The 57,671-nt window shown below is 45.5% G+C and carries 58 protein-coding genes and 1 tRNA gene (2 of these 59 only partly in view); 46 read left to right on the forward strand and 13 right to left on the reverse strand.

Features of this window, described 5'->3' with window-relative positions:
• The 9 genes from opp3b to pepF all read left to right on the forward strand — a co-directional run.
• A protein-coding gene (opp3b, locus tag FQV30_RS05660) for an oligopeptide ABC transporter permease (protein WP_146499130.1) crosses the window boundary here: on the forward strand, positions 1-545 show its 3' portion. 391 nt of this gene lie to the left of the window's left edge; 545 of the gene's 936 nt are visible here — the last part of the coding sequence; the start codon falls outside the window, past its left edge; its stop codon occupies positions 543-545.
• Positions 545-1,564: an oligopeptide ABC transporter permease gene (gene opp3C, locus FQV30_RS05665; protein ID WP_146499131.1), complete on the forward strand. Its 1,020-nt coding sequence runs from the start codon at positions 545-547 to the stop codon at positions 1,562-1,564. The genes opp3b and opp3C overlap by 1 nt, the downstream gene beginning before the upstream one ends.
• A gap of 15 nt (positions 1,565-1,579) precedes the next feature.
• Positions 1,580-2,635: an ABC transporter ATP-binding protein gene (locus FQV30_RS05670; protein WP_146499132.1), complete on the forward strand. Its 1,056-nt coding sequence runs from the start codon at positions 1,580-1,582 to the stop codon at positions 2,633-2,635.
• On the forward strand, positions 2,635-3,573 hold the full coding sequence (locus FQV30_RS05675; RefSeq protein ID WP_146499133.1) for an ABC transporter ATP-binding protein: 939 nt from the start codon (positions 2,635-2,637) through the stop codon (positions 3,571-3,573). The genes FQV30_RS05670 and FQV30_RS05675 overlap by 1 nt, the downstream gene beginning before the upstream one ends.
• Positions 3,574-3,676: 103 nt before the next feature.
• Positions 3,677-4,879, forward strand: a complete 1,203-nt coding sequence (locus FQV30_RS05680; protein WP_146499134.1) for a putative glycoside hydrolase — start codon at positions 3,677-3,679, stop codon at positions 4,877-4,879.
• 370 nt (positions 4,880-5,249) lie between these two features.
• Positions 5,250-5,645, forward strand: coding sequence for a transcriptional regulator SpxA (spxA, locus tag FQV30_RS05685; RefSeq protein WP_181313694.1), 396 nt, complete (start codon positions 5,250-5,252; stop codon positions 5,643-5,645).
• Positions 5,646-5,891: 246 nt separating this feature from the next.
• Entirely contained in the window at positions 5,892-6,548 is a 657-nt protein-coding gene (gene mecA, locus FQV30_RS05690; RefSeq protein WP_146499135.1) for an adaptor protein MecA, read from the forward strand.
• A 53-nt stretch (positions 6,549-6,601) separates the two neighbouring features.
• Complete coding sequence (locus FQV30_RS05695; protein ID WP_146499136.1) at positions 6,602-7,705, forward strand: competence protein CoiA; 1,104 nt, start codon at positions 6,602-6,604, stop codon at positions 7,703-7,705.
• A gap of 60 nt (positions 7,706-7,765) precedes the next feature.
• Positions 7,766-9,574 (forward strand): oligoendopeptidase F, encoded by a 1,809-nt coding sequence (gene pepF / locus FQV30_RS05700; protein ID WP_146499137.1) that lies wholly within the window; start codon positions 7,766-7,768, stop codon positions 9,572-9,574.
• A gap of 376 nt (positions 9,575-9,950) precedes the next feature.
• On the opposite strand, the gene FQV30_RS05705 is transcribed toward pepF, so the two are convergent.
• The 3 genes from FQV30_RS05705 to FQV30_RS05715 form a co-directional block, all read right to left on the reverse strand.
• Positions 9,951-10,748, reverse strand: a complete 798-nt coding sequence (locus FQV30_RS05705) for a ClpXP adapter SpxH family protein (protein WP_146499138.1) — start codon at positions 10,746-10,748, stop codon at positions 9,951-9,953.
• Positions 10,745-11,143: a globin domain-containing protein gene (locus FQV30_RS05710; protein WP_146499139.1), complete on the reverse strand. Its 399-nt coding sequence runs from the start codon at positions 11,141-11,143 to the stop codon at positions 10,745-10,747. Before FQV30_RS05710 ends, FQV30_RS05705 begins: the two co-directional genes overlap by 4 nt.
• A gap of 126 nt (positions 11,144-11,269) precedes the next feature.
• The gene (locus tag FQV30_RS05715; RefSeq protein WP_146499140.1) at positions 11,270-11,851 is read right to left on the reverse strand and encodes a CYTH domain-containing protein; all 582 of its coding nucleotides are present in this window, start codon (positions 11,849-11,851) and stop codon (positions 11,270-11,272) included.
• A 309-nt stretch (positions 11,852-12,160) separates the two neighbouring features.
• Here FQV30_RS05715 and yjbM point away from each other — a divergent pair, with 309 nt between their 5' ends.
• The 3 genes from yjbM to FQV30_RS05730 are packed head-to-tail and all read left to right on the forward strand — an operon-like array spanning position 12,161 to position 14,534.
• Positions 12,161-12,838, forward strand: a complete 678-nt coding sequence (gene yjbM / locus FQV30_RS05720; protein ID WP_146499141.1) for a GTP diphosphokinase — start codon at positions 12,161-12,163, stop codon at positions 12,836-12,838.
• Positions 12,835-13,635, forward strand: coding sequence for an NAD kinase (locus FQV30_RS05725; RefSeq protein ID WP_146499142.1), 801 nt, complete (start codon positions 12,835-12,837; stop codon positions 13,633-13,635). The genes yjbM and FQV30_RS05725 overlap by 4 nt, the downstream gene beginning before the upstream one ends.
• An 11-nt stretch (positions 13,636-13,646) precedes the next feature.
• Entirely contained in the window at positions 13,647-14,534 is an 888-nt protein-coding gene (locus FQV30_RS05730; protein ID WP_146499143.1) for an RluA family pseudouridine synthase, read from the forward strand.
• Here the strand turns inward: FQV30_RS05730 and prpE are convergent.
• Entirely contained in the window at positions 14,519-15,256 is a 738-nt protein-coding gene (gene prpE, locus FQV30_RS05735) for a bis(5'-nucleosyl)-tetraphosphatase PrpE (protein WP_146499144.1), read from the reverse strand. The two genes, FQV30_RS05730 and prpE, sit on opposite strands and share 16 nt — an antisense overlap.
• A gap of 101 nt (positions 15,257-15,357) precedes the next feature.
• On the opposite strand from prpE, the gene mgtE reads away from it, so the two are divergent.
• Both mgtE and fabI read left to right on the forward strand, forming a co-directional pair.
• Positions 15,358-16,728 (forward strand): magnesium transporter, encoded by a 1,371-nt coding sequence (gene mgtE, locus FQV30_RS05740; protein WP_146499145.1) that lies wholly within the window; start codon positions 15,358-15,360, stop codon positions 16,726-16,728.
• 89 nt (positions 16,729-16,817) lie between these two features.
• Positions 16,818-17,588, forward strand: coding sequence for an enoyl-ACP reductase FabI (gene fabI, locus FQV30_RS05745; protein ID WP_146499146.1), 771 nt, complete (start codon positions 16,818-16,820; stop codon positions 17,586-17,588).
• Positions 17,589-17,640: 52 nt separating this feature from the next.
• On the opposite strand, the gene FQV30_RS05750 is transcribed toward fabI, so the two are convergent.
• The 3 genes from FQV30_RS05750 to FQV30_RS05760 all read right to left on the reverse strand — a co-directional run bounded on the left by FQV30_RS05750 (position 17,641) and on the right by FQV30_RS05760 (position 19,390).
• Positions 17,641-18,072, reverse strand: coding sequence for a GNAT family N-acetyltransferase (locus FQV30_RS05750; RefSeq protein WP_146499147.1), 432 nt, complete (start codon positions 18,070-18,072; stop codon positions 17,641-17,643).
• The gene (locus FQV30_RS05755) at positions 18,073-18,591 is read right to left on the reverse strand and encodes a YjcG family protein (protein ID WP_146499148.1); all 519 of its coding nucleotides are present in this window, start codon (positions 18,589-18,591) and stop codon (positions 18,073-18,075) included.
• 76 nt (positions 18,592-18,667) lie between these two features.
• On the reverse strand, positions 18,668-19,390 hold the full coding sequence (locus FQV30_RS05760) for an alpha/beta hydrolase (RefSeq protein WP_146499149.1): 723 nt from the start codon (positions 19,388-19,390) through the stop codon (positions 18,668-18,670).
• A 105-nt stretch (positions 19,391-19,495) separates the two neighbouring features.
• On the opposite strand from FQV30_RS05760, the gene FQV30_RS05765 reads away from it, so the two are divergent.
• From FQV30_RS05765 to FQV30_RS18345, 6 genes are all read left to right on the forward strand, one after another.
• Positions 19,496-20,080, forward strand: coding sequence for a phosphatidylglycerophosphatase A family protein (locus tag FQV30_RS05765; protein ID WP_146499150.1), 585 nt, complete (start codon positions 19,496-19,498; stop codon positions 20,078-20,080).
• 226 nt (positions 20,081-20,306) lie between these two features.
• Positions 20,307-21,302 carry a TAXI family TRAP transporter solute-binding subunit gene (locus tag FQV30_RS05770; RefSeq protein ID WP_146499151.1) on the forward strand — a complete coding sequence of 332 codons (996 nt, stop codon included), beginning with the start codon at positions 20,307-20,309 and terminating at the stop codon, positions 21,300-21,302.
• A 72-nt stretch (positions 21,303-21,374) separates the two neighbouring features.
• A complete protein-coding gene (locus FQV30_RS05775; RefSeq protein WP_146499152.1) occupies positions 21,375-21,899 on the forward strand; it encodes a DUF1850 domain-containing protein in 525 nt (174 codons plus the stop codon).
• The gene (locus FQV30_RS05780; protein WP_146499153.1) at positions 21,889-23,922 is read left to right on the forward strand and encodes a TRAP transporter permease; all 2,034 of its coding nucleotides are present in this window, start codon (positions 21,889-21,891) and stop codon (positions 23,920-23,922) included. The genes FQV30_RS05775 and FQV30_RS05780 overlap by 11 nt, the downstream gene beginning before the upstream one ends.
• 403 nt (positions 23,923-24,325) lie before the next feature.
• On the forward strand, positions 24,326-24,850 hold the full coding sequence (locus FQV30_RS05785) for a hypothetical protein (protein ID WP_146499154.1): 525 nt from the start codon (positions 24,326-24,328) through the stop codon (positions 24,848-24,850).
• Positions 24,851-24,852: 2 nt separating this feature from the next.
• Positions 24,853-24,924: a hypothetical protein gene (locus FQV30_RS18345; protein ID WP_483312751.1), complete on the forward strand. Its 72-nt coding sequence runs from the start codon at positions 24,853-24,855 to the stop codon at positions 24,922-24,924.
• Positions 24,925-25,393: 469 nt separating this feature from the next.
• Here FQV30_RS18345 and FQV30_RS05795 read toward each other — a convergent pair.
• The 3 genes from FQV30_RS05795 to FQV30_RS05805 all read right to left on the reverse strand — a co-directional run bounded on the left by FQV30_RS05795 (position 25,394) and on the right by FQV30_RS05805 (position 26,969).
• Positions 25,394-25,466: transfer RNA gene (locus FQV30_RS05795), tRNA-Val, on the reverse strand.
• Between the two features lie 253 nt (positions 25,467-25,719).
• The gene (locus FQV30_RS05800; RefSeq protein ID WP_146499155.1) at positions 25,720-26,241 is read right to left on the reverse strand and encodes a 2'-5' RNA ligase family protein; all 522 of its coding nucleotides are present in this window, start codon (positions 26,239-26,241) and stop codon (positions 25,720-25,722) included.
• A 14-nt stretch (positions 26,242-26,255) separates the two neighbouring features.
• Complete coding sequence (locus FQV30_RS05805) at positions 26,256-26,969, reverse strand: thermonuclease family protein (RefSeq protein WP_146499156.1); 714 nt, start codon at positions 26,967-26,969, stop codon at positions 26,256-26,258.
• Positions 26,970-27,049: 80 nt separating this feature from the next.
• Here FQV30_RS05805 and FQV30_RS05810 point away from each other — a divergent pair, with 80 nt between their 5' ends.
• Positions 27,050-27,901, forward strand: coding sequence for a DNA-3-methyladenine glycosylase family protein (locus FQV30_RS05810; protein ID WP_146499594.1), 852 nt, complete (start codon positions 27,050-27,052; stop codon positions 27,899-27,901).
• An 86-nt stretch (positions 27,902-27,987) separates the two neighbouring features.
• Here FQV30_RS05810 and FQV30_RS17885 read toward each other — a convergent pair whose 3' ends face one another.
• The gene (locus FQV30_RS17885) at positions 27,988-28,131 is read right to left on the reverse strand and encodes a hypothetical protein (RefSeq protein WP_186725536.1); all 144 of its coding nucleotides are present in this window, start codon (positions 28,129-28,131) and stop codon (positions 27,988-27,990) included.
• Between the two features lie 121 nt (positions 28,132-28,252).
• Here FQV30_RS17885 and FQV30_RS05815 point away from each other — a divergent pair, with 121 nt between their 5' ends.
• The 15 genes from FQV30_RS05815 to FQV30_RS05890 all read left to right on the forward strand — a co-directional run bounded on the left by FQV30_RS05815 (position 28,253) and on the right by FQV30_RS05890 (position 47,025).
• Positions 28,253-29,185 carry a Gfo/Idh/MocA family protein gene (locus tag FQV30_RS05815; protein ID WP_146499157.1) on the forward strand — a complete coding sequence of 311 codons (933 nt, stop codon included), beginning with the start codon at positions 28,253-28,255 and terminating at the stop codon, positions 29,183-29,185.
• A gap of 14 nt (positions 29,186-29,199) precedes the next feature.
• Complete coding sequence (locus tag FQV30_RS05820; protein WP_146499158.1) at positions 29,200-30,588, forward strand: aldehyde dehydrogenase; 1,389 nt, start codon at positions 29,200-29,202, stop codon at positions 30,586-30,588.
• Positions 30,589-30,649: 61 nt separating this feature from the next.
• Positions 30,650-31,348 (forward strand): response regulator transcription factor, encoded by a 699-nt coding sequence (locus FQV30_RS05825; RefSeq protein ID WP_146499159.1) that lies wholly within the window; start codon positions 30,650-30,652, stop codon positions 31,346-31,348.
• Positions 31,332-32,699, forward strand: coding sequence for a sensor histidine kinase (locus tag FQV30_RS05830; protein WP_146499160.1), 1,368 nt, complete (start codon positions 31,332-31,334; stop codon positions 32,697-32,699). Before FQV30_RS05825 ends, FQV30_RS05830 begins: the two co-directional genes overlap by 17 nt.
• Positions 32,700-32,701: 2 nt before the next feature.
• Positions 32,702-33,385, forward strand: coding sequence for a PepSY domain-containing protein (locus FQV30_RS05835; protein ID WP_186725537.1), 684 nt, complete (start codon positions 32,702-32,704; stop codon positions 33,383-33,385).
• 136 nt (positions 33,386-33,521) lie between these two features.
• Positions 33,522-34,151, forward strand: a complete 630-nt coding sequence (locus FQV30_RS05840) for a PepSY domain-containing protein (protein ID WP_146499162.1) — start codon at positions 33,522-33,524, stop codon at positions 34,149-34,151.
• 256 nt (positions 34,152-34,407) lie between these two features.
• The gene (locus tag FQV30_RS05845; RefSeq protein ID WP_146499163.1) at positions 34,408-35,460 is read left to right on the forward strand and encodes a M42 family metallopeptidase; all 1,053 of its coding nucleotides are present in this window, start codon (positions 34,408-34,410) and stop codon (positions 35,458-35,460) included.
• 14 nt (positions 35,461-35,474) lie between these two features.
• Entirely contained in the window at positions 35,475-36,950 is a 1,476-nt protein-coding gene (locus FQV30_RS05850) for a UDP-N-acetylmuramoyl-L-alanyl-D-glutamate--2,6-diaminopimelate ligase (protein WP_146499164.1), read from the forward strand.
• Positions 36,951-37,042: 92 nt separating this feature from the next.
• Positions 37,043-38,611 (forward strand): peptide chain release factor 3, encoded by a 1,569-nt coding sequence (locus tag FQV30_RS05855; RefSeq protein WP_146499165.1) that lies wholly within the window; start codon positions 37,043-37,045, stop codon positions 38,609-38,611.
• A gap of 156 nt (positions 38,612-38,767) precedes the next feature.
• Positions 38,768-41,833, forward strand: coding sequence for an efflux RND transporter permease subunit (locus FQV30_RS05860; protein WP_146499166.1), 3,066 nt, complete (start codon positions 38,768-38,770; stop codon positions 41,831-41,833).
• 342 nt (positions 41,834-42,175) lie between these two features.
• Entirely contained in the window at positions 42,176-42,943 is a 768-nt protein-coding gene (locus tag FQV30_RS05865) for a TerC family protein (protein ID WP_146499167.1), read from the forward strand.
• 181 nt (positions 42,944-43,124) lie between these two features.
• Positions 43,125-43,871, forward strand: coding sequence for an RNA polymerase sigma-I factor (sigI, locus tag FQV30_RS05870; protein ID WP_146499168.1), 747 nt, complete (start codon positions 43,125-43,127; stop codon positions 43,869-43,871).
• On the forward strand, positions 43,871-45,016 hold the full coding sequence (locus FQV30_RS17890) for an anti-sigma-I factor RsgI family protein (RefSeq protein WP_186725538.1): 1,146 nt from the start codon (positions 43,871-43,873) through the stop codon (positions 45,014-45,016). Before sigI ends, FQV30_RS17890 begins: the two co-directional genes overlap by 1 nt.
• Positions 45,017-45,138: 122 nt before the next feature.
• Positions 45,139-46,488 (forward strand): TrkH family potassium uptake protein, encoded by a 1,350-nt coding sequence (locus FQV30_RS05885; RefSeq protein WP_146499170.1) that lies wholly within the window; start codon positions 45,139-45,141, stop codon positions 46,486-46,488.
• Between the two features lie 93 nt (positions 46,489-46,581).
• On the forward strand, positions 46,582-47,025 hold the full coding sequence (locus FQV30_RS05890) for a MarR family winged helix-turn-helix transcriptional regulator (protein ID WP_146499171.1): 444 nt from the start codon (positions 46,582-46,584) through the stop codon (positions 47,023-47,025).
• A 116-nt stretch (positions 47,026-47,141) separates the two neighbouring features.
• Here FQV30_RS05890 and FQV30_RS05895 read toward each other — a convergent pair whose 3' ends face one another.
• The gene (locus tag FQV30_RS05895) at positions 47,142-47,759 is read right to left on the reverse strand and encodes a CPBP family intramembrane glutamic endopeptidase (protein WP_146499172.1); all 618 of its coding nucleotides are present in this window, start codon (positions 47,757-47,759) and stop codon (positions 47,142-47,144) included.
• A gap of 228 nt (positions 47,760-47,987) precedes the next feature.
• Here FQV30_RS05895 and FQV30_RS05900 point away from each other — a divergent pair, with 228 nt between their 5' ends.
• The 5 genes from FQV30_RS05900 (at position 47,988) to FQV30_RS05920 (ending at position 52,547) form a co-directional block, all read left to right on the forward strand.
• Positions 47,988-48,176 (forward strand): hypothetical protein, encoded by a 189-nt coding sequence (locus tag FQV30_RS05900; RefSeq protein ID WP_146499173.1) that lies wholly within the window; start codon positions 47,988-47,990, stop codon positions 48,174-48,176.
• 37 nt (positions 48,177-48,213) lie between these two features.
• The gene (locus FQV30_RS05905; RefSeq protein ID WP_146499174.1) at positions 48,214-49,149 is read left to right on the forward strand and encodes an AAA family ATPase; all 936 of its coding nucleotides are present in this window, start codon (positions 48,214-48,216) and stop codon (positions 49,147-49,149) included.
• On the forward strand, positions 49,150-50,304 hold the full coding sequence (locus tag FQV30_RS05910) for a DUF58 domain-containing protein (RefSeq protein WP_146499175.1): 1,155 nt from the start codon (positions 49,150-49,152) through the stop codon (positions 50,302-50,304).
• Positions 50,301-51,518 carry a hypothetical protein gene (locus FQV30_RS05915; protein WP_146499176.1) on the forward strand — a complete coding sequence of 406 codons (1,218 nt, stop codon included), beginning with the start codon at positions 50,301-50,303 and terminating at the stop codon, positions 51,516-51,518. Before FQV30_RS05910 ends, FQV30_RS05915 begins: the two co-directional genes overlap by 4 nt.
• A gap of 144 nt (positions 51,519-51,662) precedes the next feature.
• Positions 51,663-52,547 carry an NAD(P)-dependent oxidoreductase gene (locus FQV30_RS05920; protein WP_255473360.1) on the forward strand — a complete coding sequence of 295 codons (885 nt, stop codon included), beginning with the start codon at positions 51,663-51,665 and terminating at the stop codon, positions 52,545-52,547.
• Positions 52,548-52,584: 37 nt separating this feature from the next.
• Here FQV30_RS05920 and FQV30_RS05925 read toward each other — a convergent pair whose 3' ends face one another.
• Complete coding sequence (locus FQV30_RS05925; RefSeq protein WP_146499178.1) at positions 52,585-53,046, reverse strand: YkyB family protein; 462 nt, start codon at positions 53,044-53,046, stop codon at positions 52,585-52,587.
• Positions 53,047-53,183: 137 nt separating this feature from the next.
• On the opposite strand from FQV30_RS05925, the gene fadH reads away from it, so the two are divergent.
• The 5 genes from fadH to dapD form a co-directional block, all read left to right on the forward strand.
• Entirely contained in the window at positions 53,184-53,951 is a 768-nt protein-coding gene (gene fadH, locus FQV30_RS05930; protein WP_146499179.1) for a 2,4-dienoyl-CoA reductase, read from the forward strand.
• Between the two features lie 106 nt (positions 53,952-54,057).
• Complete coding sequence (cbpB, locus tag FQV30_RS05935; RefSeq protein WP_146499180.1) at positions 54,058-54,507, forward strand: cyclic-di-AMP-binding protein CbpB; 450 nt, start codon at positions 54,058-54,060, stop codon at positions 54,505-54,507.
• Between the two features lie 64 nt (positions 54,508-54,571).
• The gene (locus tag FQV30_RS05940) at positions 54,572-56,050 is read left to right on the forward strand and encodes an MDR family MFS transporter (protein ID WP_146499181.1); all 1,479 of its coding nucleotides are present in this window, start codon (positions 54,572-54,574) and stop codon (positions 56,048-56,050) included.
• Positions 56,040-56,915, forward strand: coding sequence for a transcriptional regulator CcpC (locus FQV30_RS05945; RefSeq protein ID WP_146499182.1), 876 nt, complete (start codon positions 56,040-56,042; stop codon positions 56,913-56,915). Before FQV30_RS05940 ends, FQV30_RS05945 begins: the two co-directional genes overlap by 11 nt.
• Before the next feature lie 65 nt (positions 56,916-56,980).
• Positions 56,981-57,671, forward strand: partial view of a 2,3,4,5-tetrahydropyridine-2,6-dicarboxylate N-acetyltransferase gene (gene dapD, locus FQV30_RS05950; protein WP_146499183.1) — the 5' portion only. It continues 23 nt past the right edge of the window; 691 of the gene's 714 nt are visible here — the first part of the coding sequence; its start codon is at positions 56,981-56,983; its stop codon lies beyond the right edge, outside the window.

Here is a 57,671-nt window from a genome sequence, read left to right on the forward strand (position 1 = left end):
CAAGCACCTTGGTGGCAATCATAGGAATATCAATTCCATCCTTTGTCTTTGCTTCCATGCTTCAATATTTCTTTGCTTTGAAATTAGAATGGTTCCCGGTGGCTTTATGGAAAGACGGCTTTATGTCGAGCGTTTTGCCATCCATCGCACTTGCCATGTTCCCGCTTGCAACAGCAGCACGCTTTATTCGTACGGAAATGATCGAAGTTCTTGGTTCAGACTATATTACGCTTGCCCGTGCTAAAGGGGCCAGCGGAACGGAAATCGCGTTCAAGCACGCCTTCCGCAACGCGCTGATTCCTCTCATTACAGTTCTTGGCCCAATGGCAGTAGGGATTTTAACCGGATCTCTTGTGGTCGAACAGATTTTTGCCATCCCGGGAATCGGGGAACAGTTCGTTAAATCCATTATGGTCAACGACTTCTCAATTATCATGGGTACTACTATTTTCTTCTCGGTATTCTTGATTGTCGTGATATTAATTGTCGACATTTTATATGGCATCATCGATCCTCGGATCCGTCTTTCAGGAGGTAAAAGTTAATGACTCAAAATCTGGAGAAACTACCAAAGGGCTCTTTTGAACGCATTACTGTCAGCCCGGAACAAGCCGAACGCATTTCAAAGCCGAGCGTGAGCTTCTGGCAAGATGCCTGGTACCGGCTTCGCAAAAACAAAGGGGCTATTGTCAGTTTAGTGCTTTTTGCTTTGATTGTGATTATGTCCTTTTTAGGGCCTGCCATCAGCCCCTATGAGCCGAATGCTCAAACAATTACACACGCGAACTTGCCGCCTAAAATTCCGGTCATTGAAAACTTAGGTGTTTTTGACGGAGTAGGAACGCTCGGCGGCAAAGAAGTCGATTTATATGAATTGAAAAAAGTCGAAGTCAATTACTGGTTCGGCACGGATGGCCTTGGGCGCGATATGTTTTCACGCGTATGGAAAGGAACTCAAGTTTCATTGTTCATCGCCTTTGTGGCAGCAGCGATCGATATGATAATCGGCGTAATCTATGGCGGGATTTCCGGCTATTTCGGCGGCCGCGTTGACGATATTATGCAGCGTATTGTTGAAATTCTTACCGGTATTCCGAATCTTGTGGTTGTAATTCTTTTTATTCTTATAATGGATCCTGGTATTTTAGCGATCATTATCGCTTTGACGATAACAGGATGGACAGGGATGTCCCGTGTAGTGCGCGGACAAGTATTAAAGTATAAGAGCCAAGAATTCGTATTGGCGGCTAGAACATTAGGCGCGAGCGACAGCCGTATTATTTGGAAGCACTTGATGCCTAACGTTCTCGGGATCATTATCATCAACACAATGTTCACGATTCCTAGCGCCATTTTCTTTGAAGCATTCCTGAGCTTCATTGGATTAGGATTGCAGGCACCGGACGCATCGCTTGGCACATTGATCAATGATGGTTACAAATTGATTCAATACCAACCGCATATACTTGCGATTCCGGCTATTGTCTTGAGCTTGATCATGATTGCCTTCAATTTGATTGGTGACGGTCTTCGTGATGCTCTTGATCCTAAGATGAAAGATTAAGGAGGAAAGACTGAAATGGAGAAAATTCTACAAGTTAAGGATTTAGAGCTTTCCTTCAACACTTTTGCTGGTGAAGTAAAAGCTATACGCGGTGTTAACTTTGATTTATATAAAGGCGAAACTTTGGCAATCGTAGGAGAGTCGGGTTCCGGTAAATCAGTTACAACCAAATCCATTATGCGCTTATTGCCGGAGCACTCGGCTGAGTTTAAAAACGGGGAAATCCTGTTTGGCGGGCGTGACCTGACTAAGTTATCGGACAAAGAAATGCAGAAAATCCGCGGAAAAGAAATTGCGATGATTTTCCAGGATCCAATGACTTCTTTGAATCCGACGATGCCTATCGGCCGCCAGCTTACAGAACCGCTTTTGAAGCACCAGAAAATCAGCAAAGCTGAAGCGAAAAAAGTCGCTATCGATTTGCTCCGCCTAGTTGGTATGCCAAAACCTGAGTTGCGCATGAAACAGTATCCGCACCAATTTTCAGGCGGGCAGCGCCAGCGGATTGTTATTGCGATTTCGCTGGCATGCAATCCTCAAATATTGATTGCCGATGAACCGACAACCGCCCTGGATGTAACAATTCAGGCCCAGATTCTAGAGCTTATGAAAGACCTGCAAAAGAAAATTGATACATCCATCATTTTCATCACTCATGACCTTGGTGTGGTTGCAAACGTAGCTGACCGTGTAGCGGTAATGTACGGCGGGAAAATTGTGGAAATAGGCACGGTTGATGAAATATTCTATAATCCGCAACATCCTTACACATGGGGTTTGTTAAGTTCAATGCCTTCTTTGGATGCGGCTGATGAGAAGTTGTATGCAATCCCAGGTACGCCGCCAGACTTGCTTTCTCCGCCAAAAGGAGATGCATTTGCGCTTCGGAGCGAATATGCTCTGCAGATTGATATGGAGCAGAACCCTCCATTCTTCAAAGTCAGCGAAACTCATTATGCAGCTACGTGGCTTTTGCATCCGGATGCTCCTCGAGTAGAGCCGCCGGCCACTGTTATTGAGCGCATGAAAAAGTTCCCGGGAAGCAGATACTATGAAGGGAGCAGAGTATGATGGCTGAGAAATTACTGGAAATCAAAAACTTGAAACAGCATTTCAACGTTGGAAAAGCGAATGAAGTCCGTGCAGTTGACGATATCAGTTTTGATATTTACAGAGGCGAGACATTGGGATTGGTTGGTGAATCAGGCTGTGGAAAATCCACGACTGGGCGCTCGATCATCCGGTTGTACGACGCTACATCAGGAGATGTTTTCTTCGAAGGCGAAAATGTCCATGGCAAAAAGTCGAAAAAAGACTTGAAAAAATTCAACCGCAGAATGCAGATGATCTTCCAAGATCCATATGCATCGCTGAACCCGCGGATGAAGGTAATGGATATTGTAGCTGAAGGCATCGATATCCACGGCTTGGCAAAAAATCAGGCGGAACGCAAGAAAATGGTCTTTGATTTGCTGGAAACTGTCGGATTGAACAAAGAACATGCCAACCGCTATCCGCACGAATTTTCCGGTGGACAGCGCCAGCGTCTTGGAATTGCACGCGCTCTTGCAGTAGACCCGGAGTTCATCATTGCCGATGAGCCGATTTCCGCTCTCGACGTTTCAATCCAAGCGCAAGTAGTCAACTTGCTAAAAGAACTGCAAGAAGAAAAAGGATTGACTTATTTGTTTATTGCCCATGACTTGTCGATGGTCAAATACATTTCCGACCGTATCGGGGTAATGTACTTCGGAAAATTAGTCGAACTGGCGCCGGCGGACGAATTGTACAGAAATCCGATGCATCCTTACACACAGTCATTGCTATCTGCAATTCCGCTGCCGGATCCGGACTATGAGCGCAACCGGGTACGGAAGTCTTATGATCCAGCATCCCACAACTATACTGAAGGTGAAGATGTCCGCATGCGGGAAATTACCCCGGGCCATTTTGTCCAATGTTCAGAACGGGAATTTGAATCATTGAAAACTGCTGCAGCCCATATATAAAGAAAAAGCAGCGCCAATAAGTTGGCGCTGCTTTTTTTAATGTTTTATTTTATCCAAATAGTGCTAAAATGGAAGGAGAATAGAAGAGAGGATGAATGGCATCATGAAATGGATCAAGTGGACTGCCGCCAGCGCGTTGGCTTTGAGTATGCTCAGCACACCGTCTGTTTTAGCGGCAGAAGGGGAAGCGGCAGAGTTTACAACACGTACATACGATGCAATTAGCATCGACACGAAATTATTGGCTGCTTCACAACTTTATAAATATGATTCCGGCCTTACTTTCGAATATCCCGATGCTGTCCGCGGCATTTTCGTTACTGCACATTCTGCAGGCGGTGAGCGATTCAATAAATTAGTGGACTTGGTGGATTCCACTGATTTGAATGCGATGGTCATTGATATCAAAGAAGATCTTGGCTATCTGACGTACATTCCAAAAGAAGATTCCGAATTAGCAAAGTTGGATATTGGCCAGCCATTTATCAAAGACCCGCGAAAAATGCTTGAAGTATTGGAAGAAAAAGAAATTTATCCCATTGCCCGCGTAGTAGTATTCAAAGACTCGGTGCTTGCCAAAGAAAAGCCGGAACTGTCATTTGTGGATGGAGATTCAGTTTGGAAAAATGGCAGGGGAGAGTCTTTCGTAAATCCTTTTTTGAAAGAAGTATGGGATTATAATGTCCAAATCGCCATCGAAGCAGCTAAGCTTGGATTCAAAGAAATCCAGTTCGATTACGTGCGTTTTCCGGAAGGGTTCGAAAACCGTGCGGATACGCTCAAGTATTCAATGGGTGAATATGAAGACTCCAAACTTGATCCGGTTCAGCGCCGGGTTGAAGCCGTAACGGATTTTGTAGCCTATGCCCGTGAACAATTGAAACCTTACGATGTGGAAGTTTCAGTGGATATTTTCGGTTACTCCGCTACATTGCCCGAAGCGCCAGGCATCGGACAGAACTTCTCAAAAATATCCGAAAATGTGGATGTGATTTCATCCATGATTTATCCGAGCCATTGGACCTCGTATTTCGGGATTGCAAAGCCCGACTTGGAGCCGTATAAATTAGTGGCTGAATACGCAAAGGTCGAGAACAAAAAATTGGGGGAGCTAAAAGATCCTCCTGTTTCGCGGCCATGGCTGCAAGATTTCACCGCTTCGTATCTCGGCAGTGGGAACTATAAGAATTATGGGAAAGCGGAAGTGGAAGCGCAAATAAAAGCGCTGAAAGACAATGGCATTGATGAGTACCTGCTGTGGAATGCCGGCAATACCTATTCTGAAGGTGTAGATTATACCCCTTGATTCAACAATCGAGAAAAAAGAGCCAATCCTACAGGATCGGTTCTTTTTTTATGAAACTTAATAGCTTTAAAAACGTACTATAAGTATAAGGATAATTTTCAAGAAGAAAATGTAATTGAGAATAAAAAAATACAGAAACATGTTTAAACGCAGATGGCCGCGGGTACAAAAAGGTATACTAGAAGAAGCCAAAAATATTTAACGATAATGTGACAATCCTTATATCTATTTTAAGTTTTTTGTCAATAGTATATTCATTTTTCGCTAAGTATTGTATAATGAATGTAAAGCCTCTAGATTATACTGATTCTTATTTGATAATAGATTATTTTGTATTCTCTTGATATTCGAAAGGAAGTGTTCAATTATGATGGTAACTTTATTTACTTCTCCAAGCTGTACTTCGTGTCGTAAAGCAAAAGCCTGGTTAGAAGAACATGAAATTCCATATACAGAACGCAATATTTTTTCTGAGCCATTAACAATCAGTGAAATCAAAGAAATTTTGCGTATGACTGAAGATGGAACGGATGAAATTATTTCGACTCGTTCGAAGATTTTCCAAAAATTGAATGTAGATGTTGAAAGTTTACCGCTTCAACGTTTATATGAATTGATTCAAGAGCATCCTGGATTGCTTCGCCGTCCGATTATCATGGATGAAAAGCGTTTGCAGGTCGGATACAACGAAGACGAAATTCGCCGTTTCCTACCACGCAAAGTTAGAGCATACCAGTTGCTTGAAGCACAGCGTTTGGTAAACTGACATAAGCTAAAAAGCTGTCCGGTCTTTATGACACCTCATAATGGATCCTAGGGCAGCTTTTCTGTATTCTATACTGTTGCAATTGTTTGTTAATTCAACTAGACTACTATTTACTTGAAGCCCAAAATGCTTTCAGGCAGAAACTTTTATTTTAGGCTTTAAAAAAGATATAATTAAGACAGCAACACTGCACGACTTATGAGGAAGTCCTCTTAGTCCAATTCGAAAGGAAAGGAGAGGTGTAAAATGGAAATAGAACGCATTAATGATAATACAGTGAAATTTTACATTTCCTATCTAGACGTAGAAGAGCGTGGGTTTAGTCGTGATGAAATCTGGTTTAACAGAGACAAGAGTGAAGAGCTTTTCTGGGAAATGATGGATGAAGTCAACGAGGAAGCTGACTTTGTCATGGAAGGTCCTCTCTGGATACAAGTCCAAGCAATGGATAAGGGACTTGAAGTAACAGTTACAAAAGCTCAACTTACGAAAGATGGGCAAAAACTAGATTTGCCTGATGATATAGATGACCGTCGTAAAATGTTTTCGAGTGATGATGCAGCAGCACCGGAATTTGACGAGTTTGAACCTGTATTTGATGAGCCGGACTTTAAGAAACTGGAATACACATTTGTATTTTCAGAAGTAGATGAATTGCTGCCGATCGCCCGCAGGTTGATGTATGTGCCGATTGAAACTGCTCTCTATCATTTTGAAAACAAATATTATCTGTACGCCAGCTTTGATGAAATCTTACATTCAGATGATGACGTTAAAAATAATATAAGCGTGTTTACCGAATACCTGCAAACATCGCCTGTCACTATCCATCGTTTAGAAGAGTATGGGAAAGAAATTTTTAAAGAAGATGCACTATCCAATGTGCTGCATTATTTCGGATAAGGCCTCCTTTTGGAGGTCTTTTTTTATTGTCTTTTTATGGAAGTTTTCTTACAATGGACAAAAGGAGAGTGATTTGTATTTTAGTGGCAGCTACAAAAGATGGTGGGTTGTTTTATCTGATTCGGCCATATGCTAAAGAAGAGCTGGCAATCATCAAAAAAAGCTCGCAATTTTATTGTCCCGTATGTGGCTCTTCGGTCATCATGAAAATTGGTGAAGTTAAACTTCCGCATTTTTCCCATAAATCCCTTTCTCGCTGTGATTCCTATAGTGAGCCAGAGTCCTCGCTGCATCTTCAAGGAAAAAATCTGCTTTTTCAATTCTTCAAATCTCAAAACCTCCCAGTAGAACTCGAAAAATATCTTCCGGCTATTCGCCAAAGGGCCGACTTGCTTGTCGATGGTCACATTGCAGTTGAATTTCAGTGCAGTTCGATCCCCGCCTCTCAAATTGCCGGCAGATCCAATGGATACTCCAGGTTAGGCATGTCCGCAATTTGGATTGGAGGGCTGGCAGAACCTATAATAGAAGGCATTCAAAAGCTAAAGCTGACAGGAGGGAAAAAGGAGATGTTTCGCCAAAAACAGAAGAATCCCTATCTCCTATTATTTATGCCGGAGGAAAACCGCTTTTATTATTTGTCCAACTTGATTTATATCAGCGGCAGCCAATGGATTGGAAAAGTAAAGTCGCTCGCTGCCTCAAAGCAGCAATATCCTTTTGCGGTTCCCAAGCGAATGACATTGAAAGAATTTGAAATTATGTATTGTTTATTTTATCAGTCCCGGAAAAAGTTTGTGTCTTCCCAAGTTTATGCGAAAAACAGAGTGCAAAATCCGTTTTGGAGAAGCTGCTATGAGTTGAGGCTGGATGTCCGAGATTTGCCGGATGCGATTGGGGTCCCGATGAAAAATGCTGAATTTATCCTTTGCAATGCGGTATTATGGCAATTGCAAGCGGTTGAAGGAGCCCGGAAAGGAATGTCAGCAGCATCTTTGGTCCAGTCGGGAAAACTTCCGGTTCATCCATCTTTTCGGGCAGAAGCGGAGACGCTTATAAAGTCTTATTTGTCTGTCTATGATATGTTGAAAGAGCAGCGGGTGGGAGAAATTGGCTTTTTGAATCTTCTATATGATTTTCATTGCAAAACCTTATGAAAATTGAGAAAATATTAAGTAGTTCGATTCCCTAAAGAAAGGGAAAAAGGAGGAAATAGAATGGCAAATAAAACATTGACGCGAAATGAGATACCTACTGAACTGACTTGGAAGCTCGAAGATATTTTTGAAACTGATGAAGCATGGGAAGCAGAGTTCAGGGAAGTGGCGGCGCTTGCGGAGAAGTCTGGTTCATACCAAGGAAAATTAAAAGACGGTGCTGAAGCTTTGTATGAGGTTTTGGTTTACAGAGACGAATTATACGAACGCGTCCAGAAACTTTATACATATTCACATATGCGCTATGACCAGGATACCACGAATTCTAAATACCAAGCGATGGACAGCCGCATGAAGTCGTTGTACGCCAAAATATCGGCAGGCATGTCGTTTCTGACCCCGGAAATCCTGGAAATGGATGAATCTGTCCTTAACAGCTATGTAGAAGGCCACGAGGGCTTAGGTTTATACAAACAGGCATTGGATGAACTGAACTCCATGCGGCCGCATGTACTGCCCGCAGAACAGGAATCCTTGCTGGCCCAGCTTGCAGAGGTTTCAGGTGCATCTTCGGAAACGTTCGGCATGCTGAACAATGCAGACTTGGAATTCCCGGCCATTGAAAACGAAAAAGGCGAACAAGTGCAAATCACGCACGGAAATTATAGCAAGCTGCTGGAAAGCAAAGACCGTCGTGTCCGGGAAGCCGCTTTCAAAGCTGTTTACGAGACATATGGGAAATTCCGCAATACGTTTGCATCCACACTTTCAGGAAACGTAAAACGTGACAACGTCAATGCGCGCATCCGGAAATTTGAATCTGCCCGCCAAGCTGCTTTGGCAGACAATCATATCCCGGAAACTGTATACGATAACCTGATTGAAACCGTTCATAACAATTTGCACTTGCTCCATCGCTATGCAGCGCTTCGAAAAGAAGTGCTGGGAGTCGATCAAGTTCATATGTACGATATGTATACGCCGCTTGTGCAAGAAGTGGAGATGGAAATTCCTTATGAAAAAGCGACTGATTTAGTGCTTAAAGGCTTGGATGCTCTCGGAGAAGAATATACAAGCATTGTCGAAACGGGCATAAACAATCGTTGGGTGGATGTCAAAGAAAACAAAGGGAAGCGCAGCGGCGCATATTCTTCAGGAGCGTACGGAACCAATCCATACATTTTGATGAATTGGCAGGATAATGTGAACAATTTGTTTACACTGGCGCATGAATTCGGCCATAGTGTCCATAGCCACTATACACGCAGTTCCCAGCCTTTCGTTTATGGAAACTATTCGATTTTTGTGGCAGAAGTGGCTTCTACTTGCAACGAAGCCCTATTGAACGAATATATGGTAAAGACGACCGAAGATGACCAGGAGCGCATATACCTCCTAAATTACTGGCTGGACGGTTTTAGGGGCACAGTATTCCGCCAGACAATGTTCGCTGAATTTGAGCATTTGATCCATCAGATGGACCAGAATGGCGAAGCGTTGACGGCCGACCGTTTAACGGAAGTCTATTATGAGCTGAACAAAAAGTATTTTGGCGAAGATGTGGCAGTAGATGAAGAAATCGGGTTGGAATGGGCGCGCATTCCGCATTTCTACTATAATTATTACGTATATCAATATGCAACTGGATTTAGTGCGGCAACTGCTCTGAGCAAGGGAATTTTAGAAGAAGGGCAGCCGGCAGTCGATCGCTATATCAATGAATTCTTGAAGGCAGGAAGTTCCGACTATCCGATTGAAGTCTTGAAAAAAGCAGGGGTCGACATGACTTCTTCCCAACCGATAGAAGAAGCATGCCAAGTTTTTGAGCAAAAACTGAATGAGCTGGAAAAGTTGCTTTTGAAAAAATAAAGGAAAAGGAGAAGGGAAAAGATTTTTTTCACTTCTCCTTTTTATTTTCTTAAAATAACTTTGGAGATATAGGGGATTGATTCATGAGTGATGGTTTTTGACAAATTTGTGAAATTGCATGTGAAAGATTGTGTTAACTATTATTTCATGATAAGGTTAAGGTGTGAAATAAATCACATACAAACATACACCCCTTTGTTTGAGCGTGAACATTTCTCCCATCCCCTTTGTGTAATGGAAAAGGCCTCTTCCGGACGTGGAAGGGGCCTTTTCTCGTGGGTGGAGATCCCAGTTTTAAGCAAAAAAGAAATATGGCTTATAAACAGCGGCAGTTCTATGGAAACTAAGATAACCTATCCGCCAGTTGGCGGATAGGTTATTTTAGTTTCCATAATGTATCTTCAGCTAAACTGATTCGCTCTAATTTTTGCTGGAGCATCTGCTTTTTCAGCTCACGTTCGGCTGTCTGTTCGGAAATATTGTAGATTGAAGCAATTTCTCTTGTTGCCAAAGTGGAATATCTGGAAAAAAGTTCATCCATAGAAGGAGGATTCTGCTTGTTCAAGCTTTTAGTTCCCAGCATTTCCTGCAAGATGGTTTGATAGACGTTGTAAGGATAAAGGCCGGATACTTTCACGCCTTCGTCTTCGATGCATTCGTTGAAGAAAACGATGCTTGGGACCTCGTTGACTTCCATTTCACGGGTGATCTGCAGATCGCATTGAAAAGCTTTCGCTGTATGCACCGAGTGGAAGTCACGCTTGAATTCTTCCTGGTCCAATTCAGCTTCCCCAGCTATTTCCAATAAAATAGAATAACAAGACACGTCTTTTGTCTTTAGCAACAAGTATTCCTGCATTTTATGCAAGAAGCGGTTTCCTGCCCGCTTGCCTTGAAGTTCGGCAGCTTTCACCGCTACAGAAGCCAGCACGGGATGGGAGAGATTATCAACATCAATAATTGACGTTTTGCCGATTGAATTCAAATTAGTAAGTTTAGTGCTCAATACAATCTGCATTGAGAAATAATGGCCATATTCAATTTGCAATTTACGGATGATTGCTTGAAGTTCCCAGCACTGAGAGTTGAGCGGATCCATGAAAATATACAATTCCAAGGGTTTGAGCGCGCTCGATTTTTCAGGGGTCTCCGGGAAAAGCTCTGTATTGCTCACTCCATTTCCTCCTCACTATCTTGCTCGTTGACCATATGATGCGCAGTCAGAACAAGGCGATTATAGAAGGTTTCACGTAATTTGCCTGACAAGCCCACTTCATCCATAGCTTCACTCATACACTCCAGCCATGCTTGAGCACGGTCGGGAGTGATTGGGAATGGATGATGGCGCATTTTTAATCGTGGATGTCCGTGTTCTTCGGAATATATATTAGGTCCGCCTAAATATTGGGTCATAAACTGTTTTTGTTTTCGTGCGGTTTCAGTTAAATCGTCAGGAAAGATCGGCTGCAGCTTTGGATGCTGTGCCACACGAGCATAAAATGCGTCGATTAACTGTGACAGGCGTTCCGCACCAATTTCTTCGTACGGAATAATCGGTTTTCCAGTCATCATTGTGTCTCCTTTGCTTTAGCTGTAAATTCATTCTAACAACGGAGAGAAAATTTCTCAAACAAATCGACTGACCTATAGTTTTCGGAACAGCAAATATCATAAAATTTTCAGCCAGCATAAGAGTCAAGGCAACGATCTGGCGGCTTTCATAAAACGGGCGATTTTTTTATCTGCAGGATGAACAGGAACGCTGTGTTCCGTTAGAAACCGATTGAATATTTGTTGGCCGGAAGCGGCGTCTGTCACTTCGTATTCGACCTCAAAATCTTCTTGGCCATTGTAAAGTGAATGGTCCAGTACCAGCAAACCGCCATGGTATTCAAATTCAATTCGGCGGGTGGTCAATGTGCCGATTGGGCGAAGCGCCTTCCAGTCAATGCCTTTTTCGTTGAGTGCGTGCAGCACTTCTGTGGCAGCGAATGAAACAGCTTGGCGGATGTGTCGGGCTTCTTGGGTGGTCAGCAGATCTGTGATTTCAAGATTTCCTTCCGGGGCAGGAATTTTCATTGTGCACTCGAACCGGTCCGATTTCTTCCGGATCCTGAGAGCGCAGCCCTTTTCTTTCAATTGAAAATCAGATGTGTCGAAATACTGGTTTTCTTGAGTTACAGCGTCACTTGGCTGAAACTTGAAAAAAGAAAGCAGCTCTTCGTATTTTTCCTGCGTCAGCATATTTTTGAATTCAATTTCAAGTTCTTTCGTCATCTTTAACACCTCTCCAATAATTTTATTATCTGATAGTTTTCAGCAAACTGCAACGATGCAGGAGCTGTGTTAAAATATTAATAGCGTTAAGCGTAAAAAAAGACTTGCTTGCTGAAGCCAGTTGAAGTTGGAAAAAGGAGCCAGTACAGGCACTAGATCCAGGACTGCGGCAAGAAGAACGGCATCGGACTCCGGCGTGTGAAATGGATTTGGCTGGGGAATCCTGTAAGGAACGGCAAATACGCAGTAACGGTAATTTTCATGAGGCACTTGCTTCACGAGCGCAAAAAGAAGCGGGGAGGATCACCTATGGGTCAATGGGATCGTTTTTTAGCACCATATAAACAAGCAGTAGATGAATTGAAAATTAAATTCAAAGGCATGCGCGGACAGTTTGAAACAGAAAGTGCAAATTCACCCATTGAATTTGTCACAGGCCGTGTGAAGCCGCTGGCAAGTATTTACGATAAAACACTCGAAAAAGGCATTCCCTTTGAGCCATCAGAAAAACTTGCCCATGAACTTCAAGATATTGCTGGGCTGCGGATGATGTGCCAGTTTGTCAGCGATATTGAAACCGTTGTAGGCTTGCTGCGCCAACGGAATGATTTGCGGATTGTGGAAGAGAAGGATTATATTTCCCAGGAGAAGCAAAGCGGATACCGGTCTTACCATGTCATCGTTGAATATCCTGTCCAAACAATCAATGGGGAACAGCTGATTCTGGCTGAAATCCAGATTCGGACGTTAGCAATGAATTTTTGGGCATCAATCGAACATTCGCTCAATTATAAATACAAAGGGATTTTTCCCGACGAAATCAAGCTCCGGCTGCAGCGTGCAGCCGAGGCGGCATTTCAGCTGGATGAAGAGATGTCGAAAATAAGGGATGAAATTCAGGAAGCTCAAGTATATTTCAGCGAATTCAAAGAATCGCCGAACACGCATTTTCCAACTGACAGGAAAGGGGAGCAAACAAACAGATGAAATTTTTTATCATATCCAGAACCGATGACCTCTCCAACGACTTAATGGCAAAAGCACGGGCATATTTGGAAGATTTTGATATGGCTTGGGATGAAGAATCTCCGGATGTCGTCCTTTCAATCGGCGGGGACGGAACATTGCTCCATGCCTTCCATAAATACAAAGATCAGTTGGATACCGTAGCTTTTGTCGGCATACATACGGGACATCTCGGATTTTATGCGGACTGGAAACCCATCGAGATTGAAAAATTGGTATTGTCCATTGCGAAAAAAGAATACGAAGTTATCGAGTATCCGCTGGTGGAAGTCAGTGTCCATTACCAGAATTCCGAAAAGCCGGCCGTTTATCTTGCCTTGAATGAGTCTACCGTCAAGTCTCCCGAAGTGACGCTGGTTATGGATGTCTTTTTGAATGAAAGCCATTTTGAGCGTTTCAGAGGCGATGGCTTGTGCATGTCGACCCCTTCAGGAAGCACCGCCTATAACAAAGCTTTGGGAGGAGCCATCATCCATCCATCGCTCCAGGCCATGCAGCTGACCGAAATGGCCTCCATCAACAACCGGGTCTTCCGGACGGTGGGTTCGCCGCTCGTGCTGCCTGCGCATCACCGGTGTGTACTGCGACCGGTCAAAGCACCGGATTTCATGGTGACAATCGACCATATCCAATTGCTTCATAAAGATGTTAAATCGATTGAATATAGAGTAGCTGATGAAAAAGTTCGATTCGCGCGTTTCCGTGCGTTCCCGTTTTGGAAACGGGTCCATGATTCTTTCATTGACAGCGAAAAATAAAGGTGGAACAAATGAAACCATTTCAATTAACTTATGTCGCCACGGATTCAGTACTTCTTCGCGAAGCATTAAGCGGCTGGGGCATTTCCAAACGGACGCTGGCATCTGTCAAATACAGCGGCGGCCGAATTCTAGTGAATGGCAAGGAAGTAACGGTCCGGCATGTCTTGGAAAAAGATGATGCCGTGACCGTTATTTTTCCGAATGAAGAACGAGGGGAAGGATTGATCGCAGAGGAAGGGCCGCTGGAAGTTGTGTACGAGGATGAAGCATTGCTGATCATCAATAAGCCGCCGGTCCAAAATACGATTCCGTCGCGTGAACATCCGACAGGCAGCCTGGCCAATATTGTGGCAAAGTATTTTGAAGAACAAGGCATCCCTGCAACGCTTCATATTGCGACTCGCCTTGACCGTGATACATCCGGGCTTGTGTGCATCGCAAAAAACCGCCACATTCATCATATGCTTTCCATGCAGCAGCAGGAAAAAAAGATGAAAAGGCGGTATCAGGCGCTTGTCCATGGCTTGGTGGAGGACTCGGAATTCATCATCACGGAACCGATCGGCCGAAAAAGCACCAGCATCATTGAAAGGGAAGTGCGCCAAGACGGCCAATTTGCAGAAACGCAAGTTCAGGTGCGCAGCCATTTTGGCAGCTATTCACATGTGCAGCTGCAGCTTAATACCGGCAGAACCCACCAAATCAGGGTCCATCTTTCCCATATCGGCCATCCGCTGCTCGGCGATGACCTGTACGGCGGCAAGCGGGACTTGATCTCCCGCCAAGCACTTCATTGCGGTGAACTTGAACTCGTCCATCCTACGACAGGAAAACGGTTGAACTTCACTTCTCCGCTGAACGATGATATGGCAAGCCTGCTTCAAATGAATTTGTGAAAGCGTTCGGGCTGGTATGGCTGAAAAGAAGGGACGGAGACAGTGGTTTTTTCAGGATAGCGAAACGCCGTAAGGCAGCCTCCGAAAACACAGCCGGTGTCTATATTTGCCGTATTATTGATGATATATGGCTCTTCAGTGGGAGTATGTCCATAAACAACCCATTTCTCCGCTTTATAGGATTTTGCCCAGTCCCTTCTGACCGGCCGGCCATAGGCGTCGATTTTGCCGGTTGTATCGCCATATAAGACGAATGCGGCAATACTTTTGCTAAGGGGTTTGCCCAGCATGTCAGCTTTGATGCCGGCATGGGCGACAACCAGACCGCCCTCAAGCTCCAGGTAGAGCGGCAGATCTTCATAAAACCGCAAATAGCGGGAGCGGAATTGCTGCTGCTCTTTTTTGGGCAGCCGGTGCCATTCGTTGACTGTAGTTTCCAATCCATGGGTCAATTGGACGCGGTTGCCTTTGAAAAAGCGATAAAGTTTATTGCAGTGGTTGCCCGGGCAATAATAGAGGGTGCGGTCTTCTTGCATTTCAAATAGCAAGCGCAGCACTGCGAGCGAGTCCGGTCCGCGGTCCATGGCATCGCCGACAAAAACGAGCTGGCGCCCTTTTGGGTGGACGTATCTGCCTTGCCGTTTTTCATAGCCCAGCATGCTGAAAAGCTCGAGCAGTTCGGCGTAGCACCCGTGGATATCGCCGATAATATCGTATTTCAATCGGATCACCTCATTTACCAGAATTGCCTCTGTACATAGACATAGTGTAACGTATAGAATACAAAAGCAGGAAGCTAAACACTTGAAAGGAGGGAGCATACATGATTGAAGAAAAAACAGTTCGCGATGAAGAATTGAACGAAGAGCTGTTGATGGAGTTGTTGGAACGCGGGGAAGTTGAAACTTTCAGGGAAGAGTTTTTGTCATATCATCCATACGATCAAGCTGTATTTTATGAAAAAGCGGAACCCGAAATGCGCGAGCTGCTGTATCAGTATCTCTCTCCGAAGGAAATGGCCCTTATTTTTGCGGCCATTGATCTGGACGACGAAGAGTACGAAGAATTCTTCAAAGAATTGAATTCGATATATGCCGCGGATATGCTTTCAAATATGTCAACAGATGACGCGGTCGATGTTCTCAATAACTTGAACAAAGAACAAGTGGCTACCTATTTGTCGATCATGGATAAAGAATCCGCCAGACAAATAAAAGACTTGCTCCATTATGAAGAATATACGGCCGGCTCTATCATGACGACGGAATTTGTGGCTATACCACAAAATTCCACTGTCCGGTCAGCTATGAATATCCTGAGAAACGCGGCTCCGAACGCGGAAACTATTTATTATGTTTTCGTTATCGACAGCGAACGCAAACTGACAGGAATCGTGACCTTGCGGGATTTGATCATTGCCGATGAAGACACGCTGATTTCTTCCATCATGAGCGAACGGGTTGTCAGCGTTTCCGTTGGGGAAGACCAAGAAGAAGTGGCGCGGATGATCAAAGACTATGATTTTCTGGCAATGCCGGTAGTGGATTTCCAAAATCATTTGCTTGGCATCATTACGGTCGATGATATTATCGATGTTTTGGACGAAGAAGCTTCTGATGACTACTCCAAGCTTGCAGGGGTTACCGATATGGACAACTTCGACAAGGGTCCTTTCACAGCTGCGAAAAAACGGCTGCCTTGGCTTATTTTATTGACGTTCCTCGGCATGCTTACGGCCAACTTGATGGGCCTTTTTGAAGCGACGCTAGACCAAGTGGCGCTGCTTGCGGTTTTTATCCCGCTAATTGCAGGAATGGCCGGAAATAGCGGGACACAGGCGCTTGCTGTGGCAGTCCGTGGTATTGCCACCGGGGATATTGAAGAAGAAAGCAAGGTGAAGCTGCTGTTAAGAGAAGCCGGGACAGGGCTGATCACGGGTGTTGTATGCGGAATAGTGGTCATTGGGCTCGTATACTTCTGGAAAGGCGAGTTGCTGATCGGCATGTTGGTCGGCACAGCTGTCATGGGTTCGATTTTCGTGGCGACACTTGCGGGTTCTTTTATCCCGTTGTTGATCCATCGAATGAAAATCGATCCAGCTGTCGCTTCTGGGCCATTCATCACAACATTGAACGATATCATTTCAATCTTGATATATCTTGGTTTAGCCACTACCTTTTTAAGCCAGCTTTAGAAAAGTGCGAATTGCACTTTTCTTTTTTATAAGGTAATATTAGTACCAGGTAATAAATCGAGATAATAATAGATGCAGGAGGAATTGGAATGTCGATATCATTAGCAGGAAAAACTTTCGTTATTATGGGTGTTGCTAACAAACGTAGCATCGCATGGGGAATTGCCCGGTCATTGGATCAATCAGGAGCCAACCTCATTTTCACATACGCTGGGGAGCGTTTTGAAAAATCAGTCCGGGATTTGGTTGCAACGCTTGATGGCAACCACGAACTTGTCTTGCCATGTGATGTAACAAGTGATGAAGATGTTGAGAAATGCTTCGAGACGATCAAAGAAAAAGTCGGGACGATCCATGGCCTGGCTCACTGTATCGCGTTTGCAAAAACGGAAGAACTGGCTGGCAACTTCTCAGATACATCAAGAGACGGATTTTTGCTTGCGCAAAACATTTCTTCTTATTCCCTGACAATTATTTCGAAATATGCGAAGCCGCTTATGTCAGAAGGCGGAAGCATTGTGGCATTGACTTATATTGGAGGCGAGCGCGTGATGCCGAACTACAACGTCATGGGTGTCGCTAAAGCTTCTCTTGAGATGTCAGTGCGCTACTTGGCAGCGGATCTTGGAAAACACAACATCCGCGTCAACGCTATTTCTTCTGGCCCGATCCGGACATTGTCTGCAAAAGGAATCAGCGACTTTAACACGATCCTTCATGAAATCGAAGAAAAAGCGCCGCTGCACCGCAACACGACGCCTGAAGAAGTCGGCGATACAGCAGTGTTCCTATTCAGCGAAATGTCCCGCGGCATTACAGGGGAAACCATTCACGTCGATAGCGGGTACCACGTTCTTTAAGAATCAGCAAAAAGCAGCTCTGCCGATAAGGCAGAGCTGCTTTTTCATGTTTCTACAGTATATTTTTTTCCATTGAATGATGGGAGATGCCTGCTTCGAAAAATTCCGGCGAAGTGATGGCATAGCCCAGCTTTTCGTAAAAAGGAATAGCGTATGATTGCGCATTCAGTTTTAATCTGTTCATTCCGATAGTGCGGGCATGTTCTTCCATTGCTTGCATGACGAGAACACCGATATGCTGTCCGCGGTATTCCGGCAAGACGCAGACGCGTTCGACCTTGCCGGTTCCAGGTTCAAGCTCCCGGATGCGGCCGGCGGCTATCGGCTCTTCAAGCTGATAGCCGACAAAATGAACCGCTGTTGCGTCGTTGGCATCCATTTCAATACTTGCCGGAACGCCTTGTTCTTCGATAAACACTGTTCTCCGGATTTCCATAGCTTGTTCTTTTTCTAAAGGGGTGGCGGCTACTTTGACTTTCTGCAATTATTGCTCATCTCCAGTTAAACGGAATGTATCGAAAACAGTCCACGAACCATCTTCCAATTGGTACAGGAGGTGGATCCGGTCGATAATCTCTTCGTGGTCGACTCCCGCCATTTTCAATTGTCCGAGAACATCGGCGTGTTCTGCATCAGACATTTTTTGGGCAATGGTGATATGCGGCACATACGTATACTTTGTCTCTTTGCTGAAAGGTTCTGTGTGCAGATTTTTGTGTATCGCCAAAATTTCAGGGGTTGCATCCACCTTGAAAAACAACGTGTTGGTCAATGGCGAAAAAGAGCTGACACGAGAAGCACGCAGTTTGAACGGTCGATGGCGTTTTGCAATTTTTGCAATTTCATCAGATATCTCTTTGATTTGGTCATCATCCGCTTCAAATGCATCTTTCAATGTCATGTGAGGGGTGATCAGCTCATAATGCGGATCATAGCGTTTTCGATACGAATTGGCTAAATCCTGTAACTTTTTTGATGGAAATGCAACAACGCCATATTTCATAAAATAGCCTCCTAGTCGATTGAAATAATTTACTGTTTTCATTATAGCAAAGTGTCGAAAGATTGGAAAAGCACAATCAAAGGGCGAAGTTTTGGATGAGGGCCCGTTTCAAATCGGGCTGCCAATGCTTCCATGTATGGTCGCCGTCGAATTCATCGTAAAAAACGGCAAAACCTTTTTGCTGCATTAACTTGTTCAGTTCCCGGTTCGGTTCCAGGAAATCGGCAGTTCCGCCACTTGTCAATTTAACGGCGGTTTCTCCCTTTCCAATCACATGATAGACAGTGAATGCATTGGCTGATGGAAAATCGGCTACTTTCCCAAGCATTTCGCTGCTCACTTTCGGCGATTGCAAAATGACACGTCCGAAAATATTCGGATATTTCAAAGCGGCCATGAGGGAAACTGTGGCAGCGAGCGAATCACCGATCAGTGCGCGCCCCATACCGACCTGGTAAGTCGGATATTTCTCATCAAGGAAAGGCACAAGTTCATGGGCTAAAAAGCGCAAATACGCTTCGTGCTGCTCACCCGTCGGCTCGTATTTTTGGCTGCGGTCCTTGACGCTCTTATATGGAACCCCAACAAAAATGATATTTTCGATTTCCTTGTTTTCGAGCAGTTCATCTGCCACACGCGGTACGCGGCCAAGCTGGAAATAATCTTTGCCATCTGATGCGATGACCACTGTATACTTATATAAAGGGGAAAAATTGGCCGGAAGATAAACAAGCAACTGCATATCTTCCTGCAATTCGTTGCTGAAAATGGTTAAGTCTTGCACCGTTCCTCTGTTCATGAAAAAATCCTCCTATATGGTCTTTGTATGAAAATTGTAACATATTCATTGAAGAGGCGTATAATGAAGGAAGAAAGTAAACCAATAGAGAGAGGGGTTTTATCTATGGATGGAGGAAAATTCCGCGTTCATTCAGATGATGTGACAAAAGCTACACACGACGCCTTGATCCGGCGAGGCGTTACTAACGAAGATATTGCCAAAATCGTTTTGGAGATGCAATTGCCGTATAACGAGGGGCTGACGATCGAGCATTGCATCGAATCAGTGGAAAGCGTTTTGCGCAAACGTGAAATGCAGCACGCCCTTTTAGTGGGAGTGGAACTTGATGAACTGGCAGAGCAAGGAAAGCTCTCCCGTCCGCTCCAATCGATTGTCGGCACGGACGAAGGGCTGTTTGGCGTGGATGAAATGATCGGCCTTGGGGCGGTGCTGACCTATGGCAGCATTGCAGTCACCACTTTCGGCCATCTGGATAAAAACAAAATCGGCGTCATCCGCAAGTTGGATACAAAAGCGGGAGGCGCTGTCCATACATTCTTGGATGATCTTGTTGCGAGTGTAGCTGCTTGTGCGTCAGCAAGAATTGCCCATCGCACACGCGATCTGGAAGAGCAGGGCAAAACCTTCGAAGACTTGGCTCCTGAAGAAACTGTTCCAGAAGCTGGAATAGAAGGAACGGATACTTGATTTCATAATCCAGGCAATGTCCGGATGATTCCCGGCGGCAGGAGAACCACCTGCTGCCGGGATTTTTGTTTCAAGGCCTATGCAGTTCGAAAAATCCAAGGTTCGCAGGCCGCCTCTTTTCAAAGCATATAATTATAATCAGAAAAATTCGTGTTTCAATAGACAGAAAGTAATGTTATGATAAAAAAGAGAAAAAATGAAATTGTCAGAAAAGGGGGAGCTATTAATGGTTAAAAAGAAATCAAGTTTATTTGGTGCTGTTGCACTGGCTGGATCTTTGCTTCTTGCAGGCTGTGGAGGCGGTGGCGGAGAATCGACATCCAGCGGCGGAAGCGAAGGCGGCGGAGAAGCGGCTAATCCGGAATTCCTCAGCGTTTTGACTGGCGGTACGACAGGAACCTATTATCCGCTAGGCGGAGCTATGGCGCAAATCATCGAAACAGAAACTGGCATCGACACGACGGCCGAATCATCCCAGGCTTCTGCAGCCAATATGACAGCACTTGCTGACGGCGGCGGGCAAATTGCGTTTGTTCAAACAGACACAGCTTTTTATGCGGCTGAAGGAACAAATATGTTCGAAGGGGAAGTCATCGATACGGTTTCTGCAATCGGCGCTCTTTATCCTGAAACGATCCAACTGGTGACAACTGAAGGAACTGGCATCACTTCATTTGAAGACCTTGCCGGCAAAAGCGTCTCGGTTGGTGCACCAGGATCAGGAACATATATCAATGCCGAACAATTATTGGAAATCCATGGCATGACAATGGACGATATCAAAGCCCAGAACTTGGACTTTGCGGAATCACAGGAAAGTTTGCAAGCAGGCCAAATCGAAGCGGCGTTCATTACAGCCGGAACACCTACCGGGGCGGTTGAAAGCTTGAGCGCTACTGCTGATGTCGCAATCGTGCCTGTAGCGAAAGACAAAGCGGACGCACTGATCGAAAAATACCCTTATTACGCCCATGATACAGTGCCTGCAGATACTTACGGCATTCCTGAAGAAGTGCCTACAGTATCGGTTTTGGCTATGCTAGTGGTGCAGAACGATCTTTCAGAAGATCTTGTTTACGACATCACAAAAGCAATCTATGAAAACACAGACAAAATCCAGCATGCTAAAGCTGCATTCATCAAACCGGAAACGGCCCTTGAAGGAATCGGCATTCCGGTCCATCCGGGAGCACAAAAATATTTTGACGAAGTAAATCAATAAGCGTAAAAAACAATGACGATAAAGCGCAAGCTTTATCGTCGTTATTTATGTTTTGAAAAAGGGGAAAAAAAGATGAACTTGAAGCGGACTTATTGGATTTTGCTTTCAATATTCGCTTTTGTGCTGATCTTTTCTGCAGCGGCATTTGCTCCGATGCAGAAAAATTACGTATTCATAAACAACAAAAGCGATCAAGTTGCAGCTTATGTTCCAATGGTAGACACTGCTTTTCAGATAAAGTACACCCATTCCATCCATCTTTCTGATGTTCTGGAAAGCTACAAGACCCTTCCTGACAATACATTAGTGGCAACAGAGCTGGAGTATGAAGATTTTAATGTCGGAATGCCTTCCGGTGCAGGAGATGGAGAGGAATTTGTCGAAAAGGACGGGAAATACTTTATCAAAAATATGCAGAGGGAAATGCCGGAATTCAGGCTGCTTGTCGGGGATGTGGACGCGGGTCTGTCTTTTTTGATCAAGGAAAAGGAGCTTGATTTGAAAGCGGCGCTTGAACGGGGCACCTCTTATACATTCCGTGTCCAGCGCCTGTCTTTTTTTCAGCAATTAAAAGGAGTGAACATCTATGAGCAATAAAATGCCGCCGGAAGAAAGGGAAGAAATGAAACTTCCTCATGACGAGGATGTGTTTGTTTCCGAAGAGAAGCAGAAAGAGATTTTACAGAAGTATGATCCCGAATCAAACACGCGCGACTTGGCAGGAATCGCGAAACATGTGGTGTTCTACGGGTTATTGGCTTTTTCATTGTTTCAATTGTATACGGCCATATTTGGACAGTACACAGCATACATTCAGCGTTCCATCCACTTGGGGTTTGCACTGTCACTCATTTTCATATTGTTCCCGGCCCGCAAGAGAAAAGGCGAGCGCCACAAAGTTGCTTGGTATGATTATATTTTATCCTTGCTGGCTATTGCGGTGGCCTTGTATTGGCCGATAATGTATGAAGAGCTGGTATTCCGTGTCGGGCGTGTCACCGAATTGGATCTGGCCGTAGGGATATTGGCCGTTGTATTGACGCTTGAAGCGACGCGCCGAGCTGTAGGGCTTCCCATCACGATCATTTCTTCTTTATTTTTGGCTTATGCTTTTTACGGGCCTTATTTTCCTGGTTTCTTGCGGCACCGCGGGCAAGACCTCGATTCCGTCATCCAATTGATGTTCTACACGACAGACGGAATTCTAGGGACGCCGATCAGTGTGTCGGCAACATTCATATTCGTCTTCCTATTGTTCGGGGCGTTTTTAGTGAAAACAGGTGTCGGACAATACTTCAATGACTTGGCGGTGTCATTGGCAGGACATTTGACTGGGGGACCGGCAAAAGTCGCAATCTTTTCAAGCGCGCTTCAAGGGACGATTTCCGGCAGTTCTGTTGCCAATGTGGTAACGTCAGGTTCTTATACGATTCCAATGATGAAAAAGTTGGGGTATAAAAAAGAATTTGCCGGAGGTGTGGAAGCCGCAGCATCGACCGGGGGGCAGATCATGCCGCCGATTATGGGTGCTGCAGCTTTCTTGATGGTCGAATTCATCGGCGGGGTAACGTATTGGGAAATCGCAAAAGCCGCTGCGATTCCAGCCATTTTGTATTTCTCAGGAGTTTGGATCATGACCCACTTGGAGGCAAAGAGGACGGGTCTGAAAGGTTTATCGAAAGAGGAGATGCCAGATCGGAAAGAAGTTTTGAAAAAATTGTATTTGCTTCTTCCGATCATCGCCATCATTTTCTTCTTGTTTATCGGTATTCCCACAATGCATGCCGCTCTGTACGGAATAGTATTGACGGTTTTGGTCAGTGCGTTCAACAAAGAGACGCGCCTCGGCTTTAAAGATATTATCCATGCGCTTGTCGACGGTGCAAGAACAGCATTGGCTGTTGCTGCAGCAACGGCGGCGGCAGGGATCATTGTCGGAGTCGTCGTTAAAACAGGCCTTGGATTAGGTTTAGCGAACGGCTTGGTTTCCGCATCTGGCGGGAACATCCTATTAACGCTGTTCTTCACGATGCTGGCATCTATCGTTCTTGGAATGGGTTCTCCGACAACAGCAAACTATGTCATCACGTCGACAATTGCCGCTCCTGCAATCATTGCGCTTTTAATGATCGATCAGCCTTTTGGAGCCGCAGTGCCACTGGTTGTAGCTTTGTCCGCCCATTTATTTGTTTTCTACTTCGGGATCATTGCGGATATTACACCTCCCGTGGCCCTTGCAGCTTTTGCCGCATCGGGAATATCCGGTGGGGAACCGATAAAGACCGGGTTTATCGCCGCAAAACTTGCAGCAGCCGCGTTCATCATTCCGTACATGTTTGTATTAAGCCCTGCGCTCCTGATGATCGATACTACTTGGCCGGAGCTGATATGGGTGCTGATTACCGCATTTACCGGAATGATTGCAATCGGTGCCGGTTTGATCGGATTCTGGTACCGGAAACTCAATTGGCTTGAACGGATTATCGCTTTTGCGACCGGTTTGGCTTTGATTTATCCGGAAGGCACCTCTGATGCAATCGGAGCAATTGTCTTTGTAATTCTTTTCATCATTCAATGGATTTCACGCGAAAAGAAAGCACCGCAAACTTCGGAAGCTTAAAAAGGGAAAGGCGGGAGCTGCTGCTCCTGCCTCTTTCGAAAACTACTATTTTAATATTTGGCCAGAAAGACTATTGGACACAAAGAAAAAACCGACTGAACAAAAGTTCAGTCGGTTTTTGGTATGATTCCTAATGGGCTCGAACCAGCGGCCTCTACCCTGTCAAGGAGTGACTTGACTTCCCATAAAGTAGAAGTGCCCGATTTTGATGGATGAACAAGCTTAACGGAGATGGTCATAAGCCTAGACTGCTCAGCATTGCAGAAAAGTATTTTGGAACGGATGGCAAAATAATAGTTTATATAAAAAACATCCTTCAGGGGGCTTTTGCGCGATAAAAGTTTGAATATTCACGTAGCGGGTAACTGGTTGTAAGTAGACTTTTCAAATTAGGGGGGTTAATATGGAAAAAAATAATCGTGATGATTCTGTCCGAAAAGATCGGCAAGATACTCAGCAATTCCAGGCGGCAGATCCAGGTACAGACAGGAATATCGAAAAAGGAGAACAAGGGGATAACGAACTTCGAGAAAGAGGCAGTTCGAACACTAACAACGATAGTTCGAACGAGCCTTACCTTTCAGATGGGGACACCACACTCAGAAAAAAAGACCCGGATAATCCAGCGGACTGGCGGGAATCGGAAACACCAAATCCGAGTAGAGAAACCGGTTGGCAAAAAAGCAATGATTGGGATGACACCATTCGGGAACCAGCGGGAACCTTTACAACGGGAGAACGCGGAAACGTAATAAACAGCGCAACCTGGGATCCAGGGAGTCACATAAGTGAAGAAGATGTAGGGCACGTAGATGTGAATGATTACACCCAAACCACCTCACCTGAAAACCAAACGGAGGAACAACAGACCAAACTTCCCGAAGAGCGCTTAAACGTGAACAAAGACCGTACTCAAAAGGAGAAGTAAGTATAGGAAAGCGCGTGGTGGAGGAAAACCAATCCATTGACGTGCCGATAGAGCGAGAAGAGCTGAAAGGATGAACCAATCCTTCGGCTTTTTTATATGCAAAAACCAAAATAAAAGCAGCCCCCACATCAGGAGCGACCACCGTACGTCGTTTTCAGTAGTTTTTTTCTTTCCTGATTTTTCCTAATCATAAGCAGATCCTGTTGGTGATAAGAGGCATTCCGTTGCTTGGCTGGTAAGGCATTCGTATCTTTCTTACAGGTCTTGCATCTATCTATTTGAGATTTGGCTCTACTTCAGCATCAAGGAACTTTTCAAATACGGAATTAATATTTTCACTTTTGATGATGTTTTCAGGCTTCCGTTTATGCGGCTGCCTTTTAGCAATACGTGATTTCTCTTCAAAAAAGTTAATGGACATAAAAAAACACTTCGTTATTCTGTGGTTTACAGAATAACGAAGTGTTCCGCTCAAAAGTTGAGTGCAGTCCTACGCACGTTCTTTTGAAACTTAATAATAGCAACGCATAGCGTGTGCAAGTATGATTCCTACTGGGCTCGAACCAGCGACCTCTACCCTGTCAAGGTAGCGCTCTCCCAGCTGAGCTAAGGAATCTCATTTCCAGGACAAGTATTATTATATATCGTGTCCCGGAAAGAAGTCAACAACGTTTTATTAGATAATTAGTACGGATTGAATGTTGATTAAGAGCAAAAGGCGGCGACTCCATCGGGCAAAGCGTGAGCCGAAGACACCGGACTGAGCGCAAGCGAAGGAAGCGGCTGAGGCCACGTCCGCGGAAAGCGTCCGCCTGCAGCGACTGGCAAACCAATATTTCTGATGAATTCATAGTATAAGTTTACGTCCTTTATTCCGAGAGAAATACGCTCCATTCCGTTTGGGCGCGCCCTTCCGAAATTGACCAGCATTCAATAGCCGTAGCGGTTCCGTTGAATGGCTCAAATTCAAGAGCCAGCCGCGCGAACAAGGGCCCCCAAAAAGGCGCTGCGACATTGTTCATGACGGTAACGTGCGGCACCCAGCTGTCCGGTAGATATAAACTGTCTTGACCTGTAAACTCACGGGTCGACAAGTTGAGGGAACGATGCAAGTCAGCCAGATCATGCGTAATGACCGGCGACAAATAAAAAGTGCCTTTTTGCTTGAAAAAGCCGAGGGAGGCAAAGGCTATTGGCAGCTGCTTGAACAGTTCAGCCCAAGGTTCTATCGCTTTTTTCAGGTCAAGCGGTTTGGTTTGCGAGAAAGATTGCAATGTAATATGGGGAGGCAAGGAAGTTTCGTTTTTTAGACTTGCCACTTTCCCTTGTTCTTGCATAGTTTCAATTCTACTGGACGAAGCGTAATCGAACCGCAATACGATAACTTGCATCAAAATCCTCCTCTTTACTGGCCAGCGCTTCTAAATCCGGCATCGCGCGCTTCTTGTTCGGAACAGAACCATTTTTCCGGATTGGTTTGTTCATAAGATCCGCTTCCCGGCATATGATAGATTTTATTTCCGTTTCGATTGATGTTGCCTTTGATGTCGCATCCATCGCCTGCTTTTTCTTTGGGAGCGGTTGAGGCTCCATAAGCATCGGCGTTAAACCCTCTGGCTGTTGAATAATCCTCGAATTCCCATATTCCGGTTGCTGCGACGCGCGCTCGTTGTTCCGCTTTTTCAAACTCGTCGACATAGCGGGTGTTTGGCGGATAAACATACGCGACGCGCGCAAGGCCGGACTGGAGCATTTGTTCCTGCACACTTTCGCCGTCAACGTAAATATAGGCGAGCAGCCTGCCGTAATCGTCAAAGCGGGCGCCAACGTCAAACTCGATCGACACATCGCCCGATTCAATAATTCGCTTGTTTTCCTTGGTGGCTTCTTTGCCAAGCGGCTGTTCCCCGAGTGTTGGGTGATTGGTTTCCGGTGTATCGATCAACAGGTAACGAACAGTCTCTTCTTTTCCTTCGTACATGATTTTAATAGTATCCCCGTCAATGACAGAAGTTACTTCCACATCAATTTGATCCGTAGAGCCGCTGGTGTCAGTCGAATCAATCAGCCCGCAGCCAGCCATCAGCAAAAGGCAGAGCATCCAAGCAACTTGTTTCATTCCACATCCCTGCTTTCTGTGTTCATTATATTTTGTTGGGGTGCCGCTTGCAATCGAATGCACGTTCGGTTAGTTTTGGTATAAGGAGGGAGCTTATGCAAATTTCACTGCCATTTATGTATGATTTTGACCGGGCGTTGGACCGTTTGTCTTTAGATCCGCTGCACGCTGTCGATTTGTCCGGGAAAAGTGTCCAAGTCCCGATGCCTGAGGGCAATAGCATCATGGTAAAGGCACTTGGCACAACCGAAAAGCCGGTATTTGCCATCGAAGGGGCCACCAGCGGACAGGAAGGGAGGGTCAAGGAACTTTTCCACTTCCATCAATCCCTGGAACCGATCAACGAGCATTTTAAAGGGACCAGCCTTGCCCATCTTTTCGAAGAGCATAGGGGCACGCCGCTCGTCCGTGAATTTTCCCTTTATGGCTCTTTGATGAAGAGCATTATCCATCAGCAGCTGAACTTGTCGTTCGCCCATACGCTGACAAGCCGTTTTGTGCAGAAGTACGGGGAGGAAAAGGATGGCGTATGGTTTTATCCCGAACCGGACATTATTGCCGGCATAGATGTGAAAGAGCTAAGGGAGCTGCAGTTCAGCACCCGAAAAGCGGAGTACGTTATCGGGCTGTCGCAAGCGATTGCGGAAGGCCGGCTGGATATTGCAGGAATGGAAGAGAAAGCTGACGAGGAGATTACAGCTGAACTGATTTCTTACCGTGGAATTGGCCCATGGACAGCCCAAAACTTTTTATTGTTCGGATTGGGCCGCCCCAATTTGTTTCCGTTAGCGGATATCGGTCTTCAGAACGCCCTGAAGATCCAATGGAAGCTGGCGGAAAAACCGAAAGCGGAAGAAATTCTCAAGCATTTGCCCGGCTGGTCGCCGTATTTGTCGTATGCAGCACTGTATTTATGGCGCAGTCTGGAATAAAAATCAATATAAAACGCCTTTTTCCCCAAACAAGCGAAAAGGCGTTTTTATGTACCTATGCAATTGGAGACGAATAGCGGGCCCAATTATGCGTTTGACTCCAAGTCGAAATGTGCTTCACTGTAATACAAAAAAGATTCCTGTTCAATATCTTCCAATTTTTCTTTGTTCAAGCCGATTTCAAGTTCTCCTGAGAAAATAGGTTCCCACCAGTTTGGCTGATTGTTCATCTTGCATTCCTCCTCGAATTTGTGATCTTAATTGTTTGACTGTTCTATACCCCCAAAGGTTACACTATTAAACAGAGAAACATATTTTGAGCCATTTGGCCTCAAGGGGAAGAGGGATTCCATGATATCGATCGGCATTATTGGAGCAGGAATTGTAGGCGAACGGATCATCAAACAGATCCAGCAGGAAGATGGAGTGGAAATTTCGGTGGTTTACGACGAACAGCAAGAACGATTGGAAACTCTTCACGAAATGTATGGAGTACCGATTGCTGAAACGATGGAAGAGGTGCTGCATTCACCAATCGACTGGCTGTATATCGGCACACCGCCGTCGTCCCATGCTGCTATTGCAAAACTGGCGGCAAACTCGGGCATTCATGTATTGAGCGAAAAACCGCTTGCACATGATGCAGAAGATGGAGAAGCGATGGTGAAAGCGGCAAAGGATTCAGGCGTGCAGACTGCCATGCATTTCCCGCTGATGTACAGCCCGGCTGTCCACGAAATGACCGATAGGATCCGGAACGGAAGCATTGGAAAAATCGTGCGAGTAGAACTGCAGACGTTTTTCCCGGACTGGCCGCGTGCTTGGCAGCAAAATCCGTGGATTGCGTCGCGGAGCCAAGGCGGATTTGTCCGGGAAGTGTTCCCGCATTATTTGCAGCTGATCCATCGCTTGTTTGGGGAGCTTTCTTTAGAATCGCACCTCATCACTTATCCGGCACAACAGGACAAATGCGAAACGGGCATCATCGCCCAAGCGGTTGCCTTGCAATCAGAAATCCCGGTTTTGCTTACCGGACTCAGCGGGATCGGCCAAAAAGAATTGCTGGAGTTCAAAGTGTACGGGGAAGAAGGGGTATTGACTTTAGAAAATTGGTCGACGCTTTATGTTTCAGAAAAACACCAAGAGCGGAAACAGCTTACAGAACTGAAACCGGTGCCCTCGCTGTTCGAAGAAATGAAAAAACAGTCCGCATCGCTTGTGCCTTTTGAAGAGGGGCTGATCATTCAGCGCTATATCGATCATTTATTGACAGAAAAAAGTTGAACCGAGGTGGAACAATGAATTTCACAGCAATTGATGTTGAACAGATGATTGAAGAACAACATGATTATTTTTATACCGGCGCAACAAAGTCGGCGGATTTCCGGATCGATCAATTGAACCGGCTGAAAGAGGCCATTACCGCTCGCGAAGACCGCATTATGGAGGCATTGAAGAAAGACTTGGGCAAAGGCGAGTTTGAAGCTTATGCGACAGAAGTCGGTTTTGTGCTTGATAGCATCGGCAGCATGTCAAAAAATCTTAAAGAATGGATGGAACCGGAGAAAGTGAAAACACCGATCCATCTTCAGCCCGCCAAAAGCTTTGTCATACGGGAACCTTATGGCTCAGTACTGATCATCGGCCCATTCAACTATCCTTTTCAACTGGTCATGGAACCGCTGATCGGCGCAATCATCGGAGGCAATTGTGCTGTCGTCAAACCTTCGGAATCGACGCCGAATGTTGCAGCTGTTGTCAGGGAGATTATTGAAGATGCATTTCCTTCTTATTACATCCGTGTGGTTGAAGGCGAAAAAGAAGAAGTGACCGCATTAATCCATGCTTCGTTCGACTATATATTTTTCACAGGCAGTGTGAACGTCGGCAAAATCATCATGAAAGCGGCCGCTGAAAAATTGACGCCGGTCACACTTGAGCTTGGCGGGAAAAGCCCGGCTATCGTCGACCAAACAGCCAATTTGGATCTGGCAGCTAAACGGATTGCTTGGGGCAAGCTGATGAATACCGGCCAGACGTGTGTAGCGCCAGATTATGTTTGCGTCCATGAATCCGTAAAAGAGGAGTTCGTTAAGAAACTCAAAAAAACGATTGTGAATTTTTACGGAAAAGATGCCCAGCAGAGTCCGGACTATGGCCGGATCGTCAATGAGCGCCACTTTGACCGGCTAGCTGACATCCTCCGGAAAGAATCCGCGAATATCGTCTACGGAGGGGATTTGGACCGCGAGGATTTATACATCGAGCCGGTTGTTTTGGACGGTGTTGACTGGAACAGCCCATCGATGGAAGACGAATTGTTCGGTCCTATATTGCCGATTGTTCCGTATACGGATTTGCCCCGCCTATTGGGCCAAATCCGTAAATTGCCCAAACCGCTGGCTGCTTACTTGTTTTCTGAGAACGAACGCGCCATACAGTTTTTCTTGGACAGGCTGCCGTTTGGCGGAGGCTGCATCAATGATACGGTATCCCATGTAGCCAGTTCGTACTTGCCTTTTGGAGGGATCGGCTCTTCAGGCGTCAACTCTTATCACGGCAAAGCAAGTTTCGAAGTGTTTACACATGGCAAAGCCATATTGAAAAAATCGACGAAGTTCTCGACCGACATGATGTTTCCGCCGTATAAACGGAAAGCGAAGCTTGTGAGAACGGTATTGAAATAAGCGGCCTTTGGTCGCTTTTTTCTTTTTACTCCTGCTATGATAAGGACAAGAGGTGATCGGAATGGCAGAGCGCATACTCATTGTGGAAGATGAAAAAAGCATTGCCCGTGTATTGGAGCTTGAACTAGCATATGAAGGCTATGAAACAGCAGTAGCCTATACAGGGGCAGAAGGGCTGATCAAGTTTCGGGAAAATGAATGGAATTTGATCCTTCTCGATTTGATGCTTCCCGAAATACATGGATTGGACGTATTAAAACGCATCCGGTCGTCGAATATGGATACGCCGGTTATTTTGCTGACTGCTAAAAGCGACGTCAAAGACAAAGTGGCGGGACTCGATTTAGGCGCAAATGATTATGTCACAAAGCCGTTTGAAATTGAGGAATTGCTGGCCCGGATCCGTGCATGCTTGCGCCTGAACAATACCAATGACAGTAAGGATGGGCATCGTTTCGAAGAACTGGAACTGAATGAAAGCACACGGGGCGTATCAAGAAATGGCCGCGCCATTGAACTGACCCCCAGGGAGTTTGATTTGCTCTTATACTTGATGCAGCATCCAAAGCAAGTGCTTAGCCGGGAACAAGTGCTGAACGCTGTTTGGGGCTATGACTATTACGGAGACACGAATGTGATTGACGTTTATATCCGCTACTTACGGAAAAAAATCGATGCCGGAGAACCTTCAACTTATATTCAGACTGTCCGAGGGATAGGGTATGTGCTGAAGGAGCATCCGAATGAAACTGAAAAATAAAATCCATTTATGGTCGACGCTTTTGATGTTGGTCATTTTGTTTGTATTGATGATAGTTGTTTATTTTACATTCAGCAGGCTTGCCCATTCAACAGAAGTCAGCCAGCTGGAAACAGAAGCTGAAACCATCGTTACGGCCATTCATGCCAATCCGGCAGACGATCCGAGCGCGGTCTTGCGGGCCTATGTGCCGCCAAATGGCTTGATCAAAGTGGCCGATGGCAATGTGGAACTGATTCGGGAAATCCGTGATCCGCAAGTTACAGGCGAATTCCCTGCCGAGGTGGAAGAAAACTCCGGGACACTTCGATTGGACAATAAGCTGTTTGCATATGTTAAAGCACCTGTCATATGGACTGACGGAGAAATAGCTTCACTCATTGTTGCACAAGAACTGCAGGATGTAAGCGGAAATCTGCAAACATTGAAGCTCGTACTTGTTGCGGTTGCGTTATTGGCGATGATTCCGATTGTTCTCTCCAATGCCGCCCTTGGCAGGCTTGTAACAAAACCGGTCACCAACCTGACAACTACAATGACGCGCATCCAAAAAAGCGGGCAGTTTGAAAAACTTCCTATTGAGAACGAAGCGGATGATGAAGTAGGGCAAATGGGAAAGACATTCAATGAAATGATAGAGCTTCTTGAAGAGAATTATCGAAAACAGGAGGAATTTGTTTCAAATGCATCCCATGAATTGAGAACACCGCTGACAGTCATCGGAAGCTACGCAAAATTATTGCAGCGGCAAGGAATGGGCGATGAAAAAATCGCGAAAGAAGGTTTGAGTGCAATTGCAGCAGAAAGCGACCGCATGAAGATACTGATGGAGCAATTGCTTCATATTGCGAGGCGCAGTGAAGCCCAGCTGGAATTAACGGAAGTTAACTTGATCGAAGTCCTTGGACAAACCACGGCAGCGATGAGAACTTCCTATAATAGGGACTTCTCGTTGTTGGCTTATGAGTCCCATATCAAAGTCAAAACGGATGTTTCAAAGCTGAAGCAATTGTTATACATTCTCCTGGATAACGCTTTGAAATACAGTTCAGCCGGAGTGGAAGTTGTGGTTCGAAATGAGAAGGATCTGATCATCCAAATTCGTGATCATGGCATCGGCATCCCGAAAGAATCCCTGCCCTATGTTTTTGAGCGCTTTTACCGTGTGGACAAAGCGCGAAGCCGTGAAACTGGCGGTTTCGGCCTCGGCCTTTCATTGGCTAAGCAACTCGCTGACCGTCTTGGGGCCAAGCTGGAAATCGAAAGCATAGAACAGTTGGGTACGACTGTTTCAATCATTTTCTCATCGGATTTTAATGTTGAAGAGCTACACTCGAGCGAGGAGGGATGATCATGCGTAATCGGCTGCTTGTGGTTTTGGCTACAGTTTTTCTTGGAGCACTTGTTTTGGTTCTGCTTCTGAACAGCCATTCAGGTGAAGAGGAAATCAGTGCAGAAGATGCCGAAACAAAAGTCATGGAGTTGTACGGGGGGGAGGTGGAAGAAACCCTCACTTCTAGTGAATCCTATGAAATACGAATTGTGCGCGAAGATGGCCGATATACGGCCCAAGTCGACAGGCAGACAGGACGGATAGGATCCATGGAACTAAACGAAAAAACAAAAAAATCCCAAAAACTGAATGAAGAAGAAGCCTCCGCTATTGCATTGCAGGAAGTCGAAGGAGAAGCCGGGAAAGTGGTTTATTCCAAGGAAAACAACGAGTTCAATGTGGAAGTTATAGGGGCGGAAAAGATATCCACTGTTATTATAGCCGCCGATACTGGAGAAGTCCGAAAGATAACAAATGAGGCAGTGGAAACAGATCCGGTTTCTGAGCCTGTCATTACGCAAGAAGAAGCAATCGGGATTGCGAAAAAAACGCTGGACGGTGAAGTTGGGGAAGTGGACTTTGTGGATTCTGAAGACGGTGGCTACTATTTGATCGATATAGAAAATGAAGAAACCGAACAAGAAGTGCTTGTGCAGATTCATGCCATCCGCGGCGAAACTATGACAGTGGAGTGGGATGACTAGAATCGTATCCTGGTAGCAGGAAGAAAAAACTCTGAGAGACTTTTCATGTTTTTCTCATCAACTTCTCATAAAGCCTTAACGCTCTGCTCAGAAGAGGGGGCTATAGTAAAGGCATACCGAATGAGGAGGAGATCAAATGATGAAGAAAACTATTTATGCTGCAACAACTGTTGGAGTGCTGGCTTTTGGAGGAATCGTTTTTGCCAATACGGATGCAACAGGAAGCGAAAAGGACGCCAGCTCCAAACAGGTGGATTCCACTGAAAGCCAAAGTGCAGCAACTTCCAGGGAGACCTTGCTGACATTTGAAGAAGCGTCGCAAAAAGCATTGGAAATCGCTAATGGATCAATTACGGATATCGAACTTGAAGACGCTGAGAACAATCCGTATTATGAAGTGGAAATAAACTATGATGGCTATGAGTATGATTTGAAATTAGATGCCTCCAGCGGTGAAGTCTTGCAGCAAAAGCGTGAAAAAGACGATGGAGATGACCTTTCCGGAAAAGCTTTAGGAAGTAAGGATTTTATCAGTTCAAACGAAGCAATTGAAGCCGCTCGTACTGTAGCAAAAGGAACGGTGGAAGATGTAAGTATGGATGATGATGATGGAGTGGCAAGTTATGAAGTCGAACTGAAAGACGGCAAGACGGATCATGAAGTAAGGGTGAATGCGGCAGATGGTTCAATTCTAGAACATGATTCAGACGATAATGATAATGATGACGATGATGATGATGATGATGATGATGATGACAATGATTGAATCTGAAGATGGAAAAAGGAGCCGGGGGGCTTCTTTTTTCGTTTCTCTGAAGGCGGGAATTTTCTGTATATCAGAGGATAAGGATGACAAATAAAGTGTTCTAAAAATTCATGCTATCGACAAACAATCCCCTTTTCAGTAAAACGTTCCCAAAAGCTGCTATGCCGCAGTTGATTTCCATCGATAGGTCTATACATTTGGCTGTCGGAAACCGTTCTGTTTTGATATGATTATAAAATCAGGGGGGCGTTCCGAGATGACGTACGAATGGAAACAAAATGAAACAATTGAACTTTTAAATAGATTGGTCGATATTCCGAGTCCATCAGGCTATACGCATTCGATCATGGAACTCATCGGGGAACTGTTGAAGGAATGGAATGTGGGGCACACGACAACCAGAAAAGGCGGCATTATCGCGACAATCAAGGGGCAGGACCAAGAACGCCATCGGCTATTGACGGCGCATGTCGATACCCTTGGGGCGATGGTAAAGGAAATCAAGCCGAATGGACGTTTAAAATTGTCGCTAGTCGGCGGGTTTAAATTCAATGCAGTTGAGGGCGAGAATTGTCTGATCCACACTGCAGATGGCAAAGAAATTTCAGGGACAATTTTGCTGCATCAAACAACGGTGCATGTATATAAAGACGCGGGCTCTGCGGAACGCAACGAGAACAATATGGAAGTCCGGCTGGATGAAAAAGCTTTCACTCAATCGGATGTCCATGCTCTCGGCATAGAAGTCGGTGATTTCGTTTCTTTCTCGCCCCGTTTTACCGCGACAGATTCGGGTTACATCAAATCACGCCACTTGGATGATAAGGCCAGTACGGCATTATTGCTTCAGCTGGTAAAGAACTTAAGTTCAACGGATATAATGTTGCCGCATACCACCCATTTTTACATATCGAACAATGAAGAAATCGGTTATGGCGGAAATTCGAATATTCCGGAACAGACAGAAGAATACATTGCGGTCGACATGGGAGCGATTGGAGACGGACAAGCCTCCGATGAATACACGGTTTCCATCTGCGCCAAAGATTCCAGCGGCCCGTACCATTACGGACTGACGCGCCATTTGGTCAATTTAGCTAAAACAAATGAAATACCTTTCAAAGTGGACATTTATCCGTATTATAGTTCTGACGCTTCGGCTGCTGTCAATGCGGGATATGATGTCAAACACGCTTTATTCGGTCCGGGCATAGAAGCTTCGCACTCTTACGAACGGACACATACGGATTCTTTAAAGGCTGCGTCAGCATTGCTCCATGCATATGTATTGTCGCCGCTGGTTTCTTAATTAGGAGGATTAATATGAACATCACGCACTTACTTGAAAATATCCCTTACAAAAAAATAGACGGCATTTTGCCTGAAAGCATTACGCACATCACGATGGATTCCAGAGACGTCAAGGAAGATTCTCTGTTTGTTTGCATCAAAGGCTATACGGTGGATGGCCATAATTTTGCAGAACAAGCCGCAAAGAACGGGGCTACGGTTATTTTGTCTGAAAAGCCGCTTCCCGAAGTCCAGAAAGCGGCGGTGGTCATCGTTGAAGATACAACTCGTGCGATTGGCAGTTTGGCTGCGAAATTTTACAGCTATCCTTCAAAAGAAATGCAGATGATCGGAGTTACAGGAACTAACGGCAAAACGAGCGTAGCCGGCATGCTTCATGCCATGTTGATGGAATTGGGGGAAAAATCGGCATTGACTGGAACTATCGGATTCAATTTGAATGGGGAGCTGTATCCATCGGCAAACACCACAAGCGATGCGCTAACCACACAACAGATGATTTTCCGAGCCAAAGAGGAAGGCTGCACTCATATGTCGATGGAAGTCTCTTCGCATGGATTGGTGCTCGGCCGCTTGGCGGGCGTTGAATTCAATACAGCGATATTCACCAACCTGACGCATGATCACTTGGATTTCCATGGAACGATGGAGGAATACGGCCATGCAAAAGGTCTGCTGTTCTCGCAGCTTGGCCAGAACATGGCTGAAAAAAAACAAGCGGTCCTGAATGCAGATGATCCTTGGTCTGAACAGTTCGCTAAAATGACGCCGCATCCGGTTTATACGTACGGTGTCCACAATGATGCCCAATTCAAGGCCAGCAATATCGATATGGACCATAGGGGAACCACTTTCACTTTAACGTGCAGCGAAGGGGAATTTCCAGCAGCCATGCGGTTATTGGGACATTTCAATGTGTCCAACGCGCTTGCGGCCATTACGGCCCTCTATGCAGAAGGGTTTGCGCTGGATGATATTTTGGCGGCCTTATCGGTTATCCCGCCGGTGGAAGGGCGCATGCAAAAAGTTGAAGTGGATGCGCCAATCACCATCTTTATCGATTACGCCCACACACCGGACGCAATCGAAAAAGCATTGAACGCAGTGGAAGATTTCAAGAAAAATAAAGTCATTTTCTTGGTGGGGACAGGCGGCAACCGCGACAAATCGAAGCGCCCAAGCATGGCGGAAAAAGCGTCGATTGCCGACTATGTTGTTTTGACAACGGATGATCCCCGCTATGAAGAATATGATAGTATCTTAGGCGATCTGAAAGTCGGGATGGCGCATAAGAACTTCGCGTGCATCGGCGACCGAGCGGAAGCGGTGCGGCATGCTGTACAACAAGCGGAGCGAGGAGATATTATCATTCTAGCCGGAAAAGGGCATGAAGATTACCAGATTATCGAATCGACCAAATACCCCCACAGCGACAAAGAGATCGCCATTGAAGAAGCGAAGAAAAAATTCCAGGAAAAAGAGGCCTAAACGGCTTCTTTTTTTGTGCGGAAGCTTATATTCCTTGTTTTTTTCGACCGTGTTCTCTAATATGAAGAGAGTAGATTAAAGGAGCGTAAACAATGTCAGACCAATTAAAAACTGAAATTCAAAATAGAAGAACTTTCGCTATCATTTCCCACCCGGATGCAGGGAAAACGACATTAACCGAAAAATTGCTGTTGTTTGGCGGCGCGATTCGCGATGCCGGTACAGTAAAAGGCAAAAAGACCGGAAAATTTGCCACATCTGACTGGATGGAAATCGAGAAGCAGCGCGGAATTTCCGTAACTTCTTCGGTTATGCAATTCGACTACAGCGGCCACCGCGTCAATATCCTGGATACACCTGGACACCAGGACTTCAGTGAAGATACGTACCGCACGCTTATGGCGGTGGACAGTGCGGTCATGATTATTGACGTTGCAAAAGGAATTGAAGCGCAAACTGTCAAACTGTTCAAGGTTTGTAAAATGCGCGGCATTCCGATTTTTACTTTTATCAACAAAATGGACCGACAAGGAAAAGAGCCGCTTGAATTGATGGAGGAACTTGAAGAAGTTCTTGGCATCGAATCGTACGCGATGAACTGGCCAATCGGCATGGGGAAAGAGTTTTTAGGCATTTACGACCGCTATAACAAGCGGGTGGAACCTTTCCGGACAGAAGGCGACCGTTTTCTGGCGCTGGATGAAGAAGGCCAATTGATCGAAGACCACGAGATGAAAAAAACATCGTATTATACGCAAGCCATGGAAGACATCGCGCTGCTTGACGAAGCTGGGAATGATTTTTCTATTGAGCGCGTCAAAAAAGGCGAACTTACGCCAGTATTTTTCGGCAGTGCCCTTGCCAATTTCGGCGTTGAGACCTTCTTGGAAACTTACCTCCAATTTGCGCCTTCTCCACAGCCGCGCGAAACGAAAGAACAGGAAGAGATCAATCCAGTGGATATGCCTTTTTCCGGATTCATTTTCAAAATCCAAGCCAATATGAATCCGGCGCACCGCGACCGCATCGCATTCGTGCGCATCGTGTCCGGCAAGTTCGAACGCGGCATGAATGTGACGCTTTCCCGTACCGGCAAGTCGTTCAAATTGACACAGACCACCCAATTTTTGGCGGATGACCGTGAAACTGTCAGTGAGGCAGTGGCCGGAGATATTATCGGCTTGCACGATGTCGGCAACTACCAGATCGGGGATACGATAACCAGCGGGAAGAAATTCCAGTTTGAAAACCTTCCGCAATTCACGCCGGAACTTTTTGTCAAAGTGACAGCGAAAAACGTCATGAAACAAAAACATTTCCATAAAGGGATTTTGCAGCTGGTGCAAGAAGGCGCAATTCAATACTATAAAACATTGCATCTGGAAGAAGTCATTCTAGGGGCAGTCGGCCAACTTCAATTTGAAGTGTTCGAGCACCGGATGAAGAACGAGTACAATGTTGAAGTGCGCATGGAACCAATCGGCTCTAAAATCGCGCGTTGGATCGAGAACGAAGAAGATGTTAAAGAATCGATGTCGAGCGGCCGTTCGATGCTTGTGAAAGACCGGTTCGACAACCTGGTGTTCTTGTTTGAAAATGAATTCGCCACTCGCTGGTTCCAGGATAAAAACCCGGAAATCCGCTTGTATAGCTTGCTTTAATGGAAAAACCTGCTGATGCAGGTTTTTTATTTGTCCAAATTAAGAAAAATGCCTGCTGTTTTCTTCTGGTTCTTACGTGCTGAGCAGATTTAAATTTGCGGTTCTATTTATTTTTTTTTATGATTAAAGAACGAGACAAAGAGAGGTTTGGGGCAGATGCATATTAGTGATTTTTCAATAAAAAGGCCGGTTTTCACCATTGTCATCATGTTTTTAGTTATTATTCTAGGTGCCGTTTCATTCTTCAAAATACCAATTACCCTAATCCCGGAATTGAATCCGCCAATTGGTGTAGTGGTAACCAATTATCCGGGAGCAAGCCCGACCGAAGTGAATGAAAAAGTGACCAAGCCATTGGAAGCAAACCTGTCCACACTTCCGGGAATCGACTCTCTGCAGTCTTCTTCGGAGGAAGGATCGAATTTCATTTTGCTTGAGTTTGATTGGTCGACGAATATTGACGATGTTCAGGCGGATATCATGCAGCGCATAGATCAAACAATCATTCCGGAGGACTCCAACAAACCTCAATTCTTCAAGTTTGATCCTGCCCAGTTTCCTATCATCCAGCTGGCTATACGCGCTTCGGAAAGTGGAGAAGATGTCCGTGTATTAGCAGAGGAATTGGAGACGGAACTACTCCAGACAGAGGGAGTTGCGAATGTCAACATTTCAGGTTCCTTGATTGAAGAAATTCAAGTGTCATTGGATCAGGCCAAGCTTGAAGAGCGGGGATTGCAGCAATCGGATATCGTCCAGTTGATTCAATCGAATAATATTTCCATGCCGGGAGAAACCATCGAAACCGAAGACGGCCGCCAGTTGACAACACGTGTTCTCAGCTCATTGACAAGCGCAGACGATATCCGCGATTTGGTGGTGACGGTGAATCCACTGGATGGAGAGAACATTACAATCGGGGATGTAGCGGAAGTCACCGTAGCGGAACAGGAAGCCAGCAGTGAGACGCGTGCTAATGAAGAGCCGGCGGTGCTGCTTTCCGCCCTGCAGGAATCAGGAGCCAATACCGCTGATGTTTCTCAGGCTTTTCAGGAGAAACTGGATGAACTGCTGCAGGAAGACCGTTTTGAAGGAGTAGAAGCGGATATTTTGTTCGACCAAGGAGATTATGTGCAGCTGGCGGTCGGCAATATCGGCCAAACACTGATTTATGGCGGAATCTTCGCCATGCTCGTGCTTTTCTTCTTCTTGCGTGGCATCAAGAGCCCGATCATTATTGGCGTCGCCATTCCATATTCAGTCATCGTGACATTTGTACTGATGTACTTTGCTGATTTTGCCCTGAACATTATGACACTTGGGGCGCTCGCTCTTGGTATTGGAATGCTTGTCGATAATGCGATTGTCGTGATTGAAAATATCGAGCGGCATCTTTCCATGGGGAAAAGCCCGAAACAGGCGGCATCAGAAGGAACGAAAGAAGTGGCAGGCGCCATTACGGCTTCCACGCTGACGACAGTTGCTGTTTTCGTGCCGGTGATGTTCATCACCGGATTGATCGGGGAAATTTTCTTTGAATTTGCCGTGACGATATCTTTTAGTTTGTTCGCCAGCCTTGCTGTCGCTTTGACTGTCATTCCAATGCTTGCCTCTCAACTGCTGAAAAAGCCGAAAGGCAACATAGAGGCAAGGCAGCGGCGCTCAAAAGGGCTGAAAAATTTCCAGCGGTCCATCAAATGGGCGCTTGCCCATCGACTAGTACTGTTGATTGCTGCATTGTTGTTTTTAGCCCTAGGCAGCATAGGCGCTTACCAAGTTGGGACGGAATTCCTTCCAGCAACCGATGAAGGGTTCGTCAGTGTTGCGGTCGAGTTGGAAAACGGCTCTTCCCGAAATGCTACCGATGAAGTTGTAAATATAATCGAAGAAGAACTGGAAAAAGAAGAAGACGTTGAAGTGTTTGTCAGCTTGATTGGAAATACCCAGCAAGGGCAGGCGCAAGGAACTTCGCAGGCCAATATAGCCGAACTCTACATTAAAATGATTCCGCTCGAAGAACGCGAACGTTCGGTCTTTGAGTTTGTGGATGATGTTCAGCCGCGGGTGCTGGAAAAAGTAGGCGAGCGCGCAGAAGTGAGCTTCAATCTGCAGACGGCTGCCGGATCATCGCCAAATACTCTGTCGTTCACAGTGACAGATACAGATAAAGGGCGTCTTGATGAAGCTGTTGGTAAAATCAGCACGGCACTTCGGGAATTGCCCGAGGTGACCGAACTGGCCAACGACCGGGAAGACACCATCGAAGAAATCCAGATGCTGATCAGAAAAGATGAAGCCACAGCAAATGGAATTGCTCCTGCCCAGATTTCCCAAACTGTCAATAATCTGACGAGAGGTGTTTTGGCCACTCAAGTATTGACGGAAACGGATGACATACTGAATGTCTATGTGGAACTGGATCCGAATGATAGAGACAGCGTGGAAAAACTGCGGAACCTTAAGCTGCGGGCTCCCGCAGGGCAATTTGTTGAGCTTCAGGAGCTTGCGGAAATTGATGTTTTGGAAGGTCCTGTAGATATAAAGCGCACCAACCAGGCGGACAGCGTAGCTTTTACTTTGCAGCATAATTCGGATGTGACGCTGGGCGATATGTCGAGTGAAGTGGACAAAGCTCTTGAAGAACTCGATCTGCCTAAAGAAACCATGATTCAATTCGGCGGCGACAGGGAGCTGCTGGATAATGCAAAGAATGATATGATCTTGGCTGTCGCATTGGCGGTTGTCCTTGTCTATATCGTCATGGCTGCCCAGTTTGAATCGTTCAAGTATCCATTCGTCATCATGTTCACTGTTCCTTTGATGGTCATCGGAGTGTCGATCGCCTTGTTTGCCACCCAAACGCCGATCAGTATTACGGCAGTTATCGGCATACTCGTGCTAGTAGGTATCGTAGTCAATAACGGAATCGTCCTTGTCGATTACATCAATCAAAGAAAAGCTGCCGGAATGGATTCTTATGAGGCCATACTGACATCTGTACGGGACCGGCTGCGGCCGATCCTAATGACAGCCCTAACCACCATCCTGGGGCTGCTTCCTCTTGCTTTGGGAATCGGGGAAGGGACTGAAATCAATCAGCCGATGGGGATTACGGTGATTGGCGGATTGATAAGCTCTACCTTCTTATCATTGTATATTGTCCCGATCGTCTATAGTTTGTTCGACCGGCAAACAAGAAAAATGAACCATAAACGCTCCTGAAAAGAGTTCCGGAACTGAAAATTCCGGAACTCTTTTTCTTGCGTACGAGAAAGACAGGCAGAATTGCCGAATTTCATCACCTCAATGACAGGGCATAGGGCTTCACATTGCTGTCGGCAGCATGACGTTTATAACTCCTTAATCGGTGGTATACTCTCATTACAAATTAATAGCTTTGGCATCCAGTCAAAGGGGAGTAGCTTTAGGGAAACCTATTTCATAGTCGACAAGACATGGCTTGATTGCCATCGGTTATGATAGCAATATCAATTGCTTAGCGAGACCTTTGCCTCTTAGGGGGCAAAGGTCTTTTTTACCGGCAAAATTTAGGAGGGGAAATATTTGGAAGCCGTATTATTGGAATATGCCTGGGTTTTGCTGGTCCTGGTCGGTTTAGAAGGCCTCTTAGCAGCGGATAATGCAGTTGTAATGGCGGTGATGGTAAAGCATTTGCCGAAAGAAAGACAGAAAAAGGCGTTATTTTATGGGCTAGTCGGAGCTTTTGTGTTTCGGTTTGCAGCCTTGTTCATGATTACACTGCTCGTGGATATTTGGCAGATCCAGGCTTTAGGCGCCGCTTATTTGCTGTTCATCTCCGTAAAAAATGTCTGGGAGCAGAAAAAAGGCAAAAAAGATAATGTCCTTGAAAAAGTGAAAGAACCAAAAAAGGGTTCCGGCTTTTGGATGACCGTTTTGAAAGTTGAATTGGCGGACATTGCTTTCGCCATTGACTCAATGTTGGCGGCGGTCGCTTTAGCGGTCACTTTGCCGCATTTAGGGGAGTTCGATATCGGCGGAATCAACGCTGGACAGTTTGCAGTAATGCTGGCTGGAGGATTGATCGGTGTAATCCTTATGCGATTTGCCGCGCATAAGTTCGTACAGCTTCTGGAGAAATATCCGCAGCTTGAAACTGCTGCTTTTGTCATTGTGGGTTGGGTCGGAGTCAAGCTTCTAGTCATGACATTGTCCCATGAAAACGTGGGCGTCCTTCCCCATGACTTTCCGCATTCCACAACATGGACCATCATTTTCTGGGCTGTATTGGTTGGAATTATAGCAATCGGCGGAATTTTAGGGGCCAGGCAAAACAAGCAGGAAAATGCATGATCTGAAAAAGGCTTCCAAAAGGAGGCCTTTTTGATTGAAAAATTTTATATGGACGGACAAAAAAGGGTTAGCGCGTTCGAATAGTTATTTAGCAGTGTTTATAGAACGCCTAGGCTCTTTTCAATTCCAATTTCTGCCGTTACAATCAGTATTAATGCCAGGTTGAAAAGAGGTGAACAGGATGCTGCTGTCAATAGTAGCCGGAGTTTTTGGCCAAGGAAGAAAATCGGATGCCGAAATGCTGGCTGTTCAAGCACAAAATGGCAATGAAGAAGCGATGCAGGATTTGCTTTCTTCTTATGCTCCTTTTATGAAAAAAACGGCGGCACAAGTATGCAAACGGTTCATCGATGACCACGATGATGAATATAGCGTTGCCTTAACAGCATTTCATGAAGCTGTACAAAAATATGAAGAAGGGCAGAATGCTTCCTTTTTGACATTTGCCCATATGGTCATCCGCAGAAGAATAATCGATTTTGTCCGCAAAGAAGCTGCTCGCAGTGAATATAGCCACGATTTCAGGCACAATGGCGATGAAGGGGCGGGAAACCGGGTTACGGACAGTGAAGCGCTGGACCGGTTCCATATGCAGCAGCAAGCTGAAAAAAGACGCGAAGAAATTCTGCTTTTCGATAAACTGCTTGGTGGGTATGGATTGTCGTTCCAAATATTGGCGGCCGCTTCTCCTGCACATGAAGATGCGCGGAGGACTGCGATTCAGATCTCCCAGTTGGTTGTAGAAACTGAGGAATATAAAACGTATTTGCTTGAAAAAAAGAAGCTGCCGGTGAAGGAAATCGAGCAGCTTGTAAAGGTTTCGCGAAAAACGATTGAGCGGAACCGGAAATACATAATCGCAATAGCATTATTGCTGATGAGCGACTTGTACTATCTTAAAGACTATTTGAAGGAGCGGTTGAACTGATGCAGATGCAAAAAGGGATTTGTGTAGAACAGAAGGATAGCCGCTCCATCTTCATTTTGCCAAATGGGCAATTCATGGAAGGTCGCCCAGCCACAGACTTGGCAGTTGGCGAAGAAGGGTATTTTTATCCCCTCGCAGCCAAAAGGAAGAAGGCCCTAAAAGAAACTTTTGTACCGGTACTTGTTATTGCTGCAGTTTTTGCCATCATGTTTTCGCTCTTTTCTCCACCACAGGAAGCATATGCTTATGTCCAGGTGCAGATCAACCCAGGAGTGGAACTTGGTGTTGATGAAGAAGGGGAAATCGTTTCTTTGCGAGGATTGAACGAAGACGGAGAAGAGCTTGCCGACAAGCTGAAGGATTGGCAGAACCAACCGCTGGCTCAAGTTCTGAGCAAGGTGATTTCTGCTTCTATGACAGACGCCACCAAGGAAATAACCATTACGACTGTCAAAGAGAACGACAGCCCCTTGCCGCTGGAGAAGGCAGTCCAAGCGGTATCCCTGAAAATCGCAAATGATGATGTGGAAGTCAAGTTGAAAGAGGCTACAAAAGCCCAATGGAGAAAATCAATAAAAGAAAAGGTTCCAGTGAGCAAGCTAGTTCCTGATTCAATACCGATTCAGAAGGAAAAACCAAAACCCGTCAAAGACAAAACCGGAAATCTGGACACCAATACCAATCAAGAGAAAAAAGCTGAAAAGAAAATCAAAGAAAAAGTTGAAGGGAAAATTAAGGAAAAGGCCAAAGGGAAGACCAAAGAAAAGGCCAAAGAGAAGATCGAAGACAAGGCCAATGAGAAGATCAAAGACAAGGCCAAAGACAAGGCCGAAGAAAAACCTAAAGCTGAAAAAAGTGATATCGGCAAACCGTCAAAGAAAGTGGAAAACCCACTTCGAACAAAACAAAAAAGTGCGGAAAACAAGGCGAAAGAAAAGGCGGCTCCACAAACAAAAGCCCAAAAGAATCCTTCCGAAAAAGCAAAAGTGAAGCAGAAGAATTCCCCGCCGAAAACTAGCGGAAAGACAAAAGAAAAAACAAAGCAGCCCAAGAAAAGAAGTGTTGCAAAAAAGAAAGCCGCAAATACAGCCAAGAAAACTGAGAAACACCGAAAGCAGCAGAAAAAGACCGGAAAAAAAGAATAATCGATCAGCAATATCCAGCTGATGGAAGACCAAGGAAAGAGATTTTCAGGAATCTCTTTCCTTTTGTTGATTCTTTTCTTAAAATGGGTAGAGGACGAAAGCTGAAAGGAAAAATGATCATCATGAATAAAACGTTTCAAAGAATCCGCAGCGCAACTCCTGCACAGGCTATCGTTGCGTACTATTTTATAGCGACCGCTATTTCCTTTCTATTGCTTAGGCTGCCTAATGTTCACCGGCCAGGTGTAGAAGTACCTTTGATCGATACGCTATTTACAGCAGTAAGCGCCGTAAGTGTGACCGGCTTGACTGCGGTGAATATTGCCGAAACTTATTCGGTGTATGGAATTATAGTCATCATCTTTATTTTGCAGCTGGGCGGAATTGGCATCATGTCGATTGGTACGTTCTTCTGGCTGATAATCGGAAAACGAATAGGACTGAGAGAACGGCAGCTGATTATGGTGGACCACAATCAGTTGAACATGTCCGGGGTTGTTATGCTGATCCGCAATATTATCAGTATCTTGCTGCTCATCGAAGCGACAGGGGCTATCATTCTCACTTTATACTTTACCCAGTATTATGATACGTTCAGCGAAGCCTTGCTTCACGGCATTTTCACTTCTGTTTCCGCAACCACTAATGGCGGCTTTGATATCACCGGGCAATCATTGGTCCCTTATTTCAATGACTATTTTGTCCAGATCTTGAATATGATATTGATCGTTCTAGGAGCTATCGGATTTCCAGTGTTGATCGAAGTGAAGGAGTTCTTATCAAACAAAAACAAGAATTTCCGTTTTTCCCTGTTCACTAAAATCACCACTTCAACATTTGCTGTTTTACTGTTGATTGGTACTATTGGAATTTTCGCCCTGGAGGCTACCAAAGCTTTCAAAGGAATGAGCTGGCATGAAATGCTGTTTGCTTCCATGTTCCATTCTGTTTCTGCCCGCTCAGGCGGTTTAGTCACTTTTGATGTCACCCAATTCAGTGATGCGACAAGCACATTCCTGAGCTCGATGATGTTTATCGGGGCATCTCCAAGTTCAGTCGGGGGAGGCATACGAACGACTACCTTTGCAATTGCTATTTTATTTTTGATCAACTTTGCGCGCGGAAAAAACACCATTCAAATTTTCAAACGGGAAGTCCAATTGATAGATGTTTTTCGTGCCTTTGCTGTTATCATATTGGCTATTTTCATCGTGCTGGTCTCGACAATGGCTTTACTGATCACTGAACCGCAGGCTTCTTTGGTGGAAATTATATTTGAGATCACCTCTGCTTTCGGAACTTGTGGAATGTCGCTCGGCCTGACCAGTGAACTGTCAGTTGTCGGGAAACTGATTGTTATGGTCCTAATGTTTATCGGCCGCGTCGGTTTGATTTCCTTCCTCTATACGATTGGCGGAAAGACAGACGCGACAAATTTCCATTATCCGAAAGAACGGGTCATTATCGGCTAAGCCATTTAAACCGGGAGTAAAGCCGTGCCATTTCATCCAAAAAGAGCTATAATTAGAGTATTGAAGGTTAACAAGTGGAAAAGAGTGGTTAATGTGAATGAAGAAGTAAAACAATCCTTGAAACTATTTATCGTTTTATCTCGTGCGCATAAAGCGATTTCCGAACAGACTAATCATTTTTTTCAGGCTAGTGGCGTTAATCCGACGGAATTTGCCGTATTGGAACTTTTATATCATAAAGGGAAGCAGCCGCTCCAAAAAATTGGAGGCAAAATTTTGCTGGCCAGCGGTTCGATCACTTATGTTATCGATAAACTTGAAAAACGGGGATTTATCACCCGGGTGAACTGTCCGACCGACCGCCGGGTCACTTATGCAGAGATATCCGAGCAAGGCAAAGAGTTTATGGCAAAAATCTTTCCGGAGCATGAAAAAAAGCTGCATGAACTGACAAGTGCATTGTCGCATGAGGAAAAAGAACAAGCGATTGAATTGATGAAAAAACTTGGTCTTTCGATCAAAGACTTGTCTTATTGATATGCAAAAAAAGACGTATTGGATTATTCCAATACGTCTTTTCATTTTGATGGGCAAATATGTGCAGGCTGGTGGTGACGGATGATTTGCTATCACTGTATGGAGCCGCCGGGCAATTATGGAAGCGGCAATGGTTGAACCAAAAATAACAGCACAATCATGACAAGGTGGGCAATGATGATCAATGGCATACTGCGCTTCCATTCATATAGCGCCCCCAAAACCAGTCCTGCTGCAAAGCCTGCAACCTGCCCGGGCCAGAATCCGCCGATTCCTAGGGCAAGTCCAAAAAGCACGGAAGATAAAAGAATTGCTGTAAAGGTCGGCAAGTACCGTTTTAGTTGCTGTTGGACAAAACCCCGCCAAAAAATTTCTTCCCCGGGCACGATGATGAACATCAGGAGCAAAAAATGCCAGATGGACGCTGGCGCCAGAACTTCCAGAAAGTTGGATACTCTATTGCCGATATGTATAGGGAAGAATTGGAGCAGCTGGTAACCAAGGAAGATGATTCCGTATAGGAGAGTACCATAGCCGATTCCGAAAATTAATGATTTCCATGTGGGCAGTTCATCGGAAATTTTGCTTAGAACAATGGAAGCGGACATTAAAACAAGTATGGCGAAGGGATACATATACCAAAAAATCGCTGTGTTTTCAAACGTCCAGTTGTAGAGCCCAAAAGCCAACGGGATAAAAAAAAGCAGCTTGTGGCTTTTTAAAAATTTAAGCATAAAAATCCTCCTAAAAAATAAAAGCCGGACTTCCGCAGAGAAAGAACGGCAAGAACAAAGATGGTGCTCATCCATGGTTATTGTATAATAATGGAGAGTCTTCCAATGCTGGATATGCAGCAAATCACTTTGGAAAGTGATTTTTATTGAATTTAGTCGAATTTTATTCGTCCATGAATTATTATAACAGAACTTTAAGGATTATATGAAAGCAAAAGGAGTATTGAAATGACAGATTACAACACCATGCTAGACCAATTGAAAGCTGGGGAAATTTCCTCGATCACTATCCAAAAAGAAGATTTTCTGGACTTTCGCGAAGTGTTGATTTCCCGGCCTGACTTCAAACATTTCAAAGGAACCGCATTCCATCATGGCACGACCGTTTATACGTATACCGAAGAACCATCTAAATAAACATATGGAATATTAGCAAATACAAAGGAGATGCATTATGGGGAATTTAGCCGAAGTGAAAACACATCTCAATGAATTGGTTGTGGGAAGAGAGAAAGAAATCGATTTTATGTTGATTGCGCTGATTCAAGAAGGGCATGTCTTGCTTGAAAGTGTCCCGGGCTCGGGGAAGACATGGATGGCAAAAGCGTTTGCCCATTCTTTCGAGGGCACATTCCAGCGCATACAATTCACCCCGGACGTGCTGCCTTCCGATGTCACAGGCATCCGTTTTTTTAATCCTAAATCCCAGGAGTTTGAACTTCGCCCTGGCGCAGTTCTGACCAACTTGCTGCTAGCTGATGAAATCAACCGGGCTACGCCCCGAACTCAATCCAGTTTGCTTGAAGCGATGGAAGAAAAGCAAGCGACAATCGATGGGGAAACGGTGCAATTGCCGAATCCGTTTATTGTTATTGCAACGCAAAATCCAGTGGAATCGCAGCAAGGCACATTTCCGCTTCCGGCGGCACAATTGGACCGCTTTCTGTTTCGCTTGCAGATCGGCTATCCGGATTTCGATGAGGAAATGTCAATTGTCCGTAATTTCCGGCAAAACGTATCCCATAAAAAAGAAATCCGTGCTGTCGCTTCTGTCGAGGAGGTCCGGGAATGGTCAGAATCGGCGAAAAAAGTGGCGGTGCATGAAGACATAGAAAAATATATTGTCGCACTTGTCCAAGCTACCCGGAACCATCCGATAATCGAACTTGGCTTGAGTTCTAGGGCGGCATTGGCGCTCGTAAATGCCGCACAAGGAAAAGCGTTCATTGATGGCCGTTCTTTTGTGACGCCGGATGATGTCAAGTACATATTTGAACCTGTTGCACTTCACCGGATTTTGTTGAGTGCGGAAGGCATGCTTATCCACGATCCCGCCGATGTGCTGCGTAAAATCGTTCGCACGATTGCTTCGCCGGTTGAGGCGATTTGAATGGGTTGGATCCGCCACGAGTATAATGCCAAAAGCATAAAAAACCTTTTCGGACTGCTGGCTGTCTTTTTTTTCTTACTAGCAGCTTTTCTTCAATTTGCTGCCGCTGCTGTTATAGCGTTTGTTTTGATCGCCGTTGGCTTGCAATTGCTTTATTTTGAGCACGTTGGCAAGAAGCTGGAATTTCAAAACACCAAAAGCCGAAGGCGCACTTTGAACGGCGGTGAAACTTTTTGGGAGCTTATATTTGAAAATAGAGGGCTTCCCATATGGGGAGGAAAGTTGAAGATTTCTTTCTACGATGCCGTGTCACCCATAGGCGAGGATAGAAGCAATTTTACAGAAACGATTGAAATGGATGTGCCGTTTACGATCGGACTCCATCAGAACATGGTTGTGCGCGTTCCGTTGGTCGGCCGAAAAAGAGGTTTGTCGAGGATCCATAAAATGGAACTCGTCATTCCGCACCTTTTTGCAGAAGGAAGCGCAACCCTTGAATATCGGCCGATGGTGCTGCAAGAACTGCTCGTTTATCCGAAGCTGGGGGATTTTTCGTTGCAAAACATTCCTGTACGCCAAAAACCGGGAGAATTCAACATGAAGCATTCTTTGTTCGATGATGTCTTCCAGCCAATCGGCACACGGGATTACGTGCCTGCCGATCAATTCAATCAAATCCACTGGAAAGCCAGTGTTCGGGCGCAGACACTCCAAACAAAAGTCTACGCTAAAGTGACAAACGAATCGATGTTATTTGTTCTGGATGCTGCGAGCGGCTATGCGACAATCCACAACCTGGAAGAGCGCATTGAAGAACTGGCCGCCTATATCGAAAATTGCTATGCTGAAAATATTCCATATGCCATAGCCATCAATATGCGGTCAGCTGGAAAATTCCCCTATTATTATTTGGCAGCTGATGCAGGGCCAACCCAGCGGCAACGAGCGCTCGAGTTGTTATCGATCATATCGAAAAATCATTCGACAATCCCCCTGCAATCAATGCTGGCGCATCTGGATGTCCATATCGACTTGCCGTTTAGCACGTATTTATTAACCGATAAACTGGCTGAGGCGAGCCGCTTTATCGCGAAATGGAATGCAAGGACCAATTTGCGCGTTTTAGAAAGCCGTAAAGGAGGGGAAACGGCATGACTCAACGTTTTCTTGCAGCATCGAATTTTATGCTCGATGCTTTCCTCCTTTCATTATTGCTTGTTTTTATCAATATCGAGATGGAAATCCAGCCTCTGTTTGTTTGGCTTGCGCTTAGCGCGCTGACAGCGACCGTTTCGTTTTTTGCATTCAGTAAAGTGCCTTACAGGCCGGATTTTGCAGTGTTGGCCTGTGCCGGAACTATGGGTTTCGCTTTTTTTGCCGGGGCTTCTATAATTGCCGTGCTGATTTTCATAATAGCGGCTGTCTATCGGCTGCATATTCGGTTTTCAGCTAATGAAGAAGAGCTTGATGCAGATAACCGGTTTCTGTTCAACTTTGTTTTGCTGTTCACGGCTGTGCTGTTCATATCTCTTATGGATCCAGTAGCCGGGAAAAGCGGAATGCTCTTTTCAATCGTCATCAGCACTGTTTCTTTCTATGTCGCATCCCGGTTGGTGCATCGCTTTTTGAAGAGCAGGGACGATGGCGCCTCATGCAAGCAGCTGCTGCTGATGGCCTGCAGTGTTTTAGGATTGTCTGCAGCTGGCGGAGCATTTGTTTACGGAGTAGTGGATGAGGCCAGATATGCTTTTGGAGCTTTGCTGGGAGGCCTCCTCCGCATCGTTTTGTGGCCTCTTGCATTTGTAATGGACAAATTGGTGTCTTTCTTGAACAGCTTGGCGGGTGAAGAACACAAACAGCAGAACATTGAAAATCTGGATATGGAGGATCTGGCAGATCCGCCGGCAGACAGAGCAGATCCGGCGGCAGCAGATTTTCCTTTCGAACTGATTTTTATCGGGATTTTGCTTGTTCTTCTTTTTTCACTTTTTCTTTGGCTGAGAAAAACAAAAAGCGAAAAAGAAGAGAAGAAGACGGCTGACAATATCGAAATAGAACGATCTGCAGCGGCTCCGATTCAGTCTGCGGTGCCAGACCAAGAAATCCGTTATGCGATGGTGGAGCTGGACATTGTCCGCGAAGCGTTCCGTGATTTTGAGCAATCTGCAAGACAGGCGGCCAAAGGGCGGGAAAGCCATGAAACGGTACGGGAATGGCTGAAACGAATGGAATGGGCAACAAGCGACGAATTTTTTGAAACCTATGATTTCGTCCGGTACGGCAGCGGGCAGATTCCAAAAACTGAAGCCCTGACATTTTTGGAAGAAATACAAAAAATAAAAGAAAAATATTTGAAATTAAATGTTTAGATGCATGCCTTCGGGGTATTGTATATTTGAACACAGCAACATTCTCATTTCCCCCTTTTGTGGTCGGTCCGTTTTACGGATCGGCTTCTTTTTTTTTGTTCAAAACATACGGTGAATTAACTGAAGATTTTTGATAAACTGAAGATAAGCGGAAAAGGAGGATGGCAGATGAAATTAGGTTTTGTAGGAACTGGTGTTATGGGAAATAGTTTAGTGAAGCATTTGCTGGCTAACCATCACGAAGTTGCAATTTATACACGTACAGCCAAAAAGGCTGAAAATTTAGTGGAGGCAGGAGCTCTCCTCGTTGAATCGCCGAAGCAAGTCGCAGAGGAGTGTGATGTTGTTTTCACAATGGTCGGCTATCCGCGGGATGTGGAAGAGGTGTATTTTGGAGAAAATGGCCTGCTGAAGCATGCTAAAGAAAATGCGGTTTTAATCGATCTGACTACGTCAAAGCCGAATTTGGCGAAGCGGATTTTCCAAGCAGCAGCTGAAAACGGCGTACATACCCTTGATGCTCCTGTCTCTGGCGGCGATATCGGCGCGCAAAAAGGATCGCTGTCCATCATGGTAGGCGGAGAGCAGCCGACATTCATCAGCGTATTGCCGCTGCTCGAACTTTTTGGGGAGAATATCATCTATCAAGGGCCTGCAGGGGCAGGGCAGCATACTAAAATGTGCAACCAGATCAACATTGCGTCCAATATGATCGGCGTGTGTGAATCGCTTATCTATGCCAAAAAAGCAGGGCTCGACCCAGAGACGGTTTTAAGATCCATTTCTACAGGAGCAGCAGGTTCCTGGTCGCTGTCCAACTTGGCACCGCGCATGATAAATGGGGACTTTCAGCCGGGCTTCTACATCAAGCATTTCATCAAAGACATGAAAATAGCGGCGGATGAGGCGGAAGCATGGGGATTGGAACTTCCAGGCCTGCGGTTGTCTCTTCAAATGTACGAAAGCTTGGCGGACGAGGGTTATGAAGACAATGGAACGCAGGCGCTGATCAAGTATTTCGATAAATAAAAAAGCCAGAGACTGCAGCAGTCCTCAGCTTTTGAATTTAATCGAAATATGACTTTTTGGGGGTGTAAAAACGGTCCGTCTGCCGGGGGGTATAGGATTTAGCGACAGTAGGCACTGGCTGCGTTTTCTTTTCCGGCTGCAAACCTGTCAGTTCACTTAAAATTTCTTTTGCTGCTTTCAAATTCATCCGGCTCGGTGGATTGCGATACGATTCATCCAGGTGGCCCAAATGGTCAAGTTGCTCAAAGTCTTCTTTTTTCGGCAGCATATGAAAGTAATATTCACCGCATTGGACGAGGACTGAAGATTGCTGTTGACTTTTCCGAGGATTTTTACTGAAGTGTAGGCCGATTTTCTTAGCGCGGTTCTGAAGGATCATTTTCATAAGCGCTTCTTTTTTCAAAGAGTACAAATATTGGTTATCGGGCGCGGTTTTTGCATGCCTGTTGACGGTGAAAATTGCTTGCGCAATATCCGAATCCGATTTTCGGACTTTCATGAACTCATTCCTTTCTAGGAAAATAAAATAATTTTCTGCTCCTTTATCATATCAAAATTTTCTGTAAGTGTATACTGAACAAGAATGTGGAAAGCGAGTATTCCTAACCGAACTGATCACGCGAAGGGGGATTCCAGATGTATACGGATAAAACGATTATTGTCACTGGCGGTTCAAGCGGAATGGGATTGCATATGGCCAAAAAGTTTGCTTCAGAAGGTGCGAACGTTGTAATCACCGGCCGTGACATGGAACGTTTAAACGAGGCAGTCGTCCAAATTAGGGGGACACGCGGAGCGGTCGAAGTATTCCAAATGGACGTTCGCGAGCCGGAGCACGCGAAAGCGATGGTGAAGTTTGCGCATGAGACATTCGGAAGAGTTGATGGCTTGGTCAATAACGCAGCCGGCAATTTTATTGTCCATGCAGAAAAGTTATCCCCTAATGGTTGGAAGTCCGTCATTGACATTGTCTTGAACGGAACATTTTTTTGTTCGCACGCCGCCGGGAATTATTGGATTGAAAATGGCATAAAGGGGAATATTCTTAATATGCTGGCTACATATGCATGGAATGCCGGAGCGGGGGTCGCCCATTCAGCTGCTGCAAAAGCCGGTGTCATGTCATTGACGCGGACATTGGCTGTCGAGTGGGGAACACAATATGGCATTCGCGTTAATGGCATTGCCCCTGGTCCGATTGAACGGACTGGCGGAGCCGATAAGCTGTGGGAATCCGAAAAAGCTGCCAAGCGCACACTGGAGTCGATTCCGCTAGGACGGTTGGGCAAGCCGGAAGAAGTTGCGGAGCTTGCTGCATTCATCATGTCGGACAAAGCTTCGTATATGAACGGAGAAATTGTGACGCTTGACGGAGGGCAATGGCTCAACAAATTTCCATTTTAGGGAAAGATAGCGCTAACAATTAAATAGTTTCAGTTTAGATGTTGTGTTATGATGAAGGCGAATCGATTTAATTTCTTTATCACGGGCAGCAGAAGGAGTAATGCACATGATTTCATTACCGAGCAGAGATTTTCTTGAAACTCGAATTGAAGATTACATCATTTCGTCTGAAAAAGTTGCTCATGTTCAATTAGGCAATAGTGCTGAACATGCATTGCTTGTATTAACGAAAACAGGCTATTCGGCAATTCCCGTTCTGGACTTGAAGTACCGGTTTTGCGGGTTGATCAATGCGCAGCGCATAACGGAATCAATTTTAGGCATGAATCACATCGAATACGAGCGTTTATCGGAAATACGAGTTGAAGACATCATGCAGACGGATTTTCCATTGATAAAAATAAACGACCGCTTCCAGAGGGCATTGGATTTGCTGATCAACCAGAACTTTCTTTGTGTAGTTGACGATGAAGGCATGTTTATGGGGATTTTGACGCGGCGTGTCATCTTAAAGCAATTGAAAAAGCAAATTTATCAGTTAAGAACCAATCAATAAAGGAAGAAGGAAGGTCTCTTGAAAGAGGCCTTTTTTCTGTCGCCAGGAAGAAGGTACATAGCTTATGAAAAAAACGAACCGCCCCCTTGTGCTGGCTTCGGTGATGCTTGCCATGTTCATTGGGGCTGTGGAAGCTACTATCGTATCCACAGCTATGCCAAGCATTTCAGCGGATCTTGGAGGATTCTCCAAATACAGTTGGGTTTTTTCCGCATATCTTTTGATGAGCACAGTGACGGTTCTTTTATATGGGAAACTATCGGACATTTTTGGCCGGAAACCGATTTTCACAGTCGGCATTTTATTGTTTTTGGCCGGTTCTTTAATATGCGGTTTTGCAACATCCATAGAAGAACTTATTTTCTGCCGGCTTGTCCAAGGGATTGGGGCAGGGGCGGTCCTGCCTATCGCTACGACTATTGTCGGCGACATTTACTCGGCGGAAGAGCGGGCGAAAATCCAAGGCTACTTGTCGAGCGTATGGGGCATTTCCGCGGTGACCGGCCCCGCAATCGGCGGTGTGCTGGTCGCTACTATCGGATGGGAATACGTGTTTTGGGTGAATATTCCGCTTGGTATTCTGGCTCTGCTTGGGGTCCTGCTATTTTTGGCTGAGCCTCCAAAACATCAAAAGCCATCGATTGATTATGCTGGGGCTGTGATGTTGACGGTGTCGCTGACTTGCTTTCTTTACTGGCTCGTCGAAGGCGGAATCGGATTCAATTGGATTTCAGCGGAAACGCTTCTGCTATTAGGCGGCACTCTGGTCAGCGCAGCCTTATTTGTCCTCATTGAACGGAAAGCGGCAGATCCGATGATGCCTTTTGACATTTGGAAAAACAATGCGATTCTTTACGCCAATTTGGTATCTTTGGCGACTGGAATTATCGTCATCGGTGTCACGAGCTATTTGCCTGCTTATGTCACGGGAGTGATGGAGCAGCCCGCGGCGATTGCCGGATTTACATTGACGGCTATGTCGGTCGGCTGGCCGGTTGCCGCCTTTTTTTCAGGAAGGCTGCTTATCCGGATAGGTTATTTCCAGACGACACTCGCCGGCTGCATTTTTCTTGTTATCGGAACATTGCTCTTTGTTTTTATGCGGCCGGAATTCGGTCCTTTTTGGGCAGCAATCTCCAGCTTTTGTGTCGGTGTAGGCATGGGGCTTACCAGCACAGCGTTCATCGTATCGATCCAAGCCGCAGTTTCCTACGAGCAGCGCGGAGCGGCGACGGCATCTTTCATGTTCATGAGGAATTTAGGGAGCACCATGGGGGTAGCGCTCCTTGGAAGCATTTTGAATTCATCGTTATTAAACTATTTCAATGAGCGGGGCGAAAGCATGACGGTCGATGCCATCAATGGATTGTTGACAGAAAGAAGCCGGTCCAGTATTTCCGCTGAAATGTTGAATTTTCTGCAGGAAGGGCTGTCTTCGTCGCTGCACAATGTCTATGGCGTCACCGCGTTGTTTGCGGTGGTCAGCTTCATGCTGATTTTCGGCTTGCCAAGAAAGAAAGGGGTAAAAGGCAATGGCGAATGAAGAACTAATCATCAAAGTGCTTGCTGAAGAAGGGAATATGAGAAAAGCGGCTGAACGCCTCTTCCTTTCACAGCCGGCCCTTTCCCAACGGCTTCAATCGATAGAAAAAGAGTGGGGCGAACAGTTGTTCATCCGTTCACAAAAAGGTTTGACACCGACGCCGGCAGGCGAACTGGTCATTGGCTATTCCAATGAAGTGCTGCAGCGGAAAGAAGAAGTGTTCGAAGTGCTCCATACCTTGACTTCAAAAGTTCATGGGACACTGAAAATCGCCTGTGCGACGATTATCGGGCAAAACTGGCTGCCTAAAGTGCTAAAGGATTTTGTAACTCTTTATCCGGAAGCGAAAATCCAGCTTATAACGGGCTGGAGTTCAGAAATAGCGAGGGCGCTCTATGAAGGGGAAGCACATATTGGCATTGTCCGTGGCCATACGGATTGGAAAGGCCCGAAAATCCATCTGTTCCGGGATATCCTTTATCTGGTTGATAAGGAAATCGATTCTCTGGACCAAGTGATGGAAACGGAGCGGCCATTCATCCAATTCAAAAGCGACTCCAATTATTACGAAGAAATCCAACAATGGTGGCAAAAACATTTTGCCTCCAATCCGAAGCGCCAGATTACGGTCGACCAGATTGAAACGTGCAAACAGATGGCTGTCAACGGAATCGGATATGCCATCTTGCCTTCAATAACGTTGAACGGAACCGAAGACGTCCACACAGTGCCGCTTTCCAACAATGCAGAAGACCTGGAATTGACGCGGGACACGTGGTTGATCGGGTATGAATCTGCCTTCCAATTGCGGCAAGTAGAGGCTTTTGTCGATGTTGTAAAAAAACACGCCGCTTTATTCGAGTGAAGTGGGTGAATTTTTATTCAGAATCCGATATAATTGATTCATTACTTATAGAAAGAGGTTTGATGATGAAACAAATGGATGCAAATGAAATTATCTCGTACATACAAAATGCTAAAAAGACGACACCTGTAAAAGTTTATATTAAAGGCGAAAATGTGGCTTCACTTGATTTCGGAGCTGCTGCAAAAGTTTTCGGCGAGAGCAGCAGTGCAACAGTATTTGGTGAATGGTCTGAAATCCAGCCAGTCCTGGAAGCAAATTCATCGGCCATCGAAGATTATGTTGTGGAAAACGACCGCAGAAACTCAGCAATTCCGCTGCTTGATATGAAAAATATTAACAGCCGCATCGAACCAGGCGCTTTTATCCGTGAAAATGTTGAAATCGGGAACAACTGCGTTATCATGATGGGTGCAGTCATCAATATCGGAGCGGTCATCGGAGACGGCACAATGATCGACATGGGCGTTGTCCTTGGGGGCCGCGCAACTGTCGGGAAAAACTGCCATATCGGAGCAGGTGCTGTCTTGGCTGGCGTAATTGAACCGGCTTCAGCCACACCAGTTATTGTTGAGGATGATGTCATGATCGGCGCAAATGCGGTAGTCCTTGAAGGCATCCGCATTGGTAAAGGCGCGGTTGTTGCAGCTGGAGCAGTTGTTATCGAAGATGTTCCTGAAAACTCGGTAGTCGGTGGAACTCCTGCACGCGTTTTAAAATTGATGGATGAAAAAACTCGCTCGAAAACAGAAATCA

Source organism: Planomicrobium sp. CPCC 101110 (genome assembly GCF_007859395.1).
GTDB lineage: Bacteria > Bacillota > Bacilli > Bacillales_A > Planococcaceae > Planococcus.

Coding starts and splice junctions, on each gene's coding strand:
- FQV30_RS05860 (WP_146499166.1), top strand. CDS start 38,768: ATGCATATTAGTGATTTTTCAATAAAAAGGCCGGTTTTCACCATTGTC.
- FQV30_RS05845 (WP_146499163.1), top strand. CDS start 34,408: ATGACGTACGAATGGAAACAAAATGAAACAATTGAACTTTTAAATAGA.
- FQV30_RS05805 (WP_146499156.1), bottom strand. CDS start 26,969: ATGAAACAAGTTGCTTGGATGCTCTGCCTTTTGCTGATGGCTGGCTGC.
- FQV30_RS05895 (WP_146499172.1), bottom strand. CDS start 47,759: ATGCTTAAATTTTTAAAAAGCCACAAGCTGCTTTTTTTTATCCCGTTG.
- FQV30_RS05830 (WP_146499160.1), top strand. CDS start 31,332: ATGAAACTGAAAAATAAAATCCATTTATGGTCGACGCTTTTGATGTTG.
- FQV30_RS05695 (WP_146499136.1), top strand. CDS start 6,602: ATGGACAAAAGGAGAGTGATTTGTATTTTAGTGGCAGCTACAAAAGAT.
- FQV30_RS05760 (WP_146499149.1), bottom strand. CDS start 19,390: ATGAACAGAGGAACGGTGCAAGACTTAACCATTTTCAGCAACGAATTG.
- FQV30_RS05835 (WP_186725537.1), top strand. CDS start 32,702: ATGCGTAATCGGCTGCTTGTGGTTTTGGCTACAGTTTTTCTTGGAGCA.
- FQV30_RS05945 (WP_146499182.1), top strand. CDS start 56,040: ATGGCGAATGAAGAACTAATCATCAAAGTGCTTGCTGAAGAAGGGAAT.
- pepF (WP_146499137.1), top strand. CDS start 7,766: ATGGCAAATAAAACATTGACGCGAAATGAGATACCTACTGAACTGACT.
- FQV30_RS05715 (WP_146499140.1), bottom strand. CDS start 11,851: ATGACGAAAGAACTTGAAATTGAATTCAAAAATATGCTGACGCAGGAA.
- fabI (WP_146499146.1), top strand. CDS start 16,818: ATGTCGATATCATTAGCAGGAAAAACTTTCGTTATTATGGGTGTTGCT.
- FQV30_RS05905 (WP_146499174.1), top strand. CDS start 48,214: ATGGGGAATTTAGCCGAAGTGAAAACACATCTCAATGAATTGGTTGTG.
- FQV30_RS05800 (WP_146499155.1), bottom strand. CDS start 26,241: ATGCAAGTTATCGTATTGCGGTTCGATTACGCTTCGTCCAGTAGAATT.
- FQV30_RS05815 (WP_146499157.1), top strand. CDS start 28,253: ATGATATCGATCGGCATTATTGGAGCAGGAATTGTAGGCGAACGGATC.
- FQV30_RS17890 (WP_186725538.1), top strand. CDS start 43,871: ATGCAGATGCAAAAAGGGATTTGTGTAGAACAGAAGGATAGCCGCTCC.
- FQV30_RS05910 (WP_146499175.1), top strand. CDS start 49,150: ATGGGTTGGATCCGCCACGAGTATAATGCCAAAAGCATAAAAAACCTT.
- FQV30_RS05885 (WP_146499170.1), top strand. CDS start 45,139: ATGAATAAAACGTTTCAAAGAATCCGCAGCGCAACTCCTGCACAGGCT.
- FQV30_RS05820 (WP_146499158.1), top strand. CDS start 29,200: ATGAATTTCACAGCAATTGATGTTGAACAGATGATTGAAGAACAACAT.
- FQV30_RS05900 (WP_146499173.1), top strand. CDS start 47,988: ATGACAGATTACAACACCATGCTAGACCAATTGAAAGCTGGGGAAATT.
- FQV30_RS05775 (WP_146499152.1), top strand. CDS start 21,375: ATGAACTTGAAGCGGACTTATTGGATTTTGCTTTCAATATTCGCTTTT.
- fadH (WP_146499179.1), top strand. CDS start 53,184: ATGTATACGGATAAAACGATTATTGTCACTGGCGGTTCAAGCGGAATG.
- FQV30_RS05925 (WP_146499178.1), bottom strand. CDS start 53,046: ATGAAAGTCCGAAAATCGGATTCGGATATTGCGCAAGCAATTTTCACC.
- opp3C (WP_146499131.1), top strand. CDS start 545: ATGACTCAAAATCTGGAGAAACTACCAAAGGGCTCTTTTGAACGCATT.
- FQV30_RS05675 (WP_146499133.1), top strand. CDS start 2,635: ATGGCTGAGAAATTACTGGAAATCAAAAACTTGAAACAGCATTTCAAC.
- mgtE (WP_146499145.1), top strand. CDS start 15,358: ATGATTGAAGAAAAAACAGTTCGCGATGAAGAATTGAACGAAGAGCTG.
- FQV30_RS05840 (WP_146499162.1), top strand. CDS start 33,522: ATGATGAAGAAAACTATTTATGCTGCAACAACTGTTGGAGTGCTGGCT.
- FQV30_RS05755 (WP_146499148.1), bottom strand. CDS start 18,591: ATGAAATATGGCGTTGTTGCATTTCCATCAAAAAAGTTACAGGATTTA.
- sigI (WP_146499168.1), top strand. CDS start 43,125: ATGCTGCTGTCAATAGTAGCCGGAGTTTTTGGCCAAGGAAGAAAATCG.
- FQV30_RS05725 (WP_146499142.1), top strand. CDS start 12,835: ATGAAATTTTTTATCATATCCAGAACCGATGACCTCTCCAACGACTTA.
- FQV30_RS05915 (WP_146499176.1), top strand. CDS start 50,301: ATGACTCAACGTTTTCTTGCAGCATCGAATTTTATGCTCGATGCTTTC.
- mecA (WP_146499135.1), top strand. CDS start 5,892: ATGGAAATAGAACGCATTAATGATAATACAGTGAAATTTTACATTTCC.
- FQV30_RS05855 (WP_146499165.1), top strand. CDS start 37,043: ATGTCAGACCAATTAAAAACTGAAATTCAAAATAGAAGAACTTTCGCT.
- yjbM (WP_146499141.1), top strand. CDS start 12,161: ATGGGTCAATGGGATCGTTTTTTAGCACCATATAAACAAGCAGTAGAT.
- FQV30_RS05770 (WP_146499151.1), top strand. CDS start 20,307: ATGGTTAAAAAGAAATCAAGTTTATTTGGTGCTGTTGCACTGGCTGGA.
- FQV30_RS05785 (WP_146499154.1), top strand. CDS start 24,326: ATGGAAAAAAATAATCGTGATGATTCTGTCCGAAAAGATCGGCAAGAT.
- FQV30_RS05780 (WP_146499153.1), top strand. CDS start 21,889: ATGAGCAATAAAATGCCGCCGGAAGAAAGGGAAGAAATGAAACTTCCT.
- FQV30_RS05825 (WP_146499159.1), top strand. CDS start 30,650: ATGGCAGAGCGCATACTCATTGTGGAAGATGAAAAAAGCATTGCCCGT.
- FQV30_RS05680 (WP_146499134.1), top strand. CDS start 3,677: ATGAAATGGATCAAGTGGACTGCCGCCAGCGCGTTGGCTTTGAGTATG.
- spxA (WP_181313694.1), top strand. CDS start 5,250: ATGGTAACTTTATTTACTTCTCCAAGCTGTACTTCGTGTCGTAAAGCA.
- FQV30_RS05940 (WP_146499181.1), top strand. CDS start 54,572: ATGAAAAAAACGAACCGCCCCCTTGTGCTGGCTTCGGTGATGCTTGCC.
- FQV30_RS05710 (WP_146499139.1), bottom strand. CDS start 11,143: ATGACTGGAAAACCGATTATTCCGTACGAAGAAATTGGTGCGGAACGC.
- cbpB (WP_146499180.1), top strand. CDS start 54,058: ATGATTTCATTACCGAGCAGAGATTTTCTTGAAACTCGAATTGAAGAT.
- FQV30_RS05765 (WP_146499150.1), top strand. CDS start 19,496: ATGGATGGAGGAAAATTCCGCGTTCATTCAGATGATGTGACAAAAGCT.
- FQV30_RS17885 (WP_186725536.1), bottom strand. CDS start 28,131: ATGAACAATCAGCCAAACTGGTGGGAACCTATTTTCTCAGGAGAACTT.
- FQV30_RS05670 (WP_146499132.1), top strand. CDS start 1,580: ATGGAGAAAATTCTACAAGTTAAGGATTTAGAGCTTTCCTTCAACACT.
- FQV30_RS05730 (WP_146499143.1), top strand. CDS start 13,647: ATGAAACCATTTCAATTAACTTATGTCGCCACGGATTCAGTACTTCTT.
- FQV30_RS05850 (WP_146499164.1), top strand. CDS start 35,475: ATGAACATCACGCACTTACTTGAAAATATCCCTTACAAAAAAATAGAC.